The sequence below is a fragment of the Paenibacillus amylolyticus genome (assembly GCF_051136285.1).
Classification (GTDB): domain Bacteria; phylum Bacillota; class Bacilli; order Paenibacillales; family Paenibacillaceae; genus Paenibacillus; species Paenibacillus amylolyticus_F.
In genome coordinates this window covers 5,764,326-5,821,996 of the sequence record NZ_CP194938.1, presented here as the reverse complement: position 1 = coordinate 5,821,996, position 57,671 = coordinate 5,764,326, and the positions used below count along the sequence as shown (strand labels likewise).

General features: G+C 45.2%; 53 protein-coding genes and 1 other annotated feature (1 of these 54 only partly in view). Of the genes, 7 read left to right on the top strand and 46 right to left on the bottom strand.

The window, feature by feature from the left end; genetic code table 11:
* A protein-coding gene (locus tag ACR8BL_RS25220; RefSeq protein WP_434750082.1) for a Na/Pi cotransporter family protein crosses the window boundary here: on the top strand, positions 1-786 show its 3' portion. The gene continues 216 nt to the left of window position 1, outside the view; 786 of the gene's 1,002 nt are visible here — the last part of the coding sequence; its start codon lies beyond the left edge, outside the window; the stop codon is at positions 784-786.
* Between the two features lie 80 nt (positions 787-866).
* On the opposite strand, the gene ACR8BL_RS25215 is transcribed toward ACR8BL_RS25220, so the two are convergent.
* The 21 genes from ACR8BL_RS25215 to gpr form a co-directional block, all read right to left on the bottom strand.
* Positions 867-1,304: an NUDIX hydrolase gene (locus ACR8BL_RS25215; protein WP_434753245.1), complete on the bottom strand. Its 438-nt coding sequence runs from the start codon at positions 1,302-1,304 to the stop codon at positions 867-869.
* Between the two features lie 102 nt (positions 1,305-1,406).
* Positions 1,407-2,753 (bottom strand): tRNA (N(6)-L-threonylcarbamoyladenosine(37)-C(2))-methylthiotransferase MtaB, encoded by a 1,347-nt coding sequence (mtaB, locus tag ACR8BL_RS25210; RefSeq protein WP_434750081.1) that lies wholly within the window; start codon positions 2,751-2,753, stop codon positions 1,407-1,409.
* A gap of 2 nt (positions 2,754-2,755) precedes the next feature.
* On the bottom strand, positions 2,756-3,520 hold the full coding sequence (locus tag ACR8BL_RS25205) for an RsmE family RNA methyltransferase (protein ID WP_434750080.1): 765 nt from the start codon (positions 3,518-3,520) through the stop codon (positions 2,756-2,758).
* Positions 3,521-3,668: 148 nt separating this feature from the next.
* Positions 3,669-4,349 (bottom strand): site-2 protease family protein, encoded by a 681-nt coding sequence (locus ACR8BL_RS25200; protein ID WP_434750079.1) that lies wholly within the window; start codon positions 4,347-4,349, stop codon positions 3,669-3,671.
* A gap of 3 nt (positions 4,350-4,352) precedes the next feature.
* Complete coding sequence (gene prmA / locus ACR8BL_RS25195) at positions 4,353-5,318, bottom strand: 50S ribosomal protein L11 methyltransferase (RefSeq protein WP_434750078.1); 966 nt, start codon at positions 5,316-5,318, stop codon at positions 4,353-4,355.
* Between the two features lie 197 nt (positions 5,319-5,515).
* The gene (locus tag ACR8BL_RS25190; RefSeq protein WP_434750077.1) at positions 5,516-5,908 is read right to left on the bottom strand and encodes a hypothetical protein; all 393 of its coding nucleotides are present in this window, start codon (positions 5,906-5,908) and stop codon (positions 5,516-5,518) included.
* Positions 5,901-6,080 carry a YfhD family protein gene (locus ACR8BL_RS25185; RefSeq protein ID WP_434750076.1) on the bottom strand — a complete coding sequence of 60 codons (180 nt, stop codon included), beginning with the start codon at positions 6,078-6,080 and terminating at the stop codon, positions 5,901-5,903. Before ACR8BL_RS25185 ends, ACR8BL_RS25190 begins: the two co-directional genes overlap by 8 nt.
* A gap of 22 nt (positions 6,081-6,102) precedes the next feature.
* Positions 6,103-6,471 carry a hypothetical protein gene (locus ACR8BL_RS25180; protein WP_434753244.1) on the bottom strand — a complete coding sequence of 123 codons (369 nt, stop codon included), beginning with the start codon at positions 6,469-6,471 and terminating at the stop codon, positions 6,103-6,105.
* Between the two features lie 195 nt (positions 6,472-6,666).
* Complete coding sequence (gene dnaJ / locus ACR8BL_RS25175) at positions 6,667-7,785, bottom strand: molecular chaperone DnaJ (RefSeq protein WP_434750075.1); 1,119 nt, start codon at positions 7,783-7,785, stop codon at positions 6,667-6,669.
* Positions 7,786-7,918: 133 nt separating this feature from the next.
* The gene (gene dnaK, locus ACR8BL_RS25170; protein WP_434750074.1) at positions 7,919-9,757 is read right to left on the bottom strand and encodes a molecular chaperone DnaK; all 1,839 of its coding nucleotides are present in this window, start codon (positions 9,755-9,757) and stop codon (positions 7,919-7,921) included.
* A 125-nt stretch (positions 9,758-9,882) separates the two neighbouring features.
* Positions 9,883-10,446 (bottom strand): nucleotide exchange factor GrpE, encoded by a 564-nt coding sequence (gene grpE / locus ACR8BL_RS25165; RefSeq protein ID WP_434750073.1) that lies wholly within the window; start codon positions 10,444-10,446, stop codon positions 9,883-9,885.
* 42 nt (positions 10,447-10,488) lie between these two features.
* Positions 10,489-11,520: a heat-inducible transcriptional repressor HrcA gene (gene hrcA, locus ACR8BL_RS25160; RefSeq protein ID WP_434750072.1), complete on the bottom strand. Its 1,032-nt coding sequence runs from the start codon at positions 11,518-11,520 to the stop codon at positions 10,489-10,491.
* Positions 11,521-11,693: 173 nt separating this feature from the next.
* Positions 11,694-13,046: a sensor histidine kinase gene (locus ACR8BL_RS25155; RefSeq protein WP_434750071.1), complete on the bottom strand. Its 1,353-nt coding sequence runs from the start codon at positions 13,044-13,046 to the stop codon at positions 11,694-11,696.
* Positions 13,043-13,771 (bottom strand): response regulator transcription factor, encoded by a 729-nt coding sequence (locus ACR8BL_RS25150; protein WP_434750070.1) that lies wholly within the window; start codon positions 13,769-13,771, stop codon positions 13,043-13,045. The genes ACR8BL_RS25155 and ACR8BL_RS25150 overlap by 4 nt, the downstream gene beginning before the upstream one ends.
* 263 nt (positions 13,772-14,034) lie before the next feature.
* Positions 14,035-14,829 (bottom strand): hypothetical protein, encoded by a 795-nt coding sequence (locus tag ACR8BL_RS25145; RefSeq protein ID WP_434750069.1) that lies wholly within the window; start codon positions 14,827-14,829, stop codon positions 14,035-14,037.
* Positions 14,830-15,119: 290 nt separating this feature from the next.
* Entirely contained in the window at positions 15,120-15,590 is a 471-nt protein-coding gene (locus ACR8BL_RS25140) for an N-acetyltransferase (protein WP_434750068.1), read from the bottom strand.
* A 116-nt stretch (positions 15,591-15,706) separates the two neighbouring features.
* On the bottom strand, positions 15,707-16,927 hold the full coding sequence (hemW, locus tag ACR8BL_RS25135; protein ID WP_434750067.1) for a radical SAM family heme chaperone HemW: 1,221 nt from the start codon (positions 16,925-16,927) through the stop codon (positions 15,707-15,709).
* A 124-nt stretch (positions 16,928-17,051) separates the two neighbouring features.
* Complete coding sequence (lepA, locus tag ACR8BL_RS25130) at positions 17,052-18,866, bottom strand: translation elongation factor 4 (protein WP_434750066.1); 1,815 nt, start codon at positions 18,864-18,866, stop codon at positions 17,052-17,054.
* 145 nt (positions 18,867-19,011) lie between these two features.
* Positions 19,012-19,368 carry a hypothetical protein gene (locus tag ACR8BL_RS25125; RefSeq protein ID WP_434750065.1) on the bottom strand — a complete coding sequence of 119 codons (357 nt, stop codon included), beginning with the start codon at positions 19,366-19,368 and terminating at the stop codon, positions 19,012-19,014.
* A gap of 91 nt (positions 19,369-19,459) precedes the next feature.
* Entirely contained in the window at positions 19,460-20,752 is a 1,293-nt protein-coding gene (locus tag ACR8BL_RS25120; protein WP_434750064.1) for a stage II sporulation protein P, read from the bottom strand.
* 162 nt (positions 20,753-20,914) lie between these two features.
* The gene (gene gpr, locus ACR8BL_RS25115) at positions 20,915-21,916 is read right to left on the bottom strand and encodes a GPR endopeptidase (protein ID WP_434750063.1); all 1,002 of its coding nucleotides are present in this window, start codon (positions 21,914-21,916) and stop codon (positions 20,915-20,917) included.
* A gap of 174 nt (positions 21,917-22,090) precedes the next feature.
* Between gpr and rpsT the strand changes: the two genes are divergently transcribed.
* The gene (rpsT, locus tag ACR8BL_RS25110) at positions 22,091-22,363 is read left to right on the top strand and encodes a 30S ribosomal protein S20 (RefSeq protein WP_024628504.1); all 273 of its coding nucleotides are present in this window, start codon (positions 22,091-22,093) and stop codon (positions 22,361-22,363) included.
* A 186-nt stretch (positions 22,364-22,549) separates the two neighbouring features.
* Here the strand turns inward: rpsT and holA are convergent, their stop codons facing one another.
* The 3 genes from holA to ACR8BL_RS25095 all read right to left on the bottom strand — a co-directional run bounded on the left by holA (position 22,550) and on the right by ACR8BL_RS25095 (position 25,663).
* Entirely contained in the window at positions 22,550-23,566 is a 1,017-nt protein-coding gene (gene holA, locus ACR8BL_RS25105) for a DNA polymerase III subunit delta (protein ID WP_434750062.1), read from the bottom strand.
* Positions 23,567-23,825: 259 nt separating this feature from the next.
* On the bottom strand, positions 23,826-25,118 hold the full coding sequence (locus ACR8BL_RS25100) for a zf-HC2 domain-containing protein (protein ID WP_434750061.1): 1,293 nt from the start codon (positions 25,116-25,118) through the stop codon (positions 23,826-23,828).
* Positions 25,115-25,663: an RNA polymerase sigma factor gene (locus ACR8BL_RS25095; protein ID WP_154983218.1), complete on the bottom strand. Its 549-nt coding sequence runs from the start codon at positions 25,661-25,663 to the stop codon at positions 25,115-25,117. The genes ACR8BL_RS25100 and ACR8BL_RS25095 overlap by 4 nt, the downstream gene beginning before the upstream one ends.
* Positions 25,664-26,012: 349 nt before the next feature.
* Here ACR8BL_RS25095 and ACR8BL_RS25090 point away from each other — a divergent pair, with 349 nt between their 5' ends.
* The gene (locus tag ACR8BL_RS25090; RefSeq protein ID WP_434750060.1) at positions 26,013-26,315 is read left to right on the top strand and encodes a hypothetical protein; all 303 of its coding nucleotides are present in this window, start codon (positions 26,013-26,015) and stop codon (positions 26,313-26,315) included.
* A 1,000-nt stretch (positions 26,316-27,315) separates the two neighbouring features.
* Here ACR8BL_RS25090 and ACR8BL_RS25085 read toward each other — a convergent pair.
* Both ACR8BL_RS25085 and ACR8BL_RS25080 read right to left on the bottom strand, forming a co-directional pair.
* Positions 27,316-28,077 carry a hypothetical protein gene (locus tag ACR8BL_RS25085; RefSeq protein WP_434750059.1) on the bottom strand — a complete coding sequence of 254 codons (762 nt, stop codon included), beginning with the start codon at positions 28,075-28,077 and terminating at the stop codon, positions 27,316-27,318.
* A 213-nt stretch (positions 28,078-28,290) separates the two neighbouring features.
* Positions 28,291-28,710, bottom strand: coding sequence for a hypothetical protein (locus ACR8BL_RS25080; protein WP_434750058.1), 420 nt, complete (start codon positions 28,708-28,710; stop codon positions 28,291-28,293).
* A 3,127-nt stretch (positions 28,711-31,837) separates the two neighbouring features.
* Between ACR8BL_RS25080 and ACR8BL_RS25075 the strand changes: the two genes are divergently transcribed.
* Positions 31,838-32,044, top strand: a complete 207-nt coding sequence (locus tag ACR8BL_RS25075; RefSeq protein WP_434750057.1) for a DUF5316 family protein — start codon at positions 31,838-31,840, stop codon at positions 32,042-32,044.
* Between the two features lie 1,213 nt (positions 32,045-33,257).
* On the opposite strand, the gene ACR8BL_RS25070 is transcribed toward ACR8BL_RS25075, so the two are convergent.
* From ACR8BL_RS25070 to ACR8BL_RS25060, 3 genes are all read right to left on the bottom strand, one after another.
* The gene (locus tag ACR8BL_RS25070) at positions 33,258-36,158 is read right to left on the bottom strand and encodes a ComEC/Rec2 family competence protein (RefSeq protein ID WP_434750056.1); all 2,901 of its coding nucleotides are present in this window, start codon (positions 36,156-36,158) and stop codon (positions 33,258-33,260) included.
* A 111-nt stretch (positions 36,159-36,269) separates the two neighbouring features.
* Positions 36,270-36,791, bottom strand: a complete 522-nt coding sequence (locus ACR8BL_RS25065) for a deoxycytidylate deaminase (RefSeq protein WP_434750055.1) — start codon at positions 36,789-36,791, stop codon at positions 36,270-36,272.
* Positions 36,792-36,837: 46 nt separating this feature from the next.
* Positions 36,838-37,389 carry a ComEA family DNA-binding protein gene (locus ACR8BL_RS25060; protein WP_434750054.1) on the bottom strand — a complete coding sequence of 184 codons (552 nt, stop codon included), beginning with the start codon at positions 37,387-37,389 and terminating at the stop codon, positions 36,838-36,840.
* A gap of 184 nt (positions 37,390-37,573) precedes the next feature.
* Here ACR8BL_RS25060 and comER point away from each other — a divergent pair, with 184 nt between their 5' ends.
* Positions 37,574-38,419: a late competence protein ComER gene (gene comER, locus ACR8BL_RS25055; protein WP_434750053.1), complete on the top strand. Its 846-nt coding sequence runs from the start codon at positions 37,574-37,576 to the stop codon at positions 38,417-38,419.
* On the opposite strand, the gene leuS is transcribed toward comER, so the two are convergent.
* The 17 genes from leuS to spoVAC form a co-directional block, all read right to left on the bottom strand.
* Complete coding sequence (gene leuS / locus ACR8BL_RS25050) at positions 38,400-40,844, bottom strand: leucine--tRNA ligase (RefSeq protein WP_434750052.1); 2,445 nt, start codon at positions 40,842-40,844, stop codon at positions 38,400-38,402. The genes comER and leuS overlap by 20 nt on opposite strands.
* Before the next feature lie 73 nt (positions 40,845-40,917).
* Positions 40,918-41,181 (bottom strand) — a binding site (T-box leader).
* A gap of 113 nt (positions 41,182-41,294) precedes the next feature.
* Entirely contained in the window at positions 41,295-42,251 is a 957-nt protein-coding gene (locus ACR8BL_RS25045; RefSeq protein WP_434750051.1) for a phosphotransferase family protein, read from the bottom strand.
* Between the two features lie 217 nt (positions 42,252-42,468).
* Positions 42,469-43,239, bottom strand: a complete 771-nt coding sequence (locus ACR8BL_RS25040) for a class I SAM-dependent DNA methyltransferase (protein WP_434750050.1) — start codon at positions 43,237-43,239, stop codon at positions 42,469-42,471.
* 206 nt (positions 43,240-43,445) lie between these two features.
* Complete coding sequence (locus ACR8BL_RS25035) at positions 43,446-44,351, bottom strand: CvfB family protein (protein WP_434750049.1); 906 nt, start codon at positions 44,349-44,351, stop codon at positions 43,446-43,448.
* Positions 44,348-44,695, bottom strand: a complete 348-nt coding sequence (gene rsfS / locus ACR8BL_RS25030) for a ribosome silencing factor (protein ID WP_123062611.1) — start codon at positions 44,693-44,695, stop codon at positions 44,348-44,350. Before rsfS ends, ACR8BL_RS25035 begins: the two co-directional genes overlap by 4 nt.
* A 17-nt stretch (positions 44,696-44,712) precedes the next feature.
* On the bottom strand, positions 44,713-45,279 hold the full coding sequence (yqeK, locus tag ACR8BL_RS25025) for a bis(5'-nucleosyl)-tetraphosphatase (symmetrical) YqeK (protein WP_434750048.1): 567 nt from the start codon (positions 45,277-45,279) through the stop codon (positions 44,713-44,715).
* Positions 45,263-45,853, bottom strand: a complete 591-nt coding sequence (locus ACR8BL_RS25020) for a nicotinate-nucleotide adenylyltransferase (protein WP_434750047.1) — start codon at positions 45,851-45,853, stop codon at positions 45,263-45,265. Before ACR8BL_RS25020 ends, yqeK begins: the two co-directional genes overlap by 17 nt.
* Before the next feature lie 14 nt (positions 45,854-45,867).
* Positions 45,868-46,161, bottom strand: coding sequence for a ribosome assembly RNA-binding protein YhbY (gene yhbY, locus ACR8BL_RS25015; RefSeq protein ID WP_434750046.1), 294 nt, complete (start codon positions 46,159-46,161; stop codon positions 45,868-45,870).
* 70 nt (positions 46,162-46,231) lie between these two features.
* The gene (gene aroE / locus ACR8BL_RS25010) at positions 46,232-47,107 is read right to left on the bottom strand and encodes a shikimate dehydrogenase (protein WP_434750045.1); all 876 of its coding nucleotides are present in this window, start codon (positions 47,105-47,107) and stop codon (positions 46,232-46,234) included.
* A 50-nt stretch (positions 47,108-47,157) separates the two neighbouring features.
* On the bottom strand, positions 47,158-48,285 hold the full coding sequence (yqeH, locus tag ACR8BL_RS25005; RefSeq protein ID WP_434750044.1) for a ribosome biogenesis GTPase YqeH: 1,128 nt from the start codon (positions 48,283-48,285) through the stop codon (positions 47,158-47,160).
* Entirely contained in the window at positions 48,282-48,809 is a 528-nt protein-coding gene (locus ACR8BL_RS25000; protein ID WP_434750043.1) for a YqeG family HAD IIIA-type phosphatase, read from the bottom strand. The genes yqeH and ACR8BL_RS25000 overlap by 4 nt, the downstream gene beginning before the upstream one ends.
* Before the next feature lie 107 nt (positions 48,810-48,916).
* Entirely contained in the window at positions 48,917-51,130 is a 2,214-nt protein-coding gene (locus tag ACR8BL_RS24995) for a transglutaminase TgpA family protein (protein WP_434750042.1), read from the bottom strand.
* Positions 51,127-52,362, bottom strand: coding sequence for a DUF58 domain-containing protein (locus tag ACR8BL_RS24990; protein ID WP_434756739.1), 1,236 nt, complete (start codon positions 52,360-52,362; stop codon positions 51,127-51,129). Before ACR8BL_RS24990 ends, ACR8BL_RS24995 begins: the two co-directional genes overlap by 4 nt.
* A 15-nt stretch (positions 52,363-52,377) precedes the next feature.
* Positions 52,378-53,334, bottom strand: a complete 957-nt coding sequence (locus ACR8BL_RS24985) for an AAA family ATPase (RefSeq protein WP_434750040.1) — start codon at positions 53,332-53,334, stop codon at positions 52,378-52,380.
* Positions 53,335-53,529: 195 nt separating this feature from the next.
* Positions 53,530-53,880: a stage V sporulation protein AE gene (gene spoVAE, locus ACR8BL_RS24980; protein WP_434750039.1), complete on the bottom strand. Its 351-nt coding sequence runs from the start codon at positions 53,878-53,880 to the stop codon at positions 53,530-53,532.
* A gap of 5 nt (positions 53,881-53,885) precedes the next feature.
* Complete coding sequence (gene spoVAD / locus ACR8BL_RS24975) at positions 53,886-54,902, bottom strand: stage V sporulation protein AD (protein ID WP_434750038.1); 1,017 nt, start codon at positions 54,900-54,902, stop codon at positions 53,886-53,888.
* Positions 54,899-55,351, bottom strand: a complete 453-nt coding sequence (spoVAC, locus tag ACR8BL_RS24970) for a stage V sporulation protein AC (RefSeq protein ID WP_434753243.1) — start codon at positions 55,349-55,351, stop codon at positions 54,899-54,901. The genes spoVAD and spoVAC overlap by 4 nt, the downstream gene beginning before the upstream one ends.
* 663 nt (positions 55,352-56,014) lie before the next feature.
* Here spoVAC and ACR8BL_RS24965 point away from each other — a divergent pair.
* Together ACR8BL_RS24965 and ACR8BL_RS24960 are read left to right on the top strand one after the other, a co-directional pair.
* Complete coding sequence (locus ACR8BL_RS24965; protein ID WP_434750037.1) at positions 56,015-57,088, top strand: M42 family metallopeptidase; 1,074 nt, start codon at positions 56,015-56,017, stop codon at positions 57,086-57,088.
* A 202-nt stretch (positions 57,089-57,290) separates the two neighbouring features.
* Positions 57,291-57,611: a hypothetical protein gene (locus tag ACR8BL_RS24960; RefSeq protein WP_434750036.1), complete on the top strand. Its 321-nt coding sequence runs from the start codon at positions 57,291-57,293 to the stop codon at positions 57,609-57,611.
* The last annotated feature ends 60 nt before the right edge of the window (positions 57,612-57,671 follow it).

Here is a 57,671-nt window from a genome sequence, read left to right as displayed (position 1 = left end):
CTGGCTAACGCACGATTAATCACCTATGGCCGCACACTTGGCATTATCCTCGGCACCAATATTGGAACCTGCCTGACGACAGAACTTGTCGGCCTTCAGATAGGACGTGCCTCACTACCATTACTGCTTGTATCCCTGACAGGCTGGGCCATATTTGTTGTCCTAAGTGAACGCAACCAGGCAGCTCCTGAACGCACCCGCCGTTCATTGGCGAATATACAATTCAGCTTTCTCGCAGCAGCAGGTTTTGCTCTCGTCATGACAGGTATTCAGGTCATGCAATCCATTGCTATACCGCTAAGGAGTATGGGCGTATTTCAATGGTTTCTGGAACGGGCTGCCGACAGCCTGTGGTGGGGATTTCTCGCCGGTGCCTGCCTGACCGCGCTAATTCATAGCAGTGCCGCGGTCATCAGCATGGCCATTACCCTGGCAGCCACAGGTGTATTACCTGTGGAGATCGGCATCGCCATTGTGATCGGTTCCAATGTTGGAACCTGTATCACCGCCGTTATTGCAGCCGCGGGCGGGGCTTCCGCAGGCAAATTCGTGGCAGCCTCCCATGTTGTGCTCAACATTGCGGGAGGGCTGCTGTTTATGCCGCTGATCGGCCAGCTGCATGCAGCGTCGGCCTGGCTGTCAGCGGATAACGGGGCACAGATTGCGCATGCCCAGACCCTTTTTAACATCATCAGTTCATTACTCGCCTTACCGTTCTGTTATCTGCCTATCTGGCATAAAAAAACTCCAGTGCTCACCCCATCGGCAAAAACACCTGTCGTTTGATATCTCGCTATTCATCTACGTTTCTCGATAGTAGAACATGAAGTCAGGCGATCATCGAACGCAGCTCCTTGCCTGTCACGTTATACGTTGATGCCCAGTTTGTTCAAGCCCATGCGCAAAATGTCATCGTTGTTATCGTATCCATTCTGCAGCTGTTTGGACCATGCCTCTTCTGGAGCAAACCAATCCACACCTTTGATCTCTTCGATCTGAGGCTGCAAGTCACCACTTTCTGCTTCCACGAGGTAATAGTGTACTTCCTTGTCCACAGGTCCAAACTCGGCATGCTGATAGGTATAAGCAATGATATTAATCGGCTCCACAATGCGGCCTACCATACCCGTTTCTTCCAAAATCTCGCGGAGTGCTGTCTGTTCGATCGTTTCTCCTTCTTCCATTTTGCCCTTGGCAAGTGTCGTTTTACCGTAACGATCCACAATGAGCTGAATTTGGAGCTGACCCTCTTCTCCTGTTCTGTAGACTACGCCGCCTGCTGAAATTTCTTTTTTGTTCATGATGTTCTCCCCCATCCACTTCGATTCTTTTTATTGGCAAAGAAGGACCTCATCTCCCCGGGTAAACTCCCCAAGGAAATGAAATCCTTGTTCATAACGCCTTGATTACATCGCGGCGGGTTTCACATTCTCTTCAAGCACACGAACCAACGTGCCTTCGCTCTCATTGGCACCTGCTTCAGTCAACTTCACGCGGCACACTTTGCCTACCATATCAGGTGTTCCATCAAACACCAGTTGAATGTAGTTGTCACTGTAACCGTGCAGCTTGCCGCTACCTTCACGGCCTTTCGCTTCACCTTCGGGAATAACCTCAAGCACTTGTCCCACAAATTGTTGAGCATACTCCAGTTGCATCTGTTCAGACAGTTCAATCAGTTCATGCACACGTGCATTTTTGACATCATCATCTACTTGATCCTCCATGCGCGCCGCCGGAGTACCTGTCCGTTTGGAGTAAGGGAACACATGCATTTCAGAAAAGCCGATTTTACGCATCAGTTCATAGCCGTTTCGATACATCTCATCGGTTTCACCTGGGAAACCCACAATAACGTCGGTTGTGATCGCAACATCCGGCATAGCCTCACGTATACGCAGCATTTTGTTATAGAACTCTTCTGTCGTATATTTGCGGCGCATGCGTTTTAGAACTGTGTCATCTCCTGCTTGCAGCGGAATATGGAAATGACGAACCAGTTTATCCGAGCGTTTGATGACATCTAACATCCGATCATCAATCTGGCTTGCTTCAATCGAGCTGATCCGAATACGCTCCAGACCTTCCACTTTGTCCAAATCCCACAGCAGGTCAGTCAGATCATAGTTTTCCATGTCGTCTCCGTACCCGCCCGTATGAATGCCTGTCAGGACAATCTCTTTGTAACCCGCTTGTACGAGCTGATGAGCCTGCTGAACAATGCTGTTTGACTCACGACTGCGGGACAAGCCACGGGACCAAGGAATGATGCAGAAGGTACAAAAGTTGTTACAGCCATCCTGAATTTTGAGGAATGCACGTGTACGATCCGCGAAATCCGGTACATCCATTTCTTCAAAAACACGAGTTTTCATAATGTTGCGCACCGCGTTAACAGGCTGACGAGATTCCTGAATTTCGTTTACATATGGCAAAATCTTATCCCGATCCTGAGTTCCGATGACCAGGTCCACGCCAGGAATATCCAGAATCTCAGCAGGAGATGTCTGAGCATAACATCCGGTTACCGCTACAATTGCATCCGGATTACGCCGGATGGCACGGCGGATAATTTGACGACTCTTTTTGTCGCCTGTATTTGTTACCGTACACGTATTAATCAAATAAACATCGGCTGTCTGTTCATCAAAGTCTACCTGTTCGTATCCTTCATTCTTGAATAATTGCCAGATCGCCTCTGTATCATAAAAGTTAACTTTGCAGCCTAAGGTGTAAAACGCCACGGATGGCATAATTACATTCCCCCCATTTCTCCGGATTCATATAAAACACAGGTCAGTGCAGCCATACCCGCTGTCTCAGCTCGCAAAATACGCTTGCCCAGTCCAACAGAGATTGCACCTGCCTCATCTGCCTGAGATGTTTCCTTCTCGGAAAATCCACCCTCAGGTCCAACTACGATTAACACATTTGCCCCTGTGTCAGGAGCAAGCTGCTCCACAAACGGCCCCAGAACATCTCTAAGCTGCTTGCCGTCCTCTTTTTCATAACAATAACAGACCAGGTCATAGTCCTCAAAAGAAGATAACAGCCCTTTCCAGGAAAGCGGCTGCTCAACGGTTGGAATGCGGTTACGATGACTCTGCTCGGCAGCTTCCTTGGCGATTTTCCGCCAACGCTCCAGACGTTTGCCTTCTTTTTTGGCGTCGTATTGCACAATCGTCCGTTCCGATAAAAAAGGTACAAAGGATACGGCTCCAATTTCAGTGCATCTCTGGATGACCGTTTCCATCTTGTCTCCCTTCGGCAAGCTCTGTGCCACGGTTACATTCAACCGTGCTTCATGATCCATAACCAGCGGTTCCACAACGATTGCTCTCACTTCACCTGCTTCAATACTTTCGATGGCGACCAATGCCTCTCTGGAGTTTCCGTCGCTGACAATCAGCTTGTCTCCAGGCTTGCCACGCATGACTTTGCCAATATGACGGGCATCATCCCCCGTAATCATCACTGCCGTTTCACTGAACTGCTCTGCAGATACAAAATATCGCTGCATATGTTGTCCACCCATTCTTTCCTGTTATGACTGGAATTCTCCCTGTATGGAGGCAGGCAAGAACCCAATCGCCACAGATGATCATACAACTTTTATGTGCTTCTGACCAGCACTAGGGTCTACATGACGAAGCTTTCAAGAGCGTATATTAACGATATAATTCAATAACGAGACCAGCTAAATCTCTGTACATTTCGTTTGCAAACAGATATAACGGCTGAATCGTCACTGCCTGTAATGGCGGAATGACCAAAATCAACAGGAATACAAAAATCGACCATTGTTCCACACCTTGCAGCTTGCGGCTGACCGAAGGAGGTAGCACATCTTCAAGGATACGATAACCGTCCAGCGGCGGAAGCGGAATGAGATTGAACATAAACAGGAAAAAGTTCGTTACACTGAACATCGGCAAAAATGTCATCACGGCTGTGACTACCCGCTCATTTTCAATGTTCCCCAGTGCGCCTGATCCAAACAACATTCCATAGATAACTGCACCGATAATAGCCAACAGCAGATTGCTGAGTGGGCCTACTACAGATACGATCGTCCCCATAAGTCTTGGTCTGTCAAAATTTGCACGGTTTACAGGTACAGGACGTGCCCACCCAAAACCAGCAATCACAAGCAACAGCACTCCTAGCAAGTCAAAGTGCGCTACTGGGTTCAACGTGACCCTTCCAAGCAACTTCGCTGTGGGATCACCGAATTTATTCGCAAAATAGGCATGTGAAAATTCATGTATCGTAAAAGCAATCAGAATGGTCACTAGGAAGAACGGCAGTTGATCCAGCGGAAGACGGAAGATCCGGTCTAAGAAGTCCATAGACTACCTCTTTCTGGCTACAAAAGCTAGCCAATCCTCTTCACGCTCGATCGCGCGAACTTCAAATCCTGATGCCACTAGTGCATCATGTACAACCTGCTCCTTGTTCTTCCATATGCCCGAAACGATATAAATCCCGCCAGACTCCAGTGCGTTATACACATCATCGACGAAAAGTAAAATAATCTCAGCCAAGATGTTGGCTACAATAATTTTGACCGGCAGCTTGACACCCAGAGCAGGATCCTGGCTTCCAAGGACAGACAACAGATCGCTTTCTTTGACTGTAATCTGTTGTTGCATGTTGTTCAGCTCCACATTTTCTATAGCGCTAGTTACAGCAACTGGATCAAGATCTAGTGCCAGTACATGCTTTGCACCCAGTTGTACCGCACCAATAGCTAGAATGCCGGAACCCGTCCCCACATCAATAATTTCTTCGCCGCCCTGAATAACCGTTTCTAATGTACGCAGGCAAAGTGTTGTCGTTGGATGCGTGCCCGTACCAAAAGCCATGCCCGGGTCCAACTCGATAATTTTCTCATCCACGCTCTCTGGTGTGTAATCTTCCCATGTTGGCTTGATCGTCAAACGATCCGATATACGGACCGGTTTGAAGTATTGTTTCCAAGCTGTTGCCCAGTCATTTTCATCAACTGTACGCGTTTCGTAACGAATCTCTCCGACATTAATTCCAAAATCGGGCAATTCTTCAATTCTCGGATTTACTTCTGCCTGTAAGGAAGCCATGTCTGTACCTTCAGAGAAATATCCTTTAATAACAGCAAAACCTTCGGGAATGTCATTCAGTGGAACATCATATAACTCGCCATAGGTTGTATCCCGTTTTTTATTTAAAGTACCGGATTCTTCAATCGAAACCCCTCCAGCACCCGCTTCATGCAAAAAATTTGAAATCATCTCCACAGCTTCTTCTGTGGTATGTATTGTTAGTTCATGCCATAACATACGTGGTTTTGCCTCCTCAATAATTAAAACGTGGTTTTGCCTGCTTATAATTTAAACATCCCAACTATTGTACTACACAAGCAAGCCGAAGCACAAAGCATACTCGTAAAAGAAAACAAAACAGGATATCCACGGTTAGACCGCTAGAATATCCTGTCCCATTTTTCGGCGCTTGCCTTTCTTGCTCATGGATAAAACTAATAAAACCGACCGCCGTTTTGTGTAATCATCTCTGCTGCTTGCGGCAAAGATTCCTGTGAGACGGATACAGTTAACAAAATGCCTTGCTTCATACTTCTCGTTGTATCGTCCGCTGGAGGTTCAACAACCTGTCCTCCCGATAATATTTCCGTCTCATCACTAATCAGAGCGAGTACATTCAGTTCCCCACTGAAACCGCCAACAACCGCTGTAGGCGAGTTGTCTTGACCCTGTATGCCGCATAATCCAGGTGCACCTGCATTCTCTCGCAAACTTTCGATGCGCAGTTGGTTAGGATGCAGCAGTTCTAACGCTCTGCGTGCTGATTCAGCTTCTGACCAACTTGTAAATACAGCTTCAATCGTGACCGCTGAGCGATCTTCAGTCATGAATTTCTCGTCCTTGGCGACGATCCGCTGCCTCACTGCGGCGCAGGGCTTCAACATCCTCGTGATCCGCCATTTCAGCGCTGAACTCCACATCTTCATTTTTCGCAGATTGCAGACGTTTCATCTTTTCGGTTTTCGTTAGAATTTCACCTGGTCGTTGTCGATTAGCCATTTGTACTTCCTCCCTCTTAAAATTAGATCATTCCACCGGCTTGTTCAATGATTGACATTGCACGGTGATGTACCTCTTCATCTACAACAACAGTTAATAAAATGTCCCTGCCTGTAGGGCCGCCTTGTCCGCCATCACTCATTCCGCTTGCTGCAGGATCTGCCGCAGCCATGATGCCTGAGCTGGCATTGCTTTGCATCGCATCAGGTATCCATGATGAGTAGCTGCCAGAGATACCCGGTTTGTAGGAAGCTCCACTTGGTCCAACACCCGCATAACGGCTGAACCGATTAATGGATACATCCTCCACACGTAGCGCCTCCATCTTTTTGACCGCTTCCTGTGCCTGCTCCGGGCTATGAAAATAGGCCAAAATATTTTTCTCCGTCACTTGTTCCACCTGCTTCCTTGAGTTCTCTCAACCTGCTTTGGTTTAACATATCATTCCCGCCATGCTATCTTTCCGCAAGCGAGCCCAGAATATACCGAATTTCTGACATATAGAACACACAAAACTACAAGATCCATATAAAAAAAGACACCCTCCATCAACGAAAGGTGTCTTCTTTACTATTTCATATATGAATCAGTCGCCGCGAAAGGCTCGTTTTACACGATCAAAGAAAGATTGCTCATGCTCATGGGTTTGTTCGCCATCCAGTGCAGCGAACTGACGAAGCAGTTCTTTCTGCTCATCACTCAACTTGCTCGGAGTAACCACAACCACTTTCACATGTTGATCCCCTTGTCCCATACCGCGCAAGCGTGGTACACCTTTGCCTTTGAGGCGGAAATACGTTCCGGTTTGTGTGCCCGCCGGAATTTTCAGCTTCACTTTTTCAGTCAGTGTCGGGATTTCAATCTCGTCTCCCAGCGCTGCTTGAGCAAACGTGAGTGGAATCTCACAGTAGATGTCATCGCCTTCGCGCTCAAAGAAATCATGCGACTTCACACGAATGACAATGTACAGGTCCCCTGCCGGGCCACCGCGAAGTCCACCTTCGCCCTCACCTGTCATGCGCAGCTGTGCACCGTCATCCACACCCGCTGGAATGCGAACATGGATTTTACGCTGTTTACGAACTTTACCGCTACCGCTACACGTTGTACATTTCTCTTTAATAATCTGCCCTGTACCGCTACAATTCGAACAAGCACGGCGATTCACCATACGACCAAATGGTGTATTTTGAACCACTTCCTGCTGCCCGCTACCGTGACAGACCGAGCATGATTCCGGCTTCGTTCCAGGCTTCGCACCTGAACCATGGCATGTATCACAGCCCTCAGTGCGAGGAATTGTAATATCCGATTCCTTACCAAATACAGCTTCCTTGAACTCAATAGTCATCGTGTACTGCAAATCATTCCCGCGTTGCGGAGCATTCGGGTCACGACGTCCGCCACCACCGCCAAAGAACATATCAAAGATGTCGCCAAAGCCACCGCCACCAAAGTCTCCACCGCCAAAGCCACCTTGATTCGGATCGATGTGACCATATTGGTCGTACTGAGCACGCTTCTGGCTGTCACTTACGACATCATAAGCTTCTTTTACTTCCTTAAATTTGGCCTCCGCATCTGCTTCCTTGTTCACGTCAGGGTGATACTGACGGGCGAGCTTACGGTATGCCTTTTTGATCTCCTCGTCGCTTGCATTTTTGCTTAGCCCGAGTACCTCATAATAATCACGTTTTTCAGCCACTCTTCCACCCCCATAACATTCACCTTATCGCACATCGTGACAAAAGGAAAGTCAAAGCACGGGAGCCCCGGCTATGACTTTCCCTTTAATCCGAACGTCACCGATGTTTTAACTCGCAGCAATTGCGAATTAATTATTTTTTATCTTCATCCACAACTTCGTAATCAGCATCTACGACGTTATCACGTTTAGCAGAACCTTGTTGCCCTTCAGCACCTTGAGCCGCTTGCTCCTCAGCTTGAGCCTGCTCATACAATTTAACGGACAACTGTTGAACGATCTCAGTCAACTCTTCTGTAGCCGCTTTGATGTCTTCCAGATTGTCGGAAGCCAGCACGCCTTGCAATTTTTCTTTGGCTGCATTTGCTTTTTCTACTTCGCCAGCATCTGCTTTTTCACCCAGATCTTTAATCGTTTTGTCTACAGAGTAGATCAATTGATCCGCACTGTTTTTCGCTTCTACAAGCTCTTTACGTTTTCTGTCTTCCTCTGCATGAAGTTCCGCATCTTTCATCATTTGCTCAACTTCAGCATCGCTCAGACCGCTGGAAGAAGTGATTGTGATTTTTTGCGTTTTGTTTGTTCCTTTATCTGTTGCAGATACGTTAACGATACCGTTGGCATCAATATCGAAGCTAACTTCGATTTGTGGAACACCACGTGGAGCTGGTGGGATATCACCCAGCATAAAGCGTCCAAGGGATTTGTTACCTGCTGCCATCTCACGTTCACCTTGCAGGACGTGGATCTCAACACTAGGTTGATTGTCTGCATAAGTGGAGAACACTTGAGATTTGCTTGTAGGGATCGTTGTGTTACGCTCGATCATTTTAGTAAATACGCCACCTGCAGTTTCGATACCCAGGGACAGCGGAGTTACGTCCAGCAATACCACGTCTTTCACGTCACCTGTCAGTACGCCCGCTTGTACAGCAGCACCCAATGCTACAACTTCGTCCGGGTTCACGCCTTTGTGCGGCTCTTTGCCTGTCAGCTTTTTGATTGCTTCCTGTACAGCCGGAATACGCGTGGAACCACCAACCAATACGATTTTGTCGATATCGTTAGCAGTCATACCTGCATCACTCAGTGCGCGACGTGTAGGCTCAAGTGTACGCTCTACCAATCCTGCAGAGATCTCTTCGAATTTAGCACGGCTCAGGTTCAACTCCAAGTGCTGAGGAACGCCGTCAGCAACCGTGATGAACGGCAAGGAGATTGTTGTAGTCAACACGCCGGAAAGTTCTTTTTTCGCTTTTTCAGCTGCATCTTTCAGACGTTGTACGGCTGATTTATCTTTGCTCAGATCAATACCTTGATCTTTCTTGAATTCACTTACGAGATAATCGATAATTACTTGGTCAAAGTCGTCACCACCGAGTTGGTTATCACCACTAGTCGCTTTAACTTCGAAGAAACCATCGCCAAGTTCGAGGATAGATACGTCAAACGTACCGCCGCCCAGGTCATATACGAGAATCGTTTGATCTTCGGATTTTTCCATACCGTATGCCAAAGCTGCTGCTGTTGGCTCGTTGACGATACGAAGTACTTCCAGACCTGCGATCTTACCCGCATCTTTAGTCGCTTGACGCTGACTGTCATTGAAGTAAGCCGGAACGGTGATAACCGCTTGAGTTACTGTTTGGCCCAAGTATGCTTCTGCATCAGTTTTCAGCTTTTGCAAGATGATTGCAGAGATCTCTTGTGGAGAATAATCTTTGCTATCGATCGTTTCTTTGTGGGATGTACCCATGTGGCGTTTAATGGAAATGATCGTACGATCCGGGTTAGTGATCGCTTGACGTTTCGCTGTTTCACCAACAACACGCTCGCCGTCTTTTTTGAAACCTACAACGGAAGGAGTAGTACGTGCACCCTCCGGATTTGGAATAACAACAGCCTCGCCGCCTTCCATAACGGCTACGCATGAGTTGGTAGTACCTAAGTCAATACCGATTACTTTGCTCATCGGAAATTTTCCTCCCTCAACAATTTGAAATCAATAGGGCATTAAGCCTTATTGTGCTAGTAAGTGAACTGCTCTATGTGTATAAAACCTGTATATTTAAAACTCGTCCCTTGGCTCAGCTCAAATTAAGAACTTACCTTAACCATAGCCGGACGAAGTACTTTATCCTTCAGCATGTAGCCTTTTTGAACCTCTTCCACAACGATGCCTTCTTCATGCTCATCGCTCTCCACTTGCATAATCGCTTGGTGGAATTCAGGATTAAACGGTTGTCCAACCGTTTCCATTGCAGTAAGTCCTTCGTTCATCAGCACGGTTTCCAATTGACGCAAGATCATTTGAAATCCTTTGGCAAAAGATTCAGTCTCCGTACCTTCCGGTACCGTAGCCATAGCGCGTTCGAAATTATCCATAACTGGCACCAGTTCGGTGACCAGCTTCATCGAAGCGTATTTGGCAAGCTCCTCTTTTTCCTTCTGAGTGCGACGACGGAAGTTATCAAAATCAGCTTGTGCACGTACAAAACGCTGCTGGGTTTCCTCAGCCTCTGCTTTCAAACGTGATAGCTCATTTTGCTCCTGATCTGTTATCTCCTCAGCCTGTGCTTCTGCAGCTGCAGCCTCATTGACCGGTTCCTGCTCAGCGGCTGTTATTTCTTGCTCTTCTGTGAATGATTGCTCCTCTTTCAAGATGTTCACCTCCTTATAAGAATGAATCGTAATTCCCGTTACCTATTTAAAGCGAGTCGTCAGCATGGTTGTAAGATCACGGGATAATGTATTTAAAATATGGATGACACGTGCATAATCCATTCGGGTTGGTCCAAGAATTCCAATTGAACCAAATGCCTCGCCGTCCAATGAATAGGACGCTGTAATCAAGCTACAGTTCGCAAAGGCCTCATGATCATTTTCGGTGCCGATTCGCACCTGAATTCCCGGCCCGCCGGGCACTGGCATCATCAATTTCATTAACGTTGGTGTTTCATCTAACAAGTCCAGAATATGTTTAACCTTTTCCACATCTCTGAACTCGGGTTGTGTCAACATATTGGTAGCGCCGCTGAGGAAAAGTCGGTTATCGTGCTCATTGTCAAACGCACTGTTGAGTACCTGCATAACTTCCTCATAACGTGTAATATGACGCTCCATCTCTTGACCAAGCTCTGTGTAAAGACGTGATTTCAACTTGTAGATCGGTACGCCTACCAATTTGCTGTTTAATAAACGAACCACATTCTCCATCTCCGCAACCGAGATTTCGGGCGGAATCTGAACTGTCTTGTTTTCCACTTGACCAGTGTTCGTCACAATAATCGCCACCGCCTCATTCTCATTCAGCGGAAGCAGCTGGAAATGACGCAATGATGTATGGAACACCTCTGGTCCAAGTAAAATCGAAGTATAATTCGTCATATGAGACAAAATGTTGGATGCATGCTGAATAACCTGTTCCATTGCATTCAGCTTTTCTGCAAAAAATGACTTTAAATCATCCAGTTCCTGCGGCTCCACCTGATTCCAGGGAACCAAGTGATCGACATAATATCGATAGCCCTTGTGAGAAGGAATGCGTCCCGCAGATGTATGCGGCTGTTCCAGAAAACCCATCTCTTCCAGATCGGCCATTTCATTACGGATGGTTGCCGGGCTGTATCCAACATCCCCTCTTTTGGAAATGCTCCGGGACCCTACGGGCTCAGCTGAACGGATATAGTCATCCACTATAGCGTTCAGAATCATTCGTTGACGCTCTGTTAACATGGTGAGTATTCCCTCCTTCTGACTGTACCGTCCCATGTCGTTAGCACTCCAGTTAGATGAGTGCTAATCGGTAATACAAAAATACCAAACTGACATGATCATTGTCAAGTGAGTTTGCGGAATGGGATCATCTATTTATAGTATAGGCCAATAACCAGCACTTATAACGCAAATTATGAACCTTGATGCTGTATTTCTTTATCCACAGGATAATGTCTCAGACTAAAGCGTGCGCCTCCCAGTGGCGAGTCACTATACACCAAATCTGCATGAAGATGGATTGCCAGTTGCTTGCTAATTGCCAGTCCCAGTCCTGTAACCCCATTATTCCCGGTATAGAAACGCCGGAAAATATATTGCCGGTCATGCTCGTTCAAACCTGGGCCATCATCATCAATATGAAAACTCCAGTCAGCATGATCATCACCCGAGTGTTCCAATGTTAATTTTACTTGAGTTTGGGAATGACGCACTGCATTTTGCAGCAAGTTTAACAGAATCTGAAACAGCTGCTCACCCGCTGTTTCAACCTTGAACGATTCAGCTTCCGCTGTCAAATGAACACCCCGCTGAAGTGCGGTTGGCATAAGCAGGTACACAGCCTCATCGGCCATGCTCTTCAAGTCAATGACTGTCATAGGCCACTCTTCTTCTACAGTTTCCAATCTGGAGAGCTGAATCAGCTTACCAACCATATCGATGAGTCGCTGTGACTGTGCAGCAATAATGTCAAGCCCCTGATCGGTGGATACCACCTGATCTTGAATAGCATACACATAACCCTGAATGGACATCAACGGTGTCTTAAGCTCATGAGATACATTTTGCAGAAACTCCAGCTGATGCCGGTGATGATCATCAAGTCTGTTGCTCATTAATTGAAAGGTATGGATCAATTCTCCTATTTCTGTATGGTCGGCTTGCAGAAATTGCTTCTTGTCAGGCATATTAGGTTCGTATTTACTTACAGCTTCTTTCAGCCTATTAAGCGGTTGTACGGTACGCCATACCGCAAATAATCCGATCAACAGGATGACAAAAAAACTTGCAGCAATAGACAGAAGTGTTGTCCGGAATAACGGAATATACATTGCCCTGAGTGAGGAGAGCGGGGAATACAAGATTACCCGGAACTGTTTATGTGACAACTCAGCTTCACTGTAGAGTACCTTTTTTCCATTCAAAATCATATACCCTTCGTGTGTACCTGGAAATCCCTCCAACTTCATTCCCACACGACCTGCGCTGCTCGAAGCGACAATTTTATCATCTCCATCGATTACAAAATAGTCCGCATAGAAAAGAATGTCCTTAATGAAGAAACGGAAACTGTCATTGTCCAGATCCTCCAGATCATCTACACGAATGATCTTAACCGCCTTCTGCGTTTGACCATGTAGTTGCTGCTTGACCTGATTGAGCAGAATATCATCGAATAGGTGGATAAAAAACAGCACGGTAAACGCCACGGTAACAAGCACACTTGCGAACAAGGCCAGCAGCATTTTGCTGCGAATCGTCTTCATCGCTCATGTACAGCCGCTTTATAGCCGAACCCCCACACCGTATCAATAGTCAGTGTAGCTTGAACCTGCACAAGCTTTTTGCGAATCCGTTTTACGAGATCATCCACCACACGCACTTCACCATAAAAATCATAATTCCAGACCTGTTGGATGAGCTGTTCCCGGCTGAAGGGACGATCCAGGTGCTGTGACAAAAATAACAGAAGCTCATATTCCCTGCCAGTTAGTGCAAGCTCCTCCCCCCGAACGTTAACACGCCGAAAGTCTTCTGAAATCTGAACGTTACCTATACTAAAATAAGCCCCTTCCTTCGGCTGATGCTGCTCCATTTCTTTAAGTTCACTGCCTTGTGACAACCGGCTGCTATTAATCAGACGCAGCATACTTTTCACTCTGGCAACGAGTTCACGCGGATTGAAGGGTTTACTCAGAAAATCATTGCAGCCCAGTTCCAGACCATTCAAACGGTCGATCTCCTCTCCTCGTGCCGAGACCATAATAATTGGAATTTCAGTAAAGGTTCGCAGTTCAGTGAGGAGCGTAAGCCCATCGACGCCAGGCATCATGATGTCAAGAATGAGACAGTCCGGCTTTTTCGAGCGAACTTCTCCGATCAGCTCTCTACCGTGTGCAAACGAGGTCACTTCATACTCTTCCTTTTTTAAATAACCTGTAATGAGTTGCAGAATATATGGATCATCATCCACTACAAAAATACGCGGCATTAGCAGTCACCTCAATCACAGATATATCATTTCTGATATGTTTTTTATTCAATATGTCACTACTAATGTAACAGAGTCAGCACCTACATATCAAAACTTCCATGAATGCACCGATTATCAAATTCAAAATACCGACCAACATAGAAAAGACGGAGGTTCCCATAAGAGAAACTCCGCCTGTAAGCCGCTTTGTGTCTTGTGTCACTGATGCATATTTCGTTAGACTGAACCGATACAGTTAGGACTCGTCAAAGGCCATATTCTTATTTATGGGATGAGCTTGATTTTGGTGCCTCGTTTTTGTTTGTAACCTTTGTTGTCGCCGGCGCTTTCGTAGCAGATGCTGAAGCTTTGTGCGTTGTCACAGCAGTTGTTTTATGTGTCGCTGTTTTTGGAGTTGTTGTTGCAGTTGTTTTGGTTACAGTCGTTTTAGCTACTGGCGTTTTAGTGCCAACTGCTTTTTTAGTCGTTGCTTTGTGCGCTACGATTTTGTGAGCGGCTTTTTTTGCTTTGTGTGCCGTTTGTTTTGCTTTATGTGTAGTAGCCTTTGCAGCGGCTGAAACTTTGTGTGCAGCCTGTTTCGCTTTATGAGCAGCTGCTTTTGCATTATGAGTCGTTGTTTTTGCTTTATGTGTTACTGCTTTTGCTTTGTGGGCCGTTTTTTTGCCCTTGTGATGCATTGCCGTTGTTTTATGAGAAGCTCTTTTGGCTTTGTGAGTTACTTTTGATTTGTGCACTGCCTTTTTTGCTTTATGAGCAGCTTTTTTGGCTTTATGCGTTACCGCTTTTGCTTTGTGAGTTGTTGTTTCCTTCTTGGTCGAAGCTGTTGTTTTGGTAGGTGTAGTTTTAGATCCCGTCGATTTTGTTGGCGTTACAGAAGATTTTGCCGCTGGAGTCGTTGTTGATTTAGTTGTTGATTTGGTTGTTGCCCCTGCTTTTTGCGTTTCAGCCGATTTCACTGAATTCACGACAGGTGTTGCGGCAAAAGCGCTGCCTGCTCCACCAATTACACTCACTGCTGTTACCAATGCTGCCACATGTTTAGTCCATTTTTTCATGATCAGTCACCTCATTCTTTAGTTTGAGCTACCTGCATACTCCCTGCTGGAGATATTGGAAACCTTGCTTCCATACATGTTCTCCAGTTGTTTTCACTGTGAAGTTTTTCTGCAGATCGCTTATGTAAGTTCATCTTAACAAGAGGTTGTGTGAGAATAATGGAATAAGTGTGTGAAAAGTATATGAAAAAAAAAGCAAAAAAAAAGACCACAGTCCCTTTGAAACCGAAAGGTTTCTTGGGCTTGTAATCCGTCTTTCTTTTATATAAAACATCATTCATAAACATATATTAGGCTGAAATATTCAGTTCCTTCAAAACGGCAATCTCGTCACAGCAATCTTGCTTGCTGCAATGAACACAATCCGTCCACACTTTCTCAGGGAAAATCTCCTTCTCCACGACAGCAAAACCATTCTTCAAGAAAAAGGAAACTTCATAAGTAAGTGCCATCACCTTTGGAATCTGTTGTCTCTGGGCTTCCTCAACAAGTCGGTCAAGCAAGCGAGAGCCTATGCCCAGCCCTTTATATCCCTCCGAAATGCCCAGTGATCTCACTTCCACCAGATCATTACCCAAACGACATAATGAGCCGCAGCCTACAACTACTCCATCCACCTCAGCCACAATAAAATGCTCCAGTTGCCGTTGCAGTATTTCCCGTGAACGCGGAAGCATGATCCCACGCTCTGCATATCCCTTAATCATTTCAAACAGTGGTTCAACATCTTCCGGTACAGCTTTCCTGCATATAACCGACATCCAGCTCTCCTCCTATAACGACGCTTTCCGAGGAAAGCTAGCTTCGTAGTTGTGAAATTGACACGCCCTGTAAAACAATATGAATAAATATACAACAGAGCGTATAGAATTTCAAGCTACGAATTTAGCGATATAGAGCCAATAAACTCGGCAAAAACGTCATTGCCGAACAGAATACCCTGTTCACTCAGTTTAAAGCCGTCTGCTGTCCGCTCAAGCAATCCTGCATGAAGCATTTTGCCAAGTGGCTTCGCAAATACGTCCTCCATGGACTCTCCGAACTGCTCATGGAATCTTGAAGACGAAGCCCCCTCCAGCATACGGAGTCCAACCATCAGATAATCCTCCATCGCTTCCGCACGGCCAATCTCAAAGTGATCCAAACGAGGCAGTCCTGCCCGCGAAGCTTCTACATAAGGATTAATCCCCTTGATGTTCATATGCCGTTCGCGGCCTACGTACCCATGCGCTCCCGCACCGAGTCCATAATAATCCTCATTACGCCAATAGGTGATATTGTGACGGCTTTCGAAGCCAGGTTTAGCAAAGTTACTGATCTCATATTGTTCATAACCCGCTTCTTTCATTCGCTTCATTAATAGAAGATACATTTGCAGCTCATCATCTTCATGAGGCAGAGGCAGTTGATTTTTTTGATACAGTGTATGGAAAAGAGTATTCTCTTCTACCTTCAGGCTATAGATGGAATAATGCTTCAAATCCAGTTCCAGCGCCTTGTCAATGCTCTCGTTCAGCATCTCAACCGTCTGGTTTGGCAGACCAAACATCAAGTCGATCGACAGGTTATCCAGTCCCGCCTTGCGCGCATTCTCCAAACTTCGGTATACATCATCCGTATTATGAATCCGGCCAATGCCTGTCAGCAGGTCATTCTGAAAAGCCTGAACGCCAAAGCTGACACGGTTAACACCGCCCTCTTTCATCGCCGCAAGCTTCTCGGCATCTGTCGTTCCCGGGTTGGCTTCCATCGAAAATTCGATATCATCAGCCCAATTTGGAAAATAGGTTTTGACCGAGCGCAGAAAATATGCCATCTCGTCCGGTTTCAATGCGGTTGGCGTACCGCCGCCGACAAAGATCGTTTTGATCTCACCCGGCGGATTAGCCTTAACGGTATGCTCCATCTCCCGTTCTAGTGCCTCCAAATATTGCATCACCGGCTGATCCTTCAGAACGTAAGAATTAAAGTCGCAGTAAAAACATTTATTCGTGCAAAATGGAATGTGAAGATACACCGCTTGGGGCGCACCTGTTTTCTGGTTATGTGCTGCGAGTGTCACGGCAAGTCCCCCTCTATTTGAAAAAAGGAAAGCCATTTGGCTTCCCTTTCAGCTAAAATGTTGATTCAATTTCAGATAACAATCTGTGCTTTACCTAAAAATGCATTTTTAGAATTTAATTTCGATACGCATACTCTGTGCTGTACCCGAAATTAAATTATTAATCATCAATTTTCAGTACTGCCATAAATGCCTCTTGCGGCACCTCAACGTTACCAACCTGCTTCATCCGCTTCTTACCTTCCTTCTGCTTCTCCAGCAGTTTCCGTTTCCGCGAGATGTCACCACCGTAACACTTGGCAAGTACGTTCTTACGCATTGCTTTGACCGTTTCACGAGCAACAACCTTCGTACCCACGGATGCCTGAATCGGCACCTCGAACATTTGCCGCGGGATCAGCTCGCGCAGTTTCTCACAGATAATGCGGCCACGGTTGTAAGCACGATCTTTGTGAACGATAAAGGACAAGGCATCCACTTGTTCTCCGTTGAGCAGAATGTCCATTTTCGCCAGATTGGATTGACGATAACCAGACAACTCATAGTCAAACGAAGCATAACCTTTAGTGCTTGATTTCAACTGGTCGAAGAAGTCATAAACAATCTCGGACAGCGGAATCTCATAGGTAAGCGTAACCCGTGTTGTGTCCAAATATTCCATATTCACATATTCGCCGCGTTTGTTCTGACATAATTCCATAATGGTACCTACATAATCATTCGGTACAATAATGGCTGCCTTTACATACGGCTCTTCAACATAATCAATGCGTCCTACTTCAGGATAGTTAGATGGATTATCAATCTGAATCTTGTCGCCATTAGTCAAGGTCACATGGTAGATTACACTCGGTGCAGTTGTGATCAGTGGAATATTAAATTCTCGCTCAATCCGTTCCTGAATAACGTCCATATGCAAAAGTCCAAGGAATCCACAACGGAATCCAAAGCCCAGTGCGCTAGATGTCTCCGGCTCAAAACTGAGTGAAGCGTCATTCAGTTGCAGCTTCTCCAATGCCTCACGCAGATCCACGTAGTCCGATGTCTCAATCGGATACAGACCGCAGTAAACCATTGGATTAATTTTACGGTAACCCGGAAGCGGTTCAGCTGTCGGATTCTTGGCATCGGTAACCGTATCCCCGACTTGTGTATCACCTACGTGACGAATACCCGCCACGATAAATCCTACGTCACCAACGTTCAGCTCGTCCACAATTGTCATGCGCGGCTTGAACGCTCCCACTTCAATCACTTCAAACGACTTGTTAGTCGCCATCATTTTAATCTTTGAACCCGCTTTAATCTTGCCATCAATGACACGTACATACACGATAACTCCCTTGTAGGGATCGTAATGAGAGTCAAAGATCAGCGCTTTAAGCGGCTGGTCCGGATCACCAACAGGTGCCGGTACACTTTGTACCACTTGCTCCAGAATCTCTTTGATTCCGATGCCAGCTTTGGCAGAAGCCAAAACAGCATTACTGGTATCCAATCCGATAACATCCTCAACTTCCTGCTTCACCCGATCCGGATCAGCACTTGGCAAGTCGATTTTGTTAATGACCGGCAAGATCTCCAGATTGTTGTCTAAAGCAAGATAAACGTTAGCAAGTGTCTGCGCCTCAATCCCTTGAGCCGCGTCAACGACAAGCAACGCTCCCTCACATGCAGCAAGACTCCGAGACACTTCATATGTGAAGTCTACGTGTCCTGGTGTATCAATGAGGTTCAGCAGGTATTCTTCACCATCGTCTGCTTTGTAATTCAGAGCAACCGCCTGCAGTTTGATTGTAATTCCGCGTTCACGCTCCAGATCCATCTGATCCAGTACTTGTTCCTGCATTTCGCGTGATGTCAGCGCACCTGTGTACTCCAAGATCCGGTCCGCAAGTGTTGATTTACCGTGATCTATATGTGCAATAATTGAAAAGTTACGAATTTTACGTTGTCTTTCCCGAATGTCAGTCATTCCTTACCCCCAGAAACAGCCTAGTGTCAATCACTTCATTATAACAGTTGCGGCAAGGTGCATCAATCCCATGATGTGCATCTTCTTAATAAAGTGCACTTGATAAACGTCTAGAAGGTTTAGTGTACCTTTACTACGTCTGCTTCTATTCATCTACTCCACCAAAAAGAGAGACGACCCACTTGATGCCACTGTTTGACAAGTTTTGTAGCAACCCTGCCGTTTTTTCCGCCAAAACGTCTACTGAAGCCTTTTGCTGTTCTGCGCCAAGTACCTGGCTTGGAGTCTGGACAGGCACGAATGGTTTCTTAACCTCTGTCTGCACAGTCTCAGGTGATACAGGCTTATTTTCCTCTGGGGCCGATTCTGTGGTCGCCATTACCGGAATACTTTCTACAGGGTTGTTATGCTGAAAACCACTCCCCGCCAGCTGCATGCCAAGCAGGACACCAAGTAACATAAGCACACTGACAGACAGCATTTTTTTGCCGAATCTGGACATCTCGCCTTCCTCCCTCTTTTTTTATTTATGGCTCAATTCAATTCAATTTTTTGCTGCAGTTTTACGTTCATCTTCCAAATATTCACATCATTTATCCACCCTTTGATACAGGTTTTGCATTTGCTTTATCTACGTTCTGTTCATCCCAATACACTTCGGCGATCATATCGGCTAAAATTTTGGATGTTCGTTTCAACTCAGCTGCTGTATTATCAATACCACCGATCTCAATCAAAATGCTATTCGGGGAAAGGGTCTGATTATATTCTCCATTGTTGCCTCCTCCACCATTCTTCCCCCACACCCCTCGGGACACTCCCGGATACTTCCCTTCCAGTTTTTTGTGAATTTTCGCAGCAAAGGCCTCATTTTTACGCCAATTTGGATTCTCATGTCCGATGATAAAATATACCTTGGCGTAGCTCTGATCACCGATGGTTGTTGTCGTTTTTTTGTGCCGCTGGGAATCGCGGTGAATATCTATTAGATATGTCAGGTCATCATTCTGAGCAAGCGCCGCTTTAACTGTCTGCCTTGAATATTTATATGAGAAGTTCCAATTGTAGTCTTTAATTTTAGTCTGATAATCTTCCTTCGCATGCTCTACACCAACACCCAGTTTTTCCAGACTATCCGATAAATAAGTTCCCACTTGAAAAACATTACCTGTCGACTTACCAGAGGAAGGATTGTCACTATTAGTGCCAAGTAACGGATTATAGCCTTCACGCGGATGAGAGTGATAGATGAGCACCGACTTTTTGGTCATTGCCGGATTGCCCTTTTCTTGTCCCTTTCCCTTGGATGGCGGTTCTTCATTTCCTGCTCCGTTCTCAGGATCATCCTCACCAGTAACACCTGTATTATCCTGTCCCGGGGGGACATGTAACTCACTTCCTGGTTTACCTGCACCTGAGGCGGCTGTTTCCGTAATTCCTGGATCCGGCTGATAGTCTTCTGGTGCTTCGGCCTTGGTATTTCCAGAACCGGGCCGGAGCATGACTGGCTGATTCGCACCCATGCCTGGCATTTCTCGTGCGATCAAACTTTTGGGATCTTGTGGATTCACATTGGTAAGCAATTGAAACACAAAAGAGGTCAGATTCTCGCCGGAAATCGCAGCGTTCTGTTCCTTCTTCGTTAGATGAGGCATTTCCATGCCTAACATGTCCACAAAGAAGCGACTGGAGACCGAACCTGCAAATCCTTTCATTGAAGAAACAGGGGAGTTATTCAGCCTTTTCTCCGCCATTCCACCAAGCCCCAGTGCAACAAAAAAGAGGGCAGATATCATCATAAGCAGCAACAGTGTACGGCCCATAGCCAGCACATGCAGACATCTTTTTTTCCATTTGCCAATGTTCCATGTCAATATCTTGTTCATTCTTATGTCTCCTTCCCTTGCAGGACAACTCTTATACTTCAACTCTATGAGCGTGTGCAATTTGATAGAACAGGAAGTAGAAAGATAAAGTGAACAAAAAAAAAGAAAGTCCGATAGATTCGGACCTCCCTCTCCTTATTTAGACAATTGGTTTATTAGGCTCTAATGAGTGTAAGCCGCGACGTTACTTGGATCGACTGCCTCATGGAGTGCCGCATTAAGCCCCGTTGCGATAACGTTGGCGATACCTTCAATAAACTCGTCAATTTCCTTCGGTGTAACGATGAGGTCATGCCCCAGTGGTTCAAGCACTTCTTTGACCAGACTCAAGCGATCCTCTTCACCAATGTCATCCAGCATACCCATGATCTGTTTCGTCTGATCCGTCTCCTGGCGAAAATGGGAACGCATCATTTCAATGACATTATTCACGATGGTAGAGGCATAACATACCGTTGGCACGCCGATCGCAATGCAAGGAACACCGAGGATTTCCTTGGTTAATCCACGCCGCTTGTTTCCGATGCCTGAGCCTGGATGTATACCAATATCTGCCACCTGAATGGTTGTGTTCACACGTTCAAGAGAGCGGGAAGCAAGTGCATCAATAGCGATAATAGCATCGGGGCGGGTGCGCTCAACGATGCCCTGCACAATGTCACTCGATTCAATCCCCGTTGTACCCAACACACCCGGCGCAATAGCGCTAACTTCACGATATCCTGGTGCAACTTGATCGGGTACCAATTCAAAATACTGCCGGGTAACCATCAAATTCTCTACCACCAACGGACCGAGAGAATCTGGAGTGACATTTAGATTGCCGAGGCCTACAATCAGCACTTTGGAATCTTTGCCAATGCCTGCCTTCGTCATAAATGCTTCCATTTCCCGCGTAAACTCGGCAGCTACCCGTTCCTTCAAGTTGGTATCTCCGTTTCGAAGGGAAGGCACCTCCAATGTGACATAATGACCTTTAACACGTCCAATTGTTTTTGCTGCTTCATCATTTAAAACATCGATCCGGGTAATGGTAATACCATCTTTAGTATCCACATCCTCACGCAGTCCCGGAATGGTCTGTCTCTGGCTACCTTGTGCCATTTCTTTGGAATCAATAGCCAAATCGGTGCGGACGGTATAATTTTGCAAATCAAGTGTCATCTGTGCCTGCCTCCCTTGTTCCATTTGAGGATATTGTGTGGGAAAAAGACGTACTTTATGCAACATGCCAAACAATGATGCAAAATCTGTTGCAATTTACATGCTAGCGTGATAGAATATTTTAAGTTGTGAAACGTTTGTATTCATGCAAATGCCTTACAGGAGGTGAATGTAATGCCAAACATCAAATCCGCTGTTAAACGCGTAAAAACGAGTGACAAGCGCCGCGCACTTAACGCTTCTCAGAAGTCTGCACTCCGCACAGCTGTTAAAGCTGCTGATGCTGCTCTGGTAAGCAACGAAGTTGACACTGCTAAAGCTGCGATTCAAGCTGCTTCCAAAAAGCTGGACAAGGCTGTAACTAAAGGTCTGGTTCATAAAAATGCTGCAGCACGCAAAAAGTCTCGCTTGGCGAAAAAACTGAACGCTCTTTCCGCACAAGCGTAAGAAGCGTTACTTATACGAACCAATGGAAAAATCCTGAACAGCATGGGCTTTCAGGATTTTTTAGCATCTGTTCCGCCAAGTAAAAAGAACATAATCATAAAAAAACAACCTGAGTCGTTCTCTGTATGATGGTATCCACATACAAAGAACTTACATTCAGGTTGTTTTTTTGCTATTTCACATGGGTTACGCACCAAGTCTTAACAAAAACAGTTCCAAGCCAAGCACCTTATCCACCGCTCCCGTTTTCATCTGATAATCCAGCTCACCCAAGTGACTAAGTATATTCCGCAGACGATCAGCTTCGAACTTTCGAGCCTGCTCCCCGGCAATTTTGACTGCGTAAGGGTGCAAGCCAAGCTGACTGGCAATCTGTTGCTGTGAGTAGCTCTGCTGCCCAAGCTCCTTAACTTGAATCATAATGCGGAATTGACGGGCTATTAGCGCAGCAATCTTGATCGGTTCTTCCCGCTGCTTCAAAAGTTCATAGAAGAGAGTCAGTGCCTTTTCCAGCCTCAAGTTAGCCAGTTCCTCTACCAGAGCAAATACATTCTGTTCCGTACTTCGAGCCACGAGTGATTCAATATCTGCCCTCCGAATCGTTCCTCCTTGACCTGTAAACAGACAAAGTTTATCGACTTCGGCAGATAAGGATTGCAGTCCCGTCCCGGCGTAACTAATCAGTGTTTCTGCTGCCCCCGCTTCAAAGGTAACCTCTCGTTGTTTCGCAAGCTTGACCATCCATTGAATCAACTCTTCTCCACTCAATGGCGCAAAGGCCAGCACAACGGCCTGTTTCTTGGCCGCCTTCACCAGTTTCTTTCGTTCATCCAGCTTGTCCCCTTGCGCTAAAAAAACGATCGTGCTGTAATCAGCGGGATTATCCATATATGTAATCAAGCGATCTACCTGATGCTCTATTTTGGACTCTTTTCCTGCTGTAAACAAGCTGGTGTCCCTCACAATAATCAATTTTCGTGGAACCAGAAAAGGAACCGTTTCTGCTTCTTCAACGACAGCCTCAATCGGTGTTTCAGAGAGGTCATAAGGGATAACCGCAAAATCCTGATGTTCTTCTTCGATAACCTGCTCTTTTAACATCTCCGTAAATTGCTGTATCTGATACTTCTCCGTTCCATACAGCACATAGATTGGCGCAGTGTCTCCGCTGCGAATTGCCTTTGTTGCGCTTTTTACATCCATTCACCGTGCCTCCTTATCTCTCTTATCCTACCAGAAAAAACACAAGACAACAAAGGGGCCTTCATCCACGGATGGATAAAGGCCCCTTATTCTGCATCTATATAAACGCAAGCACAGCCACTCTAGAAATAGCCGGCGTGCGGTCATACGACGTCAGTTAATAGAACAGAAATAAAGCAGTCTTTAGTTATTGCCAGTATATGCTTGTCACTTAGAAAAGTGCATTATATTTTTCATGCCTGAACAGCATATCCCAGAACTATTTTTCAGGAGCATTAGATGCCGCACCAACTTTGAACGTATCCTTGGTTGTCGTTCCGTCTTTGTCCATTTCATAATTAAACTGCTGGCTGTCTTTGGACCAGTTTCCTGACTTAAACGTCCCCTCTACATTCCGCTGCTCAATTAGATTCAGAACATCCGGATCATTCGCGGACTTCGCATAAACACTTATCTGGTTACCCATCAGCATAACAATATAGGAACCATCCGGTGATTTCCATTCTTTTGCTGTTGTTGGTGCCGTGATCCCCTGTTCAGGAGCCACAAGTCCCTGATGACCACCAGCTGCACCTGACTCCGTTCCATTTCCTGCATTCTCAGTTCCACTGCCTTGAGCTGGGTTATCCTGATTAGGAATGATCGTTTGAGCCGAAAATGTCTCGTCGAGCTGGTCCTTTGAATCGGACGTACTTCTTCCATCCTTGTCATTAGGAGTGGAAGCACCACCTTCACTTGTATCCGGCTTTTTCTGCTCCGTTCCCTGATTTGGATCCATGCTCTTCTGATTACTGGAAGTGTCAGAAGAAGGTCTTGAATTTACCTCTTGATTGCCTTTGTCCTGTGAAGCTGTCCCCTCCGTGGAAGGTTCGGAATGCTCTTGATTACCTGAAGCATCTGGAGTTTTCAGTTCTGTTCCGTTGCTCTCGTCAGGTTGATCCGCATTCGGTTGCGTAGAACCTTCCGTTATGGGAGCATTTAATGAGTCAGGTGCGATCGTACTACCTTCTGCCTGGTTCGTTGTGTCTGCTTGATCGTTATTCACAGACATACTCCGCGCAGACTGTTCGTCACTATTGCTATCTTGCGATGCACCAGATCTCATCATCATAGAGTCTGCATTCTCAATCTGCTCTGGCTGATGCCCCCAGATGGCAAATCCCATTATAACCGCCGCAGCTGCTGCACCCACAGACATACGTCCTGCCATCGAATTAAACCACTTGGTCTTCGCTTTCTGCTCACTTGAACTTGAACGTTGTAAATTCTCAAATGCCGCAGGGACAGGACTCATCTCTTGCACGGTACTGCTTTGTTCTTTACGGGCTTCGTCAATCGCATCCAATTGAGGCATAATTGCATCAACCAGACTGAACTTAGAGCTAACTTGGGGCAAATCTTCCAGTTCCCTGGATAGAGCTCTGAGCATACTAAAATTTTCGGCGCACTCCGGACACTTGGCCACATGTTGTAGCATCTGCGCCGTTTCCGCCTCGCCCAGATCATGATCCAGATACCGGTGCATCCATTCCACCACCTCTTCACATTTCATCCTGTCACACCACCTTTCTGATACTCCTGTAGTAGATTTTGTAACTGTTGTCTGGCTCTAAATAAGTAAGACTTCACTGTATTTAGCGGAAGATCGAGACAATCCGCAATTTCGTTATAGGATAAATCTTGCAGATATCTTAGAACAATGACGGTCCGATGATGCTCTGGCAGCTTGTTGATCGCTTCTTGAATATCTTTCGCCACATAAGTGGACATCACTTCGAACTCTACATCCTGCTTATCCTGAAAAACCATTTCATGTTCATCAATAGACACTGAAGGCTTGGTTCTTCTGAATTTGTCAATGCAGATGTTAGTCACGATGCGCTGCACCCAGGTTTTGAACTGAGCTTTTTCTTCATAAGAGTTAATCTTGGTGTAAATTCGAATTAACGCTTCCTGAGCAGCATCCAAGGCGTCCTGTTCATTATTTAAAATGTAATATGCGGTACGATAGACGTGCTGTTCAATCTCCCGCAATAGGGTAATTAGAGCGTCGCGATCGCCCGATTGAGCGGCTCTGATGAGTTCCGGCTCTACCACAAAGGATCCCCCTCTCCCTGCAACCTTACTGACGTAATCATCGATAAAATTGTTGCAAAGTTAAGTATATTTTAATTTCCCATCACAAAATAACGGCTTATGTATAAGGGCCGCCGAATCTTATCTTAGAATAACAGAAAATGCAAACGTAGTCACCAAACGTCTGACACCATGTATTCCAGTACTTACACGACTCAAAACAATTGCAATAGCATACATTATAATTAAGCACTTTTTGAGCCCTGAAAATAAAAAAAGTCGAAATTTGTCCAAATTTAAGGTTTTTTTAATGCATTTTTCATGAAAATGGTGTATTGTAAATTTACATTCATAAGACGAGGTGATGAGCATGCCAGCTCTAGCGAAAATTCAAGAATTAAAAGAACAAATGCCAAAGGAATATCAAAGCATTTCCCACTTTGTGGAACATGCCTTACAATCCATTGATACCTTGGTGGAGGAACATCGGAAATACGTAGCTGCCCAGGCCCTGTACGGCGATAAAATTGTCGGATCGGAAGAACGCTTGTACAGAGAAACAGTACTGGATGTCAGAGCACAGCTACTGGCGACACTGGAAAAAACGGTTGAAGATATTCTGCACAAAGGTGATAAACACTGGGATAAACATTTCAAGGACGGCGTGGAGTAATTAAATACTTTCATTTATATTCATTGATTGGAACGGATATGTAAAAAAGGCCCCTTTCCCGTTATTCTCTTCTATAGAGAGTAACGGAAAAGCGGTCTTTTCTTGTTTTTAGTAACCAACAAAAGTTAAGCTGTGTAATGATTTGAAAGGTTATTAGACGGTCATCAGCTTTCCATTAAGGAAACCTAAAGCCCTGATCCCCTCTGTGCTTGAATATACCCAAACCTCAATCTTTCCTTTTGAAACTGTATCATAGGTATTTTTGAGTTAAATTACTTTGAATAATATGTAAAATAACCTTTTATTCTAATATATATTTTATAAATCACTATAACTTCAAGTTGAAAATAGGGATAAGAACAAATATGTTTTTCAACTTTGAGTTGATTGGAAGTTTAAATGTAATTTATTCGAACTTTACAACAAAAAAAGCTAACCACAATTACGTTTGACTTCACGCAAATTATTAAAATTTGAAATAATAGATATTTTTTTGATCTTCCCAATATTAAAAGAAGCATACGAGAAACTTAATCCAAATATATCACAAGAATCACAAGGTTTATGAAGCCTAGCCACTAAACCAATCCTTGTAAGGCTTTGTAAACAGATGACTATACCTCTAAGCGTTACGATGACAAAATTTCAATTAACTTAATTCTCAGCAACTCATGTTTACTACAATGTGGTTTTGCTGATCCCTCTTTTCTACTTACTACTTGAAAATCCCATTATTTTAATATCAACTTATAGAGTGTGCCTAAACTTGTATACTCTAATTATAATAACTTATTCATAATTAAAGTATACTTAATTCCTCACAATCCTTCTGAGCAATTTTAAAGAGTAATAATTTTGTAAAATAAAAACTGTTTCGTTTAAGTTAAACAAAACAGTTACTGGTAATACAACATCTAGTAAAGTATTTGAAATCCAAATATTCCCCAATGAGATCTATAAGGGAAGCTATCGTTGGCTCCCCCTATATAAGTAAAGAAAATTATAATTGATGAATGAATATAAGCTTCCATTTTGAACCCGTTCCTCTACTGAGTGAAACCTGAGACGAAACGCCAAAAGTTAGAAGTGAATCCTTCACTACATATTTCCAAGAGGTTGGAGCATTCGCTTGAAACGCGTTTAAAGTTGTATTAATTTGCCCACTGGTTTGCTGAACAAGAAATCCACCTTCAAATGAATTACCAGTAGCACCATAAGTATAATTTCGATCAGTCATATTAATTTTGGTATCATGTCTATTCCATCCACCAGAAACTTTAGTAAGCTTGTAAGTGTTTAGATTATTTTGTACCACCTTGTCATAAGTAATTGTAGAATATGCTACAACTCCCCCACTAGAGTCAGGTTGTGTTTGATAGCTTGAATTAGCAGCCAAAACAGCTATATTCGTAGTGCTAAAGGTTTCAGTTATGTCGTTCCCTTTTTGAACCACCTTAATTCTTTGGGTTGTTTCATATTTTTCTTCCAAAACAAATTCGTCTGAATCATTAATTTGTGTGAATGAGCGAGCATTCGCAAACGATTTATCTGGCTCTAATGAGATAATGGATTGAATGGATTCGTTAACTGGAATGTCTGTTATTCCCTTTTCAGCACGTTCCATAAGGGTATCAATATCAGTAATTTGTTCTTCTTCAAACAGCACTACCTCTTCACGAGACGGATCAGCAGATACATTTAAACTACCGAAAATCATTGATACAATAACTAGTGTTGATAAAAATTTTGTTGTTTTTTTCATTATGATTCCTCCACACAAATAGATTGTAAGTCAGGAAAGTCCCCTTATTCTCCCTTCACTTAAATTGACTTATGATATTAATATTAAAGGCATACAATGTGATAATACAGGTGCGAAATAACCAAAATTAATAAATTAATAACAGTTCAAATATACTGCACATTTATGAAAAATTAACTGTAATTTAGCACTAAATGACATAAAATGTCGAATTCAATTCTTCAGTTTTTCTTTCAAAATCATTTTCTCCTCTAAATTGTTACCATTAATATCTGTCCACTCTATGTCAATAGATTGAACATTATTGTTACTAACTTGTGCACCCTGTGTTCGCATTATAGGGATCTTTATAAAATTCGAGGGTAAACTCTCTCCCTGCTCAATTAATCTTCCTTCATTTATATTAATTCTATATTCTTTAATATCTTTCCAATCACCATTTTTATATAATATGGTATAATTTCCGTTTTCCTCTTTACCATTTGTTACTGTAGTATCTAATTCTCCACTCCAATTTTCACTTTCACCTTTAAGATTAATTTTTGTTTGCAATTTTGAACAACCAGCAAGAGAAATAGCGAATACAAAAATAATTATGTTTATATACACCAAAAATCTTTTATTTTTTTTCATAATTTTCCTCCATTATTTAATTTATAACTATAGAATATCATAAAATGAGCCTTATCTTAAACAGTAATCACAAACAAGTTTAAATTTTTTCTTATATTTACTCCCTTATACTGCACTGCCTAATGCTTCTGATTAGTTTTAGAATTATTAAAATTAAACTTAAAATATTATTTCATTAGAAATAACATAAGAGCGCCTGGTATTCAAAAGCGCTTTTTCACCCTATAAGATGAAAGGGAACTTTTTCAAATTTAAAGCTAATATTAAGTGAATGGACACGAGTTAAAACAAGATTGTATAACTCAGATTGGTTTTCCACTACTATCCTCTTCGTTTCGAATAAGCTTTTATCGCACTTTATCTCCAATCTAGTCAGTCCGATAAATCTATGAACCTACTGCTTCCAAACGTGTCATCCCCTGGATGGGGATGACACAGGTGTTGTTTACCCCGCTGAGATCAGTGCAACTTTGGCATTTCAATACTAAAGTCATGCTTCTGAGGATGATGTTTCGCTACCGTGGGTGAGTGCCCTTAAGGTACATGTATAGATAGATTAACTTACTAAAACCATAAGTTTTTGCAGATTACACACTCATGCTTCAAGCTTTAATTTAAGAAAAAATATCTCCCCATCAACTCCAATAGGGTACAATAACTTAATTTAAACAGCAGTTTTCTGTGCCTTTATGGGAGCTCTCATATCCCCTTAATAATGTAGGAGAATATCTCAAACTTCGCCCTAAAATCAAAAGTTACCAAATATCATTTTATTTTTTGTAAAACTGGAAGCATAATATTTAACAGGTGTATACATGCTGAAGGAATACATTCTTAGAGCTATGATTTGAATAGCCTTAACACAATTTTTTCGGAATACATCGGGCATATTTATAGCGAAAAATTATTTTCTAATTTCCAAAATACATTTTATGATCTTGCATACGTAGAATTTAGCCAACGTTGAAGTTGTCTTTTACTCTATTGTTGGAATAAATCATCTTTACATCTGCTTTGAGATGGGCTTTCGAAAGTGCTTTAATTCACAGGACATCCCTGCATGTATAGTTGATGAGGCGCAACATATTTCTAAAATTGCTAGAAGAACTAAACTATTAGTTCAAATGGACATTCTCAAATCCATTGCAAATATAACGAAGGTTACATACATTCTGGCAGTGACATATGAACTTTTCAAATTCCGAAATAATAGTGCCCAGTTAAGTAATCGTAGTGTGAACGTTCACATCTCAAGCTATAGGGCAGGAAACGTTTGAATTTAAAACAATTTAAAACTGCATTTTCTTATTATGAGATCATTTACCAGTGCATGAAATCAATTTATTGGAGCATTGGGAGTTTTTATAGGAAAGAAGGAAAGGATGTGTTGGAATTCTAAAGCTTTGGCTTGAAAGAGCATTAGAATTTTATCTTTCAGAAGATATGAAAGAATGTTCTTTAAAATTCTCAGAAAAAACAGCGTTAAGTATTGCTCAATGCAGTACTATGGCTCGTGAAGCCAGAGAAGGCGAACTTAAACTTCACGAAACAAGTGAGGAAAGAACACATCTTTTAAATACTCTTGGTCTAAACAGAGTAAGAGTATTTCCAGAATCTAAAACAAAAAAGGAGATTAACAAAAGAACATGCTTAAACCATTTCCAGCTCGAATCCCAATGTGTACCCTGGAACCAATTAATAAAATAGCATTCAACAACTAAAATTCAAGAATCTCTTTACTGAGGCTTCAGTAGGGCTCCATTACTTTACAGAGACATTATTCAAATCGAGCCACTATTTTAAACACCCTTGTCTATGCTATTTGACAAACGATTAGTATAAGTTTAGTTTTTCTTGAGAATTGGGTTCTTTATTTAAATGATCCTTCATCAACTGGTGTAGGATCATTTTTACTCCATTATAAAATTCTTGGCAAACTTATGCTTTAAAGAGTAGCGCTTCAAAAAAGTTAAAAAACAATGGATGTTAAGGAATTCCTGACATACTTATGGGTAAATAATTTTGCTTTTAATTAAGTCTGTAGTCGAAATATGGATGCATTTTGGAGGAAACATCATTTTTACTAATATCAGCCTGTTCTGATTCTCAAGAGCAAACACTCCTTCTGATGGATCACCCAATTCACTCCGCTCAAGTGAGATAAAATATAAAGCTGTCTCCTGATCTGACTCATAGGTCATGCCATGATGTATAGAGAGATGCGGGATTTAGCATTGCACTGCTGTATAGAATCGCATCTGCAACCCTTACATTGATTGAGAAGGTATAAGAACCACTTGGTAAGTATAAGACTAAATAGAGATATTCACCATAATTAGTCGCCGCCAGGTGGATTTTTCGTATTATCAGCAGCTGATCACATTTCTCTTTTTCATTAAACATCAAGCGTCTCTCCAGAATCTGTTACAGTACAGCTTGCAATGCACCAGCATGATCCCGATCCGCATGGGTTACGATGACGGTATCGAACTGATGAATGTATCTCTTTTTCAATAAAGGAACAACGACCATAGAACCTGAATTCCTTAGACGTATAAGCGCCCTCATACTCAGATAAACAACTAAAAATAGTCACTGACTTATTTAACCCTTCATTTTTTTCCATTAATCAATTCCAGTTGTTCAGTTATGGTCTCTATATCGTCAGTTAAAAATTCTTTTTCTGTTAATTGAGCATTGGCTATTGTGGTTGTACGCCATTAGATTAAGAGAATTTATGATTCTCTGTCCTGCACAATAGTGAAGACTTTCATGAGTTTGCTGATAGTGATAAAGCAATTTTTTAAGGGTATTTTCTATCGACAGAAAAAGGCAGGTGGAAGGTAATCTTCATTAGGCTTGCCTTTGTTAGTTCTATATATTCTTCGCAAATCGTTGAGATAATGCTAGCTGTAAATAAATATAACTTACCAGCAAACGTTTGTATAAAAAAACGGCTTCGTAAGACTAAACTTGGGAGAAACGGAGTTGAATTATTCTGCACTATCTAACTAGGAATTCCAAGCGAGTAATTTAACGTGAAAAGAACTTTTCTTCTTCACTTGCAACCTTTTCCTTTAATAAACGTTTTAATAAAAACTAGGATGTTTGGGAAGGAAGATGTAACATGAATTTTTTTATTTATCTAGGGCTCATTCTCATTTTTGTTTCTGGAATTTGCATTGGAGCATGGACAACCGGTTATCAACAAAGAGGTAATTTTCATTCAGAGTCTAAGGCAGATCGTGAAATAAAGAAGAAGGTCGCTAAATGGTCTGCTTTAGCAGGCGTCTGTTCGTTTGCTGTTGCTGGATTGATCCAATTATTAAGGTAACGTACAGCCTTGTTGAATCACCCTCGAATATTTTATCAGTTAGTTTCTTTGATAAAAATAGGAGTAGTTGATTTGGAAGCATAAACTTACCCAACAGTAAACTTAAAATCTAATAATTATAAATTATTCCCAAGGAAAACATAGTAACTACTTTGCTTGCGAAGCCATTTTGTGCTTTATGCGAAGCAGTTAAAATAAAACTTTTTAATGTAGTTATCTGTCCTCAGAAAAAAGAGTAGTATTCTAAAATCGAACATTTATTGTTTGTTCTTTAAAAAAAAGATGTTTCATATAAGCTAAAAATTTGAATACTTTACTACCTGATGCTTTCCTTAGGTTTATAATATTAGAATATGATGAATTTGGATTTGAATGATTTTATGAGGGCAAATTGATTTAATCTAAATATGAGTTTGGAGAAATAAACAGAATATGAATAACTCAAAACTAATTTGGGTTGCTTATAACATACTTCAATCCTTTGGAACTCTTCTACAAGCAGTTTAATCCCAATCCAGTTTCTTTGGTAAGAAAGTGTAAGATTGGGCGGAATCAAGAACGGTCGAATATTGCAAGAACAGGATCTCATTTCCACCTACACCGTTGCGAAATTTAAGGCGCATAAAACGGCTTGTAATGTCGCAGAAACAGCGAAATAACTGGTTCGTGAGTTTAACTTTTCGTAGTAAGTGCTCTAACGTATCTGAAGGTCGGGTATCGGTGGCATTATGTTTGTATCCTCATTGACGTTCAATCGAGAGATTACTTGCCACAGTGCAGATCCCCATTAGGACGCTGTTCAGGTTTCACGTGCCTTTGTAACGGCAGAAGGCGACTTATGCCAAATCCAGTGGTTTCATACCGATCATGGAAGTTAGTTTAAAAACGACATTATGGACCACCATCTAGATACGTTTAGTAATAGCCATCCGTTAGCATTAAAGGTTGTCCCTACGAAAATGCCTTAGCCTAAGCCATGTATAAGGTTATGAAAAAGGAATTCATTTACTAGGTGAAATTTAGCCATTTATAACGAAATCATACGACTACGTCAACTGGTTAACAATCAGGCTCCCTGGGGTATTTGACGCCTGTTCAGTATCGCCAAGAGCCCTTAAAAAAGTGGTCTGATTTAAGGTTGACAATCCAAGTTCTCTCCATCATGCCAAACGTGCTTGTGTAGTATTCATTCCTCTGGCTACTTCACCCACTCTCATCTTGGAGCCAGCTTATACCGCACATCGATCTTCCCATCTTTCACCTTCATCTGCACTTCCCCCATCTGGTCCGTCCGATAAATCCGGGAACCTACTGCTTCCAAACGTGTCATCACCCCTGGATTTGGATGACCATAGGTATTGTTTACCCCCGCAGAGATCAGCGAAGCTTTGGCATTCCAATACCGAAGCCATGCTTCTGATGAGGATGTTTTGCTACCGTGGTGAGCAACCTTAAGTACATCTATAGACAGGTGGTGGTGTAGTGGATTGATTGATCGAATTCGGGATATGGATGTAGGTGTGGAGGAAACATCATTTTTGCTAATATCAGCCGAGCTGTTCATCCATTCACGGCCAACACCTGCACCCGTTCCGCTATTCCGAAGGGCCTCCGCCGAATCTTGAATTTCTTGTTGAAAAGAGGCTGCAAGCGAACCGTCCTGAATGTCATACAACACATTCTGTTCGGTTGCTGCTTCCATATCTCCAGTGAATAGCATAGACGTGCCCGCCATCTCCAGTAAAAAAACAACCGACCCACCATTCTGATTCTCAAGAACAGGAACATCTCCTGATAAATCGACCAATTCACTTCGCTCTGGTGAAATAAAATATAAAGCTGTTTCCCCATCGGGCTTATAGGTCATGCCCTGATGTATAGCGAATAGCGGGATTTGACGTTGCACCGCTGTACCCAGCAGCTGATCGAATTTCTCTTTTCCACTCGTCGTGCCATTAAACATCAAACGTTTCACCGGAATCTGTTCCAGTACAGCCTGTAGCCCGCCAGCATGATCCTGATCCGCATGGGTTACAATGACGGCATCGAGCTGATGAATGCCTCTCTTTTTTAATAATGGAACAACAACTTTAGCGCCTACTTCATACGGGTCACGCCTCGTTTTCCACGAATGTTCGCTGCCTCCAAAATTAACCGTACCACCGCCGTCTACAAGAATATGTTTGCCCTCTGGCGTAGTAATTAGAGTACTGTCTCCCTGACCAATGTCCAGGAATTGCACCACACCTGTTCCCGCAGGCCGCGGCGTCTGGTATGCCCACCATAATCCGGCTATAAAACTAATCGCAAGTACACCGTATAACCCTCGCTTAACTGTGCTCATGCGTACTTCGCTATAGAATCCTGCACCCTTAGACGTAAAAGCACTCGCATACTCAGGCCAAGCAATGCTGGCACCAAGAACAGTAAGTGAACCTCGACCCGGTTCTGCCGCTTGGACAGCGGTTCTTCTATGTATACCCAATGGAGCTGTATCCTCTTCTCCGGCATTTTTATGTTGCGACTTACCACCACTCCGCTGATGAATCAAATAAAGCAACACATACAGAATGACATAATAGGCTGCGATCCATAACAGCGAAGGTGTCGGCCAGATCATGACAAAACCGGGCAAACTATTCATCCATTCCACACTAAAAAAGGTGAGCTTATTCAGCTGAATCGCAATCCATGCCAGAAGTTTCGCAGCCGGGAACCACACGAAGGACAGAATCATCGCGACCGTCCCCAACGGCAGCACCACCGCACTAATTAAAGATACCAGCAAAAAGTTGGCTGTAAAGGACAGCAATGAGAACTGGTTGAAATACAGAATCGTCACCGGAAAAGAAATCAGTTGCGCTGTTACCGTAACCGAAGCTGTCGCCGCCAGCGATTTGGGCCATTTGCTGAACATCCTGTTGATAAGTGGCATATAAATCATCAGCCCGGCGGTCACCAGAAAAGAAAGTTGAAAACTGACATTTAATAAAAAGTAGGGATTCCACCAGAGCATCAGCAAAGCCGCTGCACTGATGATCTGAATGCCATCTCTGGCCAATCCGCGTTTTGCCATGTACAGTCCAATCATCGACATGATGCCTGCCCGAATGACAGATGGAGACCCACCCGAAAGCAATACATACGCTGGTATGAGAACCAGCACAATCGTTAAAGCTGTCTCTCTGGTTAATCTCAGCCATGATAAGAGCATCAGTAATGAAGCAACATACACCGCAACATGTGTACCCGAGATGGCGAGGATATGGGTTAGTCCGAGCTGAGAGAATTGGCCATACGTATTTGGATCAATATCCTTCGCCATGCCGATGATCAGCCCTTTCATGTAACCGGCATGTGGCTCAGGAAACAATCGATCTACCGCTGAACCGAACAGTTGCCTTGCCGAATCCGTCCAGCGCAGTATACTTATTTTCCCCAGTCCTTCTGGAGACACAGCGGTGACCGCACTGGCTCCCTTCACCTTGATCATCCAGTGGATATACTGCGTCCTTAGATAGCTACGATAGTCAAATCCCCCGAAATTCCTGGCTTCACCGGGAAGGGCCAAAGAACCGGATAGGATCAACCTGTCGCCTCGCTTCCAGGAAGCTGCTATCTCTTGTTCCTGCTCCTCCATTAATCGAACTTGCACGATGACTCGTTCATTCATTCTGGCTGAGGGCACTTGTGACGCTAGTGATCCTGGCGATATAGCATTCTCAGCGACCTTCTCTGTTTCATGATCCAAAATCAAAGATGTAATCTGCACCTCGAAACCAGCCCGATCCCCATCCACCTGTACATCCGATACAAGTTTCCCTTCCATTTTGGCCTGAGCCCCGTCAATGGCATCATTAGACAGATGTAAGTATTCTGGCAATGTACTGTAATTACGAGAATCATTCCATTCCCATTGCACGATGCCCCCTGCAAAAGCGATGAGCAAAAGAAGAATAGACCACCCACGAATATTCATGAAACGCAATAAGAGTGGAAGACATGCCACAGCCCCAATTATTCCCCAAATCAACGTCCATCCTGTCAACACACATGCCACACCACTTCCGCACAGCCAAAAGATCGTAAAGCGAAGCAATGGTCTGCCTTGCATTCCGTCCCTCTCCCCTCTGCCTATCATCCCCAGTGCCAGTAAATACACAAAAAACCCCCGGAAGCCTATTCAGGCTTGCCGGAGGTTCTTCCCCATAATTATGAAACTTAGTTAGTTGCTTACGGTCATCATCGTTTCCCGAGGAGGCTGGTAATTGTCGAGTCCACGGAATGTTACGCCTTTTTGCTGCATCATATTCGTTACTTTGCTGGTATCTTTGGGATACGAACGATGAAATACAATCTCAGTCACGCCGCTATTGGCCAGCATGTTTGCACATGTCCAGCAAGGCTCATCGGTTACATATACAGTGGAGCCTTCGCGGTCAATACGATCTGTGAATAAAAGTAAATTCTGCTCCGCATGAATAGTACGAATGCAGCGCTGTTTTTTTACCATTTCCTCCTGGCCGTCCGTGACCACAAGCTCGTATTCTTCCGATATCATGCAGCCAGCCTCCGAACAATCCGCTACCCCCATCGGTGCACCATTGTAAGCAGTACCTAGCAGCTTTTTCCCTTGAACCAGCACAGCCCCTACATGCCGGCGCGGACAACGGGAACGTGTGGAAACCATATAGGCGATATCCATAAAATACGTGTCCCAATCCTTGCGAAGCTCTACTGTACTCATGCAGTCTTCTCCTCCCGCTATAAACACCCATTTCTATCCTGTTGAATTAGCGAATCTGTACATATGAAGCCATCTTCTCCAGCATCTTCATGCCTATGCCTTTCACCTTGGTAAGATCACTGACCTTTCGAAAAGGACCATGCGCATTACGATAGTCCACAATGGCTTGGGCTTTCTTCTGTCCAATCCCCGGAAGCTCCGTGAGTTTGGAAACAGATGCCGTGTTCACATCAATCTTCCCATTGTCAGTCGTTTCAGATACAGGTGAACGATTCTCAACGGTCTGAACTTTTGGCTCAGGCAATGGATCACCTGACGTATTAACATTAACCTGGGACTCCTTATCCTTCGAGTCCCCCGCCTTAGCTGTAGCACCAGACTGCTGGTCACTCCCCTTACCTTCAGGCCGAGCAGTTACATTCTCGGGAACCGAAGCAGCCGACTGTATCGCAGAAGAATCCTGCTTACTTGTCGGCTGATTGGCGCCGAGCAGCATCGGTTCCCAGCCACTAGGTGGCTGTTCACTTTTGCCCGACCATAATATCAGTATACTTCCAACCACTGCTACAGCAATGGACATCCCTTTATTCCATCTCATCTTCCACATGCCCCTCATATTCAAAATAGGAATCATTTCGAACACGGGCGGTGCTTCCGAACCGTTTCATACTATTACTTATACAAGTTACATATTTTCATGTCATGTGAACCAGAGTCTCATGCATACAATAAAGGGAAGATACTGCGCCATTACCGTAAAGCATGAAAGGAGGCCTGAACCAATGAAGGTTGGATTTATCGGAACCGGCAGCATGGGCAGCCTGTTGATCTATGCCCTGATTCAATCCGGTGCACTCGAACCTCGTCAGATTGCAGCAAGCAATCGAACCCCTTCCAAAGTACGCCAGCTTTCCCTCCGTTACCCTGGGCTACATGAGTCGCAGAGCAACCGGGAAACAGTGATTCGCAGCAACATCATCTTCCTGTGCGTGAAGCCGCTGGAATTCAGACATGTCATTGATGACATCTTGCCTGTCGTGAATTCCAATCAAATAATCGTCTCGATCACCAGCCCCGTGCAACTGCGCCATCTGGAATCTTCACTTCCTTGCAAAGTCTCCAAGGTTATCCCAAGCGTTACACATCAGGTCGGCAGCGGAGCAACACTGTTCATCCATGGCGAACGAATGACTGCCGAAGACCGCAATGTGCTGGAAGGCCTGATGAGTCATATCGGCAAACCCTATCAGGTGGACGAAGCCTGTACCCGGATCACATCCGACTTTTCCAGCTGCGGACCTGCATTCATATCCTTCTTTTTGGAGCAATGGATCGAAAGCGCTGTTCGACTGACAGATATCCAACGCGCGGACGCTTGTGCCCTTGCCGGTGAGATGCTTTTAGGTACAGGCAAGCTGCTCACCGAGGGAGGTTACACTCCACAAGAGCTTCAAGCTCGTGTCGCTGTACCTGGCGGAATAACCGCACAGGCACTTGCTCTGCTGAGAAATAACTTGAATGGCGTATTTGACAGCCTGATCCACACCACACATGAAAAATATGATGAAGATTTAGTCAAGCTGGATGAGGTGTTCCGTGCCAGTGAAATTAACCGGCAACAATATTAACCAGTTTGCCTGGAACGGCAATGACTTTGCGAATAGTCTTGCCTTCCAGCGCCTGTTTTACAGGTGCCAGTTCCATCGTATAATCCTGCATTCCCTGCGCATCCAGATCCTTCGCGATGGTCGCACGAGTTACAATTTTGCCATTCACTTGAACCACGATTTCAACTTCTGCGTCTACCGTCATGGACTCATCGTATTCAGGCCAAGCCACGTAAGAAATCCCACCCTCATATCCAAGACGACTCCACAGCTCTTCTGCCATATGTGGCGCCAAAGGTGACAGCAACTGAACAAAGTTCTCCATCGCTTCACGAGGCAGTGTGTCTGCTTTGTACGCGTCGTTGATGAAGATCATCAATTGGCTGATTGCTGTGTTAAAGCGCAGATGCTCCAGATCTTCCGTTACTTTTTTGATCGTTTTGTGCGCTGTGCGTTTGAATTCATCGGTTCCACCGTCAGCCGTAATCTTCTCATTAATCGCACCTGTATCTTCGTTAATGAACAGACGCCATACACGGGACAGGAAACGATGCATCCCCTCTACCCCGTTAGCATTCCAAGGTTTAGTTGCTTCCAGCGGCCCCATAAACATTTCATAGAGACGCAGTGTATCCGCACCGAATTCATTAACAATCTCATCCGGATTGATGACATTACCGCGAGATTTACTCATTTTTTCATTGTTGGTTCCCAAGATCATACCTTGGTTAACCAGCTTGTGGAACGGTTCTTTGGTGTGTACAACACCCAGATCGTACAGCACTTTGTGCCAGAAACGAGCATACAGCAAGTGAAGCACGGCGTGTTCTGCTCCACCGATGTACAGGTCAACTGGCAGCCATTGCTGCTGTTTCTCCTGTGAGATCAGTTCCTTGTCATTGTGCGGATCGATAAACCGCAGGTAATACCAGCAGCTTCCCGCCCATTGTGGCATGGTGTTCGTTTCGCGGCGAGCCTTCATGCCCGTCTCTGGATCAATCGTATTCACCCAGTCGGTAACATTAGCCAGTGGTGATTCACCTGTGCCTGAAGGTTTGATCTGGTCGATGTCAGGCAGCAGCAACGGCAATTGATCTTCTGGCACGGTCTTCATCGTTCCGTCTTCCAGATGCAGAATCGGAATCGGCTCTCCCCAATAACGTTGACGGCTGAACAGCCAGTCGCGCAGACGATAAGTTGTTTTCCCTTGTCCTTTGCCGTTCTCTTCGAGCCAAGCGATCATCTTCGCAGCAGCCTCTTCATTGTTCAATCCGTTCAGGAAATCAGAGTTCACATGCGCGCCGTCGCCTGTATAAGCCTCTTTTGTTACATCTCCGCCTTCAATAACTTCGATGATATTCAGGTCAAACTGCTTCGCGAATTCCCAGTCTCGTGCATCGTGACCCGGAACAGCCATAACAGCTCCAGTACCGTAACCAGCCAGTACATAGTCTGCAATCCAGATCGGCAGCTTCGCTCCGTTGACCGGATTGATCGCATATGCGCCTGTGAACACACCTGTTTTGTCTTTTGCCAAATCGGTACGTTCCAGATCACTCTTACGCGAAGCCTGTTCCTGATACGCCTTGACTTCCCCGCGTTGTGCATCGGACGTAATTGCATCCACCAATTCATGCTCTGGAGCCAGAACGGCAAAGCTTGCACCGAACAATGTATCGGCACGCGTTGTGAATACTTTAATTACTTCTTCACGGTCTTCAATGGCAAAAACCACTTCAGCACCGGTCGATTTACCAATCCAGTTACGTTGCATGTCTTTGATGCTTTCCGACCAGTCCAGCTCTTCCAGATCTTCCAGCAAACGCTCTGCATATTCCGTAATTTTCAGTACCCATTGGCGCATCGGTTTACGAACAACCGGGTGGTTACCACGCTCACTTTTGCCATCAATAACTTCTTCGTTTGCGAGTACCGTCCCCAAAGCTTCACACCAGTTCACTGGTACTTCATCAACATAGGCCAGACCTTTATTGTACAGCTGGATAAAAATCCACTGTGTCCATTTGTAATATTCAGGGTCTGTTGTACTGATCTCACGATCCCAGTCATACGAGAATCCAAGAGACTTGATCTGACGACGGAAGTTGTCAATGTTACGGAATGTGATGTGACGCGGGTGCTCGCCCGTATCCAGTGCATGCTGCTCCGCAGGCAGACCGAAAGCGTCCCAACCCATCGGATGCAGTACATTGTATCCGCGCATCCGTTTATAACGAGATACGATGTCCGTTGCTGTATATCCTTCCGGGTGACCTACATGTAGTCCTGAACCGGATGGATACGGGAACATATCCAATGCGTAAAACTTCGGTTTGGACGGGTCCTCACCTGTTTTGAACGTTTTATTCTCATCCCAAAATTGCTGCCAGTTTTTCTCCATCACTTGCGGCTGATAGCCGTGCTTCGGCTGGTGATTCTCACTCATCTATATTCCTCCTTCAGGTTATAAGCGCTTTTATAGCAACAAAAAAACCTCAGCATCCCGTAGCGTTTGCAGCGCTAGGGACGAGAGGTTGAATTCCCGTGGTACCACCCTAGTTAGCGGATGAACGTGCTTCGTCATCCACTCCCTTTAGACCTGTAACGGCGGTTAACCGATGCGGATTTCCATTCTCGTTCTACACATGCACATAAGGCATAGAACCGTGTAATCACCGCATTTCTCCAAGGCGAGTTCGCAAAATACTGTCAATCGGCTCGCACCACCCGCCGACTCTCTGTCATGTACAGAAATCACTACTGATCCTCATCATCGAAATATGTATACAATATGGGGAACATTATATAAAAATGCAAGCCCAAAGTCAATATGACGCGTCACATTCATCCTTTTCCAATGACAAGCTCTCCACACACCAACGTACCCGGGTACTGTTCAAATTTTCCGAAAACGTATGATACCTTCCGCCAAATTATGAATCGTCGATTGAATATGCTCCTGATTATCATACTGACGGTAGTCACATTCAATCCGCAGTGCAAGGTCAAAATACAAATCGTACAGACTTCTCCGTTGCCTCTCATTCTCTGTCGTAATTGCTCGTCCATACCCTTTCAGGAATCCCGGAGTGTAGTTAAAATGACTGAAATAATGCTCCATGAGCGGATCTCCCCATAACGAGCGTTCAAAATCAATAATGCCCGTAATCTGCGTATCCTGCACAAGCACATTGCCGTCCCATAAATCCCAGCTGATCAGAACGGATTCGGTCACCTCATCCAGTGCATCCGATTTCTCCTCAATCAGATCCCTCAGCTCGTTGTAATCCATCCCGATGTCCACTTCAGCTTCCTTACCATCAGCAAGCATATCGTCCATCAACATCAAGAAAGCTTCTCTCCACGTCGCACGTTGCCTGTCCTTTCCTGAAAAATAACCAAACTGCTTCCCCTTAATCTCATTGATTCGCTGATTGTATCGGCCTAGCTGCTGTTCAACCTCTTCCTGCTCTTCGGCAGTAAACAGAGTTTTGGCCTGATTATATGGCATTCCGGACATGTATTCCATAATAAAATACTGCGCCGGTGCGTATTGTAGCGAAGCATCATAAGCTAGTACCTCTGGTACAGGAACGTCCTGTAGCTCGGCAACAAGTCGGAGTGCTTGCACTTCTGCCGTCATCACATCCTGTTCACAGCGCATCAGATTGATCATAGCCGAGGGCGAAATTTTAAGGACAACTTTGCGTCCGTCATCAAGCATGATTTTATACGCTTGGTTTGCCCAGCCTTCAATCATTTCCTCATAATCTTGAATCGATACAGCGAGATGTTGCCTGATAATCTGATCAAGCTGCTCTTTGCACAACCTTGTTTTATATGTACTTTCCATCTTGGTAATCCCTCCGTTACTAGATTATGTTCAATCCCCTTTTTAGAAAACGCTTTCTGCATTTAATTCATTATGTCTTTCTTTACTTCATGCGGCAATACCTTTGATCATATCTGTTTGAAAAAAACTGCCCCTGGCAACATGCTCACATGCTGCTGAAGGACAGTTCCTGATCAAAATTAATCTAACATTACACATTATAATTTTCGTTAAACCTTTATTTTACGGCTACGTAGAATAACCGCTGCGCGCTCTCTCCAGCTTCTTCCCATTCAAAGTCGGCATACACTTTCACGTCCCGGAAGCCCGCTTTGCTTAACCCCAGCTTCATCCAGTCCGGATCATAAGCACGCTGCACATGAACTTCCTCAAATCGCTGATAGGTATCCTTGCTCCCCCCGTCCATGCGAGAGAAAATGCTCAAATGATGTTCAATTTCACAACGTTCCTGATCAAAATCACACGTCCAGATATATGAGACAGATCGCTCATCCAACACAAAAGGCTGTTCCTCATCATACCGAATCAGTGTATTCGGATGATGCACATCAAACAGAAACGTACCTCCCGGCTTCAGCATCTCATACGTGCGTTCGAATGTACGAATTACATCTTCTGACTCCAGCAAATAGTTCACACAATCGCAGAACGAAATGACAGAGTCTACAGGTTCCGGTACTCTCCATTCCCGCATATCCTGTTGCACCCAGCGCACACTGCCTTCCCGGTACAAACGATGTCCCTGGGATGTGGCTTCCATTTTGCTACGGGCAACAGACAGCATATCTGAGGAGAGATCAATACCCGTCACTTCAAAGCCGGAGTTCACCAGCGGAATTGTGATTGAACCTGTTCCACAACCAAGCTCGACTACACTTTTGGGCATGCCATGCTGTTCCCAAGCTGTTCTTGCAAACCTTATCCAGTCCGGATAAGGCATATCTTCCATTAATTCATCGTAAACGTAGGCAAATTTCCGGTAAGACATGTCGGCACCGCACTTTCAATTTCATTTTCTCATCGGATTGAGTCAAAATCAAAGAAAAAGCAGGGCATCCGGTGTTTACCCAGTTTGGCCCTGCTTTACTTAAATCGGTGCACCATGCATCCGCTTCACTTCAAGAAACATACTATACTTCGTACAGAATGAATGTATTTAAGTTTAAATAAAAGATGAGCCCCGTTATCGCAGGTTTACTTCTCTTCCTGCTCCTGTTTAGGAGCAGATTCGGACAGATACGTCCAGCTTTCCTTTTGTACCACCAGTCCATCTTTCATCAGCTTGCCCAGGGCACGCTTAAACGCAGATTTACTGATGCCAAAACGTTGTTTGATAATGTCCGGCGGTGTTGCATCCGAATACGGCATACCACCCATCGGGCGCTCTTTCATAAAAGCAAGCAGCTTGTCTGCGTCTTCGTTACGCCCAACTTCTTTGCGCTGTGTCATGGCCAGATTCACACGACCATCTTCCCGCACCAGCGTAACCCGGCATTTCACCTTTTCACCCAAACGCAACATATGACTGCGCTCGGAGGAATGGATCATCCCAATCGCCCCGAAGCCGAGTACACCACCATCAACAAGCACAAACGTACCCATCTGAAGTGGCTTGTACACCAGCGCTTCCACCCACTCATTCAACCAGGTGGTTGGCGCGTGGAAGGCAAGCGGTGAAAGCTCGCGTTCACCGGCTAATTTGGCACGTAGACGCCCCTGTTTGTCGTGCTCCATCATCACGAACACTTCATCCCCAACTTGAGGACGAAGCTCTTCGAGTTCAGGCAATTCACGGATCGGCAGCAATAACTGACGTCCGAGTCCCATCTCCAGGAAGCAACCGAGGCGCGGATGCACATCAGCCACAACCAGTTTAGCCATCTCACCCAGCGTGAGGTAAGGCTTTTTCATCGTAACAGCCAGACGGTCTTCTGTATCAAAGAATACAAAAACCTCCAGCGTTTCACCAATCTTGATATCCCGAGTTAGCTCGGTATAGTGAAGCAATACATCTTCCGATCCTGTCGTCAAAAAATAGCCAAATGGAGACACTTCACGTGAAACCGGCAGTGAGACGACTGTTCCTGCGATCAAACTCATACCGTTTCCACCACTTTGGCGTCAGACCAGAGACGCTCGATATTGTAATACTCGCGCTCATCACGGTGGAATACGTGAACCACGACATCGCCAAGATCCATCAGCACCCAGCGTGCAGAGTCCATACCTTCAATACCTTTAATGGTTACACCGGCTGTATGCGCCTGTTTGCGAATCTCGGTAGCAATGGCTTGCACCTGTGTATCTGAATTCCCGTGGCAGATCACAAAATAATCTGCAACGAGCGAAATGTTGTTCAGGTCAAGAGCTACAATGTTTGATGCTTTTTTATCGTCAGCGGCAGCAACTACCATGTTCATAAGTTCTTTCGATGATACTGTCATGAACCAACCTCCATAATCTATAATTGTTCAATTAAATCATTACGTGAGAGTACCGTGAGCGGATAGATGACACGGCGCTGGGAGAGCAACAGGCTGATGGTCGAATCAAAACCCGCAATCAAGCCTTCCTCCAGGCTGCGCTGAGCCTGCTCACGAATATACTCCACCCCGGGGAAATCACGCCCAGGCTCAATATAATCGGCAAGGCATACGACTTTGTCCAGAAGACTCATGCCCACTCTACCTGAAGTATGCCACCGAATCGCATGAATAATTTCAGAATCCAACACACCATAATCACGTTCAGCTACAAAAGCACCCACCTCTGAATGCCAAAGTTGCTTGTCATGCTGTAAAAGTTCCACATTTAATCCGTTATCACGAATGACCGCTTCCATCTCCGCGATGGGCCAATATTTAGCCACATCATGTAAAATCGCTGCAATATCCGCTTTTTCCGGATCAGCACCGTACTTTTCAGCCAAAGCAACTGCAGATTCCATAACACCCTGCGTGTGCTTCCAGCGTTTGGCGGGCATCTGTGCAGAGACAGCCTGTATTAACTCCTCACGGCTTAGTGCCATATAAACCGCTCCCTACAATGTATTGATGAACTGTATCAGGAATCATAAACCGAACCGAATGCCCTTTCGCAAGACGTCTGCGAATGGCCGTGGAAGAAATATCAACAAGCGGCATTTCAGCCAGCAGCACCCGATTCTGTAATGCATCCGGCAGATCATCCAGATGTAGTTGAAAGCCCGGACGTCCAACACCGATAAAGGTCAATCTGGACGCCAGTTCTTCAATCTCTTCCCATTTGGGAAGATAGTTCACCATATCTGCCCCAATGATGAAATAAAATTCATGTTCAGGGTGACGGCGCCACAATTCACGCATCGTGTCGATGGTATAGGATACGCCGCCAAGTTCCATTTCAATGCCCAGAACCTCATATTGAGGAGCATCCTTTACAGCCGCTTCCGTCATCTCGAGGCGCTGCTGTCCTGTTGCACCTGCTCCGGGTTTGTGAGGCGGGACATGGGAAGGCATGAACCAGATTTCATCCAATGCATGCGAATCCCTCGCCGCTTCGGCTGCCAGCAGATGCCCCATGTGGATCGGATCAAATGTACCGCCCATGATGCCGATCTTCACACGCGCCACTCTCCTTATCTTGGAAGTTCGATTTGTTTATTATCCCGTGATTCTTTGTACAGGATAATGGTACTGCCAATCACTTGTACAAGTTCGCTACCTGTTTCACGGGCAATTTCTGCTGCAATCTCATTTTTATCATCCAGGTTGTTGTTCAGCACTTGTACTTTCATCAGTTCGCGCTTTTCAATCGCCTCTTCAATGTGACGGAACAAGTGTTCATTCGTGCCGCCTTTACCAATTTGAAAAACAGGGGTCAGATGATGAGCCTCTGAACGCAAGAAACGCTTTTGTTTACCAGTTAACATGAATACTCCATACTCCTTATATTGAGCAGACCCCATATCCAGCGCGAAGCTGATTCAGGGATCTGACCGTTCAATTATTATTTTTAAAACTTTCCAGTACCGCATGTCTCATGGTATCTACCGGAGCGGGAATGCCAAGCCAGTGTTCGAATGCGACAGCTCCCTGATAAACAAACATGCCTAATCCGCCATGCACGATACATCCGCGTAAACGAGACTCACGCAGCAGACGCGTCTCCAGCGGATTGTAGATCAGATCACTGACGGCTGCCCCTTCACGAATCCATGCAGGATTGACCGGTACATCATCCATGTGTGGGTGCATGCCTGCTGCAGTTGTGTTAATAACGATATCTGCTGTGGCAAGTACAGTTTGAGCTTCTTCCATCCCACTCCCGGATATTTCTCCCAAATCATGATTTCGCAGATCCGCAGCGAGAGTGATCGCTCTGTTGGCTGTCCGATTCAGGATGTGGATCTGTTCCGGTTTCTCCAATGCAAGTGCATGGATAACACCCCTTGCCGCTCCGCCGGCTCCAAGAACAGCAATCCTTTTTCCTTTGATCTGAGGAACAGCCTCCTCCTTCAAGGAACGTACATACCCAATTCCATCGGTATTATATCCTGTCAGCGTACCATGTTCGTTCACGATGGTATTCACTGCCCCGATCAAACGAGCACTTTCATCGATTACATCGAGATATTGCATCACTTGTTCCTTATGCGGGATCGTGACATTAACTCCACGATAGCCTAGCGCCACAATGCCGCGAACAGCAGCTTCGAGCTGATCAGGCTGCACATGAAGCGGCATGTACATTCCGTGCACACCAGCTGCCTGCAAAGCTGCATTATGCATGGCCGGGGACTTGGAGTGAGCAATCGGATCACCCATTACACCAAGCAATACAGGAAGTGAAGAATTGAACTTGTTTTCTGCCGACATCGGCTCGCCTCCGATCTGATCCGTTGTTCGAATATAAAGCCTGTACCCAACTAGATCAGGGAAGGACGGATCTGTACCCGAATCCCTTTTGGAACATGGACAGCCACCAGGGCACCGTTATCTCCGTTAACCTTAATCCAGCCCAGACCAGAGATGAATACATCCGACTGACTGCCACGTTTGATCCGGAATTCATGTCTCGTCCATTCCGGCATCTCGACCGCATGCTCACGCGTTGGCGGAGACAGCAACTCACCCAGGTGATCACGGTATAGATCATCTGCCCGTTCCAGTTTCGTCCGATGAATGTCCAGCGCAGTACTGATAAAACAAGTGAACGATTGACGATCACCTTCTAGAAAATCAAACCGAGCCATACCACCGAAGAACAGAGTCTGACCGGAATTCAATTGATATACCGCAGGTTTAAGCGGTTTCTCCGGCATGATCGCAGCCAGATCCTTACGTGATACAATCTCACTGAACCGCCATGGATACACAATTCCCGGCGTATCGATAATATATTTTCCATCATCCAGCGGAATGTTCACCATATCCAGTGTTGTTCCCGGATAACGTGATGTTGTCAGTTCCTGCTCCAGATCACTGTAATCTCGAATCAAGCGGTTAATCAGTGTTGATTTACCTACATTGGTTCCGCCGACCACATAAACATCCCGATCTTCACGGTACGTGCCCACAAGCTCAAGCAGACGGTCAAACCCTTGATTCTGCTTGGCACTGCACAGGACAACATCTACCGTTCGCAGTCCTTGTTCTTTTGCTTGTTTCTGTACCCAGTTCCGAACCTTGTTCCAGTTGGTTACTTTAGGCAGCAAGTCCGTTTTGTTCACGGCAAGTAATACCGGATTGTTCCCAACAAAGCGTTGCAAACCAGAGATGATACTGCCATCAAAATCAAACAAATCAACGATATGAATGACGAGTGCATCCTTATCCCCGATTTTGCTGAGCAGAGCCAGGAACTCGTCCTGATCTACCGTGACAGATGATGACTCATTATAATTTTTGATACGGAAACAGCGCTGGCAGATGACCGGTTCACGATCAAGTGCTTTCTCAGGAATAAATCCCGGCAAATCCGGATTTTCCGTTTGCAGATTCACGCCACATCCACTGCATCTTACGGCAATATTGCCGTTATGCGGTTCTGTCATTTCTTCTTTTCCTCCTCAAGCCATAAGCCTTTCTTACGCAAATTCGACAGGGCAATCCGTTCTACTCTCCGATTAAAGCGGGTCATGAAGCCCTCATCTCCGACAGAGATCGGCAGCACCAGAACGGTATATAATCCTAGTCTGTTACCTCCATAAACATCGGTAAGCATTTGATCCCCCACAACAATGGTTTTCTCGGGAGCAAGCTCCATCATTTTCATTGCTCTACGAAACGGTACATTCGATGGTTTGCGTGCACTATGCACAAACTGGATATCCAAAGGAGTCGCAAACAGGGACACACGATTCAGATTGTTATTGGACACAATCATCAGCTTGAATCCCACCTGTTTTACACGTGCGAACCATTCAATCAATTCGGGTGTGGCATCAGGTGCTTTAGCTCCAACAAGCGTATTATCCAGGTCAGTTATGATTCCACGATACCCTTGAGCGTACAGTTCTTCCAGATTAATATCAAAAACCGTGTCTACACGCAGCTTGGGTAGTAACATTTTAAACAAAGAAGTCACCTCAGTTTCATACGACACACTATATCACAAATCCGTCTTTCCTGAAAATGCAAACACCCTTTATCACTATAAAAAAGGAAAAACGGGACGGGCAGCATTTATGCCCGTTCCGCTTTCAGTTCCTTCCGCAGCTTCAGGGCTGCCTCATAGACAACCTTCCAGTCATCGACGGTTACCGCCTCTGGACTGTAGCGAGTCTGTTCAAACTTCATCAGCAGCTCTTCCAGTGTCGCTTGAGCTGATGGTCTAAGCTGACTCCAGCGGGTTACAGACTCACGCAGCGTTTCGTCTCCACTACGAGTCAGGCCTTGTCTTCTTGCATAACGAATCCAGCGCTCTGTCTCAGCTAACACCTTCTGTTCAGGTGTTAATGGTTTGCCTGTACGCAGGCGGAGCAGCAAGAATCGCAGCGAAAGCCGGTTGCGCCAGAACATGTAAGCTACCCACAGTGCAATAATAGCAGCTGCAATCCAGATCACAAAGGTCGGAATCGCTGCTGTCGTCTGCTCAGGAGCCGGTGTTTGTTTTTCTTCTTGAACCGGCTCTTCCTCTGGCTGATCTTCCGGCTGATCAGCTGGTTGAACTTCTGGTGATTCGGTTAGCAGCGGCATATCAAATCCAGGTGTTGCTTCAACCGGAATCCATCCGTACTCGCCAAAGTACACCTCTGCCCAAGAGTGAGCATCTGCATTCGTTACGGTGTATGTCGTTTCAATCGGCGCACCAGGCTGACGAGGGGTCTGTAAGTCCGAGTTTAGAGACATTTGTCCAGGCGCATACCCTTTAACCCATCTGGCTGGAATACCTTCAGACCGAGCCATCATCACAAGCGCAGTGGAAAAGTAATCACAATATCCTTCACGAATATCAAACAAGAAACCTTCAACAAAATCATTGCTCACTTTCCGGGATAAATCCGGATTGTTGGTGTAATTAAAGTTTTGTTGTAAATAGTTTTGCAGTAATGCCACTTTTTCATACGGTGTTTTCGCAGAAGCTGTAATCTCGGCAGCAAGATCCTTTACCCGTTCAGGGAAGCGGGACGGCAATTGCAAATACTTGTCCTCTGCCGGATTACTTGTATAAAGAGCTTCAGATGATTTGGTACGTAGCTCATCCTCCACGATAATTGGCACTTCTGATACAACCGTATAGTTTTTAGGATATTGTGGCTGCTGACGCGACGTTACCACATGCAACTCAGCCCGCTCCGTATTCCAGAGCATACGATCTGCTGTCTCTTCACCGTTCACCGAGCTTACCTTTGATATGGAATACGCACCGAACAAGATCGGATATTTGGTGTCATTCAACATTGTTACTTTTTGCGTAACCTGTTTCGTATTCACTTTCCCGGCCTGTTCATTCTCCAGCGTCTGACTGGCTGCCACATTTTCCATGGCCGCACGTCCAGGCTCATCCCAACCTGTCCCTGTATACTCTGAACGCGTCTCACCGCGCCAGTAGCTGCGGTCACTGGTCGTAATCGACATCACGGGCGTGTAATCAAAGTTAAATCCTCCGCCAAGCTGATTGTCTTCCCGACTGTATCCCGACTCCGTCGCTGCAGGAACATCCAGCACGTTATTTCCCGATTGGTTCGCAGATGATCCGGTGTAATTCCGCCAAGCCGTGTATGGGTCCGTCAAAGTTGGCGGAATTTCCGGCATGTTCACACTGGCTACAATGATTAATGAGAAGATGATAGCAATATTCGCCAGTATTTTGTAAGGATACCGAATCATTCGTTTCCAACCTTGCGGGTATTGCAGCTGATAATTACGGAAGTGCTGACATACGAGCCAGCCCATGCCTGCAAACATCACCCAGGCAATCTCAACCCACAACGGAATCTGTGTAAAGGAATCCAGGATCCCCATTGAAATGATATTAACACCCAGAAAAACCAGGATGCGACGGGTTGTGTTCACAAGACGAAGCGCAGCCTCTAACATCACCCATGTACATAAGGAAAACCAGATATACGGAGGCATGTGCAGGATAAACTGCTCCACACGCTCTGTTAACGTACCATATGGGATGTACACCATATAATCGATCAATGTTTTATGCAAAATATATAAGACAACGGCGGCCTTGATCACCGTTCGGTACACCACTTTGAAGGGAAGAACAACCTCCAAAACACTTACAGCTGCCAGCGTCCATAGCACCAGCGAAGTCGTCTCGGTATACCAGGATTCCTGAGTAAACGATATCCATTGCATAGCGATTAGAAATATCCAGAGCAAGGATGCCGCATGATACCAGGACCTTTTTAACCCGAAGCTTTCATGTCCTCTGGCGTTCATACCGAACCTCCCCCCATGACCGTTGGAAGCTCCTGCAGGTGAGCAACGGTGAATGATCTTGTTCCCCTGCCCCGCAGCATGGCATTCCATTCGGAGCTTCGGCGGGATTCCGCTGCATCAATCAGGATGTGACATGGAGTCATTCCGCGTGTATCCGCCCAGCGAAGCAGTTCAAGTATTTTTTCATCTTTCTGTGGAGAGATGACAACAAAGTAGGCTCCTTGCGGAAACTGCCGTGCTATTTTCTCGACCCCAGGAAGCAAGCTAACATCCTGTCCATTATCCTGAATGTCCACAAGATGATGCATCATCTTCTGCCGTTCGATCAGACTTTCACTTGGAGGCATAAAGGATACCTTTTCAGCCAAGGTTAACAATCCCATGCCCATTCGTTCTCTGCTACCGTAATCCAGCAGAGAGGCTGTCGTGGAAACGGCCAGTTCAAATGCTTCTCCGTGCGGGTAGCTTCCAGCCAGCGCATCCAGCACCAGGATCGTTTTAGGCACAGACTCATGTTCGAATTCTTTAGACTTCCAGTTGCCTGTCTTTGCTGTAGCATTCCAGTGAATGCGGGAAAGTCGATCTCCATACACGTAGTCACGCACCCCATTGATCTGGGTTGTTTCCCTGCGAGAACGTGTCAATGCCGTCTGTGGCCCTGACAACCGCGACTTGCGATCGTACAACTGCCAATACGGTATAAATACAGTGCGAGGCAATACACGAAACTCACCCCTTGCCTGGAATGTTCCGCGATGTTCAATCAACCCGAAAATATCCTCACTGGCACATTCCGTTTCCGCGAAAACGTACTTCCCCCGCTCCAGCGGCGGTGTCTGGAAGGACAATTCACCTGATCCCCGCATACTGGGGATCAGACTTTCTTTAAACGACCACAATTCTCCATTGTGCCGATGCAATATCTCACGAACAACCACATAAGGTAATGGAAGAAATCCGGGAATGGTCAAGCTCAGCTTAACCTGAACCTGATCTCCGGCATGAAGCAGTTCTTCATGATCCTGACCAGAAGAGAGCGTGCGCACGCCCTGAGTCCGTTTCACTCCACTGAACCCGGCGATCGCCAGATACAGGCAGATCAGTGTGACCATGGACAAGAGCATAAGCGAGGTTTTCCCTCCCTGAAATAAAACGTACGCCAGACAGCACATCCACACCACTAAGATGCCCCATACGCGGGGGTGGCGCAGGCCTCGATTGACTGTAGTCAAAAGCGGTCTCATCAACTATTGCCCCATGGATACAGGTACACGAACCTGCTGTAATACGGAATTCAGAACGGCCTCTGAGCTCATACTGTCCAGTCTGGATTCAGGACGAAGTACGATACGATGAGAAATTACATACGGAGCCATCGTTTTCACATCATCCGGCAGTACATAGTCTCGCTCTTGTAGGAAGGCAAAAGCTTTCACGGCCATCATAAAAGAAATGGCTGCTCTTGGGCTGGCACCTAACAATACAGACGGGTGAGTACGCGTGTGACGAACCACATCGAGCAGATAATCCATCACAGGATCTCCGATAAATACCTCTTTGATCTCCTGCTGAATCGCCGAGATTTGATCCATGTGAGTGACAGATTCAAGCCGGTCTACAGGCTGACCCGATTGATGTTGCTTCAGCAATGTTTTCTCAATATCTTTGTCAGGGTAACCCAGACTGATCTTTAACATAAAGCGATCAAGCTGTGCTTCAGGCAGCGTGTATGTTCCTTCAAAATCAATCGGATTCTGCGTTGCGCAGAGCATGAAAGGATGTGGCAGATCATACGTGTCACCATCTACGGTTACACTGCGCTCTTCCATAACTTCCAGCAAAGCCGATTGTGTTTTCGTCGTCGCACGGTTAATCTCATCCGCCAGCAAAATATTGGTCATGACCGGACCTGGTCGGAAATAAAAGCGCTCGTCCTTGGGATGAAAAACAGAAACTCCCGTAATATCACTCGGTAGAATATCAGGATTACATTGAATACGCCGGTATTCCCCGCGCATGGATTTCGACAGTGCTTTGATTAACTGTGTTTTGCCCGTTCCCGGTACGTCTTCAATCAGAACGTGTCCGCCTGCAAGCAAAGCTGTGAGTAAAAGTTGAATTTCAAAGGATTTCCCCATAATGCAGGATTCCAGATTCGAACGAACTGCAGATATGATTTGGATCGACTCTTTGCGCACAGGCATGTGGTCTAACCTCCTAAAAAAGCATACAGATTTCCTTTTATTGTACATGATCCAGGGTCACGAGTACACTCGAAGGAACTCACAATTTGTTTCCAGTCGTCCGTTTCACCGCATTTAACGCATGAATACGACAAAAAAAAGACCACGGATAATGTTCATCCGAAGCCTTATCTTATCATTGGATTCTTTAAAATTTTAACCTTTGGGCCGAACAACCAGTGCTGCGAGAAAAGAAAAGATAATCGCCGACGATATTCCCGCTGCCGTGAGATCAAAAATACCGGTAATTACGCCGATCCAGCCCTCTTTCTCAAGCTCGGTCAATGCTCCATGCACCAATGAGTTGCCAAAGCTCGTGATGGGCACCGACGCACCTGCACCTGCGAACTTCACCAGAGGATCATAAAGCCCTAATGCATCCGCTACAGCACCAGCCACTACCAGCGTACTCATCGTATGGGCTGGTGTCAGCTTCGCACCATCCATCAACAGCTGTCCGATCACACAGATCAGACCTCCAACGATAAAAGCCCAGAGAAATTGCATGTCTTTTAACCCTCCTGTTCAATAGCGACAGCATGAGCGATACATGGAATACTTTCACCCTGCTGATATGAGAGCGGAGACAGAAGCGCCCCTGTTGCAACAACAAGCACTCGCTTCAGATCACCCTTTTGCATCCGGTTCAGAATATGCCCATAAGTTACGGTAGCCGAACAACCGCAGCCGCTTCCCCCGGCAACAACTTGAGTCTGTTTCTCACGATCATAGATCATCAGTCCACAATCGTTGAAAACCGTCTGCTCCATCGGAATACCTTCCTTATGCAAAAGCTCCTTGGTAATTGGCAAACCGACAGATGCCAGATCCCCTGTAACAATCAGATCATAATACCCTGGCTCCAGTCCGGTATCTCTGAAATGAGAAATAATCGTATCTGCCGCTGCTGGCGCCATGGCTGCTCCCATATTAAACGGATCTTTGATACCGAGATCCATGATCCGTCCAATGGTCGCTTTGGTAATAACAGGGCCTTCACCCGTGCGAGAAACAACACCACAACCCGAGCCAGTAACAGTGTACTGCGCATAAGGTGGCTTCTGGGAACCATACTCCGTTGGATAACGAAATTGTTTCTCCACCGTGCAGTTATGGCTCACTGTTCCAGCGAGTACATAATCCCCGGCACCGGAATCAACAATCATGGAAGCCAGCGCTAACGTTTCCATGGAGGTAGAACAGGCTCCAAATACACCGAGATAAGGAACGCCGAGTTTTCTAGCAGCGAATGAACTGCTGATAATCTGGTTCATCAGATCGCCGCCAACAAAATAGTGCACTTCTTCCTTGGTAAGATTGGCATTCACCAATGCCAACTGAGACGCTTGTTCGAGTAATTTACGCTCTGCTTTCTCCCACGTTTTCTCACCAATCTCAAGATTGTCATAGATGTAGTCAAAATCAGAAGATAACGGCCCCTTGCCTTCATCGGGTCCTACAACTGTGGCTCTCCCGATAATTCGCGGCTGATGATCATACTCCCATGTTTGACGGCCGAGCCGTTTCATAGATGACCACCTCCGAATCCCAGAAAGGCATACACGATCCCAATAATAAACGCTGCAACAACCCCAAACACAATGACGGAGCCGGCAAGTTTAAACATATTTGCTCCAACACCGAGCACCAGCCCCTCCGCACGATGCTCCAGTGCAGCGGAACACATGGAATTCGCGAACCCGGTCACCGGAACAGCTGTGCCAGCGCCTGCCCACTGGGCGATTTTGTCGTATATACCAAGGCAAGTCAGAATAACCGAGATCAGAATCATGACCGCGACAGTAGGACTGGAAGCCTCTTTGGAAGTCATGTCCATACCAGCCATGAAGGCTTCCTGTATGGCTTGTCCAATCAAACAGACGGTTCCCCCCACAAAGAAAGCCTTGATGCAGTTTTTCAAAATCGGACGCGAAGGCTCGTGTTTTTTGGCGACCTTTTTATATTCCTTTTCATCCATCGAGAGCGATGAGGTTTTCTTTTTTCCGGTTGCAGATTGTTCTGGCAAGCATAGGACCTCCTTTATGTGAATGTTTACAGATACAGCTGCAGCTGCATGGCGATTGTGGAGCACTTCTATACATTGTTTGTTATTATCGGGAAGGTTATGTATCCGGCGAGGAACAGCATATGTTTCCAAAGAGGAACAGACAGAGGATGTATTAGGAGATCACGCCGCTTAATCTGGTTTACAGTCTTTAATGGGTTTATAAATAAAGAAGAATGATGACGAGCAAAATAAAGAGCACAATGAACAGCACCTTCTCATTACCTTCTTCAGGAGGCTTCATCTAATATCTGACTCCTTCCTCTTGCGCTTAAACGTAGTTAACAGAACCGCATGATTACTGAGGAACATGGCTGCCTTCTATAATCATATTCATGAGTGCAGCCTGGGGATTGAGACAAATGCGGATGGAGGAACGGAAAATCCCGGCTGAGCCTGCAAAATCATGCCTTAAAAACGTAATATAAACATAGACAATCATATGTACAAGCTTCATACTATAATGTGACCAGTGGTTAATAACGAGTCCTTTACACGAAAAAAGGACATCAGCCCAGTAGCCGTTCTGCTGTGAGCTCATATTCATATACATATCGACAGAGGAGTTGTTAACAAATGAATAAAAAAACGTTGGACATGTTCCGTACACTAACAGAATTCCCTTCCGCTTCCGGTTTTGAACGCGAGCTGCGCGGCTGGATGAAAGAGCAAATGTCCGCCTATACCGATGAATTTGTACAGGATCGTCTGGGCAGTCTTTTTGGTGTACTGCGCGGGGAAGAATCTGGACCTAAAGTTATGGTTGCCGGACATTTTGATGAAGTGGGTTTTATGACCTCAGGTATTACAGAAGCAGGTATGGTTAAATTTCGCCCACTGGGTGGATGGTGGAGTCAGGCTGTACTATCACAGCGTCTTCAGATCATTACACCTGAGCGCCGAATCACAGGCGTTGTCGGCTCTACACCTACTCACCTGCTGGATGAATCCCAACGCAACAAACCGGTAGATCTGAATTCGATGTATCTGGATATTGGAGCGGATGACCGGGCAGAAGCAGAATCGTGGGGTATCCGTCCGGGGATGCAAATCGTACCGATCTGTGAATTCACACCATTGGCCAATCCAAAGAAAATCATGGCAAAAGCTTGGGATAACCGTTATGGTGTTGGACTAGCCCTGGAACTCATGGAAGAACTCCACAAGGAAAAATTTCCCAATATTCTCTATTCAGGTGCAACGGTTCAAGAGGAACTGGGTCTGCGCGGAGCACGTACAGCAGCTAATCTTATTCAACCGGACATTTTCTTTGCTCTGGATTGTAGTGCTGCCAACGATATGACGGGTGACAAACAGTCCTTTGGTCATATTGGTCAAGGTGCACTGCTCCGCATACTTGACCCTGGCATGTTCACGCATCGCAGTATCGTTGAATATGTTCAGGACACGGCTTCTTCCAATCAGATTAAAATGCAGTATTTCATCTCGCCAGGCGGTACTGATGCAGGTCAGGTTCACTTGAGCGGTATTGGTGTACCTTCCACCGTAATCGGCATCTGTGGCCGATATATTCACACCTCTTCTTCCATTATTCATACGGACGATTATGATGCAGCCAAAGAGCTGATCGTAAAACTGGTGAAAGGTCTCGATCGCACAACGATGGAAACCATTATTAATAACGCTTGATCCAGGACTAGAGCAAAATTTTGTGAGCTTTAAAACTACAGAGATACCTTATCGAATCTTTTTCGGGGTATCTCTTTTTCTATTGCATATAAATAGATTGATCGTTCGAACATGTTAAGAATCAATTACATAAGATACGATAATGGAAGGTTAGTTAACTAAACATGAACCATCATCACATCAACCAGCGGGGGATCCTTGTATGGCAATGAGAAGGAATGGAAAATCAAATAAAGGTTCCAAAAAAACTAATGCCGCGAACAACCTTCTCAATGGCAATCTAAAAGGAAAACAACTTGAACTGATTGTTGCAGCATTATTGGTTAGCGGGAAATTAAGAGTGGATGCGGTCACGCTGTTTAGAGAAGCTACATTGGTTGTAGAATTAGTCGGCCAGTATAAAACACTTCAAAAGGTCGAACCCTCCAATTCAGATAAACTAGTGCAATTTTTGGATGAAACGGGCCGGGATATGACCCTGAACGATGTTATTCAGGCTTTTCAGCAGCGGGTAAATTCCTAAATGCCAAGCAAGAAAAGAGGTGGCTGTGATGTCTGAGTTTGATGGAATCGGATTTGCCGA

Bases quoted from the DNA above. Each gene is read 5' to 3' on its own strand.
- hrcA (WP_434750072.1), bottom strand. From the start codon at position 11,520: ATGTTAACAGAGCGTCAACGAATGATTCTGAACGCTATAGTGGATGAC.
- spoVAD (WP_434750038.1), bottom strand. From the start codon at position 54,902: ATGAAACGGCTCGGCCGTCAAACATGGGAGTATGATCATCAGCCGCGA.
- rpsT (WP_024628504.1), top strand. From the start codon at position 22,091: ATGCCAAACATCAAATCCGCTGTTAAACGCGTAAAAACGAGTGACAAG.
- ACR8BL_RS25075 (WP_434750057.1), top strand. From the start codon at position 31,838: ATGAATTTTTTTATTTATCTAGGGCTCATTCTCATTTTTGTTTCTGGA.
- ACR8BL_RS25150 (WP_434750070.1), bottom strand. From the start codon at position 13,771: ATGCCGCGTATTTTTGTAGTGGATGATGATCCATATATTCTGCAACTC.
- ACR8BL_RS25070 (WP_434750056.1), bottom strand. From the start codon at position 36,158: ATGCAAGGCAGACCATTGCTTCGCTTTACGATCTTTTGGCTGTGCGGA.
- leuS (WP_434750052.1), bottom strand. From the start codon at position 40,844: ATGAGTGAGAATCACCAGCCGAAGCACGGCTATCAGCCGCAAGTGATG.
- spoVAE (WP_434750039.1), bottom strand. From the start codon at position 53,880: ATGCAATTTCTCTGGGCTTTTATCGTTGGAGGTCTGATCTGTGTGATC.
- ACR8BL_RS25155 (WP_434750071.1), bottom strand. From the start codon at position 13,046: ATGAAGACGATTCGCAGCAAAATGCTGCTGGCCTTGTTCGCAAGTGTG.
- ACR8BL_RS25190 (WP_434750077.1), bottom strand. From the start codon at position 5,908: ATGACTGAAGATCGCTCAGCGGTCACGATTGAAGCTGTATTTACAAGT.
- ACR8BL_RS25035 (WP_434750049.1), bottom strand. From the start codon at position 44,351: ATGAGTTTGATCGCAGGAACAGTCGTCTCACTGCCGGTTTCACGTGAA.
- ACR8BL_RS25205 (WP_434750080.1), bottom strand. From the start codon at position 3,520: ATGCAGCGATATTTTGTATCTGCAGAGCAGTTCAGTGAAACGGCAGTG.
- hemW (WP_434750067.1), bottom strand. From the start codon at position 16,927: ATGGCTTTCCTTTTTTCAAATAGAGGGGGACTTGCCGTGACACTCGCA.
- ACR8BL_RS25140 (WP_434750068.1), bottom strand. From the start codon at position 15,590: ATGTCGGTTATATGCAGGAAAGCTGTACCGGAAGATGTTGAACCACTG.
- ACR8BL_RS25090 (WP_434750060.1), top strand. From the start codon at position 26,013: ATGCCAGCTCTAGCGAAAATTCAAGAATTAAAAGAACAAATGCCAAAG.
- rsfS (WP_123062611.1), bottom strand. From the start codon at position 44,695: ATGACAGTATCATCGAAAGAACTTATGAACATGGTAGTTGCTGCCGCT.
- ACR8BL_RS25040 (WP_434750050.1), bottom strand. From the start codon at position 43,239: ATGTCTTACCGGAAATTTGCCTACGTTTACGATGAATTAATGGAAGAT.
- ACR8BL_RS24960 (WP_434750036.1), top strand. From the start codon at position 57,291: ATGGCAATGAGAAGGAATGGAAAATCAAATAAAGGTTCCAAAAAAACT.
- prmA (WP_434750078.1), bottom strand. From the start codon at position 5,318: ATGTTATGGCATGAACTAACAATACATACCACAGAAGAAGCTGTGGAG.
- ACR8BL_RS25065 (WP_434750055.1), bottom strand. From the start codon at position 36,791: ATGAGTACAGTAGAGCTTCGCAAGGATTGGGACACGTATTTTATGGAT.
- yhbY (WP_434750046.1), bottom strand. From the start codon at position 46,161: ATGTTAACTGGTAAACAAAAGCGTTTCTTGCGTTCAGAGGCTCATCAT.
- ACR8BL_RS24995 (WP_434750042.1), bottom strand. From the start codon at position 51,130: ATGAACGCCAGAGGACATGAAAGCTTCGGGTTAAAAAGGTCCTGGTAT.
- ACR8BL_RS25100 (WP_434750061.1), bottom strand. From the start codon at position 25,118: ATGAAATGTGAAGAGGTGGTGGAATGGATGCACCGGTATCTGGATCAT.
- mtaB (WP_434750081.1), bottom strand. From the start codon at position 2,753: ATGCCATCCGTGGCGTTTTACACCTTAGGCTGCAAAGTTAACTTTTAT.
- ACR8BL_RS25125 (WP_434750065.1), bottom strand. From the start codon at position 19,368: ATGTCCAGATTCGGCAAAAAAATGCTGTCTGTCAGTGTGCTTATGTTA.
- holA (WP_434750062.1), bottom strand. From the start codon at position 23,566: ATGGATGTAAAAAGCGCAACAAAGGCAATTCGCAGCGGAGACACTGCG.
- yqeH (WP_434750044.1), bottom strand. From the start codon at position 48,285: ATGACAGAACCGCATAACGGCAATATTGCCGTAAGATGCAGTGGATGT.
- lepA (WP_434750066.1), bottom strand. From the start codon at position 18,866: ATGACTGACATTCGGGAAAGACAACGTAAAATTCGTAACTTTTCAATT.
- ACR8BL_RS25085 (WP_434750059.1), bottom strand. From the start codon at position 28,077: ATGAAAAAAACAACAAAATTTTTATCAACACTAGTTATTGTATCAATG.
- ACR8BL_RS25080 (WP_434750058.1), bottom strand. From the start codon at position 28,710: ATGAAAAAAAATAAAAGATTTTTGGTGTATATAAACATAATTATTTTT.
- spoVAC (WP_434753243.1), bottom strand. From the start codon at position 55,351: ATGGATGAAAAGGAATATAAAAAGGTCGCCAAAAAACACGAGCCTTCG.
- ACR8BL_RS24985 (WP_434750040.1), bottom strand. From the start codon at position 53,334: ATGCCTGTGCGCAAAGAGTCGATCCAAATCATATCTGCAGTTCGTTCG.
- yqeK (WP_434750048.1), bottom strand. From the start codon at position 45,279: ATGGCACTAAGCCGTGAGGAGTTAATACAGGCTGTCTCTGCACAGATG.
- gpr (WP_434750063.1), bottom strand. From the start codon at position 21,916: ATGACACTTGATTTGCAAAATTATACCGTCCGCACCGATTTGGCTATT.
- aroE (WP_434750045.1), bottom strand. From the start codon at position 47,107: ATGTCGGCAGAAAACAAGTTCAATTCTTCACTTCCTGTATTGCTTGGT.
- dnaK (WP_434750074.1), bottom strand. From the start codon at position 9,757: ATGAGCAAAGTAATCGGTATTGACTTAGGTACTACCAACTCATGCGTA.
- ACR8BL_RS25185 (WP_434750076.1), bottom strand. From the start codon at position 6,080: ATGGCTAATCGACAACGACCAGGTGAAATTCTAACGAAAACCGAAAAG.
- ACR8BL_RS25045 (WP_434750051.1), bottom strand. From the start codon at position 42,251: ATGGAAAGTACATATAAAACAAGGTTGTGCAAAGAGCAGCTTGATCAG.
- ACR8BL_RS25145 (WP_434750069.1), bottom strand. From the start codon at position 14,829: ATGAAAAAATGGACTAAACATGTGGCAGCATTGGTAACAGCAGTGAGT.
- ACR8BL_RS25060 (WP_434750054.1), bottom strand. From the start codon at position 37,389: ATGAGATGGAATAAAGGGATGTCCATTGCTGTAGCAGTGGTTGGAAGT.
- ACR8BL_RS24965 (WP_434750037.1), top strand. From the start codon at position 56,015: ATGAATAAAAAAACGTTGGACATGTTCCGTACACTAACAGAATTCCCT.
- ACR8BL_RS25120 (WP_434750064.1), bottom strand. From the start codon at position 20,752: ATGAACAAGATATTGACATGGAACATTGGCAAATGGAAAAAAAGATGT.
- ACR8BL_RS25200 (WP_434750079.1), bottom strand. From the start codon at position 4,349: ATGGACTTCTTAGACCGGATCTTCCGTCTTCCGCTGGATCAACTGCCG.
- comER (WP_434750053.1), top strand. From the start codon at position 37,574: ATGAAGGTTGGATTTATCGGAACCGGCAGCATGGGCAGCCTGTTGATC.